At 68.1% G+C, this 57,103-nt stretch carries 49 protein-coding genes, 1 tRNA gene and 1 pseudogene; 16 read left to right on the plus strand and 35 right to left on the minus strand.

Annotated elements, in window-relative coordinates; translation table 11 throughout:
• Nucleotides 1–42: 42 nt before the first annotated feature.
• The gene (locus NON00_RS02070) at nucleotides 43–1,287 is read right to left on the minus strand and encodes a Zn-dependent hydrolase (RefSeq protein WP_256017180.1); all 1,245 of its coding nucleotides are present in this window, start codon (nucleotides 1,285–1,287) and stop codon (nucleotides 43–45) included.
• 96 nt (nucleotides 1,288–1,383) lie between these two features.
• On the opposite strand from NON00_RS02070, the gene NON00_RS02075 reads away from it, so the two are divergent.
• Nucleotides 1,384–2,175 carry an aldolase gene (locus tag NON00_RS02075; RefSeq protein WP_256017182.1) on the plus strand — a complete coding sequence of 264 codons (792 nt, stop codon included), beginning with the start codon at nucleotides 1,384–1,386 and terminating at the stop codon, nucleotides 2,173–2,175.
• Between the two features lie 93 nt (nucleotides 2,176–2,268).
• A complete protein-coding gene (locus NON00_RS02080) occupies nucleotides 2,269–3,498 on the plus strand; it encodes a class I SAM-dependent rRNA methyltransferase (protein ID WP_256017185.1) in 1,230 nt (409 codons plus the stop codon).
• A gap of 52 nt (nucleotides 3,499–3,550) precedes the next feature.
• On the opposite strand, the gene NON00_RS02085 is transcribed toward NON00_RS02080, so the two are convergent.
• The 3 genes from NON00_RS02085 to NON00_RS02095 all read right to left on the minus strand — a co-directional run bounded on the left by NON00_RS02085 (nucleotide 3,551) and on the right by NON00_RS02095 (nucleotide 6,840).
• Nucleotides 3,551–4,327 (minus strand): methyltransferase domain-containing protein, encoded by a 777-nt coding sequence (locus tag NON00_RS02085; RefSeq protein ID WP_256017187.1) that lies wholly within the window; start codon nucleotides 4,325–4,327, stop codon nucleotides 3,551–3,553.
• A gap of 120 nt (nucleotides 4,328–4,447) precedes the next feature.
• A complete protein-coding gene (locus tag NON00_RS02090) occupies nucleotides 4,448–5,242 on the minus strand; it encodes a 3-hydroxybutyrate dehydrogenase (RefSeq protein ID WP_256017190.1) in 795 nt (264 codons plus the stop codon).
• Nucleotides 5,243–5,412: 170 nt separating this feature from the next.
• Nucleotides 5,413–6,840, minus strand: coding sequence for an NAD(P)/FAD-dependent oxidoreductase (locus NON00_RS02095; RefSeq protein WP_256017192.1), 1,428 nt, complete (start codon nucleotides 6,838–6,840; stop codon nucleotides 5,413–5,415).
• 496 nt (nucleotides 6,841–7,336) lie between these two features.
• Here NON00_RS02095 and rpmH point away from each other — a divergent pair, with 496 nt between their 5' ends.
• The 9 genes and pseudogenes from rpmH (at nucleotide 7,337) to NON00_RS02140 (ending at nucleotide 15,574) form a co-directional block, all read left to right on the plus strand.
• A complete protein-coding gene (rpmH, locus tag NON00_RS02100; protein ID WP_007006287.1) occupies nucleotides 7,337–7,471 on the plus strand; it encodes a 50S ribosomal protein L34 in 135 nt (44 codons plus the stop codon).
• Nucleotides 7,472–7,500: 29 nt separating this feature from the next.
• Nucleotides 7,501–7,842, plus strand: coding sequence for a ribonuclease P protein component (gene rnpA, locus NON00_RS02105; RefSeq protein WP_256017197.1), 342 nt, complete (start codon nucleotides 7,501–7,503; stop codon nucleotides 7,840–7,842).
• Nucleotides 7,839–8,084 (plus strand): annotated as a pseudogene (gene yidD / locus NON00_RS24875) (membrane protein insertion efficiency factor YidD); the annotation flags it as partial. The gene rnpA and the pseudogene yidD, both read left to right, overlap by 4 nt.
• Nucleotides 8,085–8,250: 166 nt before the next feature.
• Complete coding sequence (gene yidC / locus NON00_RS02115; RefSeq protein ID WP_256017202.1) at nucleotides 8,251–10,014, plus strand: membrane protein insertase YidC; 1,764 nt, start codon at nucleotides 8,251–8,253, stop codon at nucleotides 10,012–10,014.
• Nucleotides 10,011–10,673, plus strand: coding sequence for a ribosome biogenesis GTP-binding protein YihA/YsxC (gene yihA, locus NON00_RS02120; RefSeq protein WP_256017205.1), 663 nt, complete (start codon nucleotides 10,011–10,013; stop codon nucleotides 10,671–10,673). Before yidC ends, yihA begins: the two co-directional genes overlap by 4 nt.
• A gap of 245 nt (nucleotides 10,674–10,918) precedes the next feature.
• On the plus strand, nucleotides 10,919–11,803 hold the full coding sequence (argB, locus tag NON00_RS02125) for an acetylglutamate kinase (protein ID WP_256017208.1): 885 nt from the start codon (nucleotides 10,919–10,921) through the stop codon (nucleotides 11,801–11,803).
• Between the two features lie 198 nt (nucleotides 11,804–12,001).
• Nucleotides 12,002–12,829 (plus strand): 2,3,4,5-tetrahydropyridine-2,6-dicarboxylate N-succinyltransferase, encoded by an 828-nt coding sequence (gene dapD / locus NON00_RS02130; RefSeq protein ID WP_256017211.1) that lies wholly within the window; start codon nucleotides 12,002–12,004, stop codon nucleotides 12,827–12,829.
• A gap of 13 nt (nucleotides 12,830–12,842) precedes the next feature.
• The gene (dapE, locus tag NON00_RS02135) at nucleotides 12,843–13,988 is read left to right on the plus strand and encodes a succinyl-diaminopimelate desuccinylase (protein ID WP_256017214.1); all 1,146 of its coding nucleotides are present in this window, start codon (nucleotides 12,843–12,845) and stop codon (nucleotides 13,986–13,988) included.
• 200 nt (nucleotides 13,989–14,188) lie between these two features.
• Nucleotides 14,189–15,574, plus strand: coding sequence for a PleD family two-component system response regulator (locus tag NON00_RS02140; RefSeq protein ID WP_256017215.1), 1,386 nt, complete (start codon nucleotides 14,189–14,191; stop codon nucleotides 15,572–15,574).
• 170 nt (nucleotides 15,575–15,744) lie between these two features.
• On the opposite strand, the gene rpmG is transcribed toward NON00_RS02140, so the two are convergent.
• The 10 genes from rpmG to ruvX all read right to left on the minus strand — a co-directional run bounded on the left by rpmG (nucleotide 15,745) and on the right by ruvX (nucleotide 28,766).
• The gene (gene rpmG, locus NON00_RS02145) at nucleotides 15,745–15,912 is read right to left on the minus strand and encodes a 50S ribosomal protein L33 (protein WP_256017216.1); all 168 of its coding nucleotides are present in this window, start codon (nucleotides 15,910–15,912) and stop codon (nucleotides 15,745–15,747) included.
• Nucleotides 15,913–16,046: 134 nt separating this feature from the next.
• Entirely contained in the window at nucleotides 16,047–17,606 is a 1,560-nt protein-coding gene (locus tag NON00_RS02150; RefSeq protein ID WP_256017217.1) for a S41 family peptidase, read from the minus strand.
• Nucleotides 17,607–17,800: 194 nt separating this feature from the next.
• The gene (gene rnr / locus NON00_RS02155) at nucleotides 17,801–20,035 is read right to left on the minus strand and encodes a ribonuclease R (RefSeq protein ID WP_256017218.1); all 2,235 of its coding nucleotides are present in this window, start codon (nucleotides 20,033–20,035) and stop codon (nucleotides 17,801–17,803) included.
• Between the two features lie 3 nt (nucleotides 20,036–20,038).
• The gene (topA, locus tag NON00_RS02160) at nucleotides 20,039–22,840 is read right to left on the minus strand and encodes a type I DNA topoisomerase (RefSeq protein WP_256017219.1); all 2,802 of its coding nucleotides are present in this window, start codon (nucleotides 22,838–22,840) and stop codon (nucleotides 20,039–20,041) included.
• 57 nt (nucleotides 22,841–22,897) lie between these two features.
• Nucleotides 22,898–24,034, minus strand: coding sequence for a DNA-processing protein DprA (gene dprA / locus NON00_RS02165; protein WP_256017220.1), 1,137 nt, complete (start codon nucleotides 24,032–24,034; stop codon nucleotides 22,898–22,900).
• Nucleotides 24,031–24,624 carry a glycerol-3-phosphate 1-O-acyltransferase PlsY gene (gene plsY, locus NON00_RS02170; protein ID WP_256017393.1) on the minus strand — a complete coding sequence of 198 codons (594 nt, stop codon included), beginning with the start codon at nucleotides 24,622–24,624 and terminating at the stop codon, nucleotides 24,031–24,033. Before plsY ends, dprA begins: the two co-directional genes overlap by 4 nt.
• On the minus strand, nucleotides 24,624–25,901 hold the full coding sequence (locus NON00_RS02175) for a dihydroorotase family protein (protein ID WP_256017221.1): 1,278 nt from the start codon (nucleotides 25,899–25,901) through the stop codon (nucleotides 24,624–24,626). Before NON00_RS02175 ends, plsY begins: the two co-directional genes overlap by 1 nt.
• Nucleotides 25,902–25,909: 8 nt before the next feature.
• Entirely contained in the window at nucleotides 25,910–26,854 is a 945-nt protein-coding gene (locus tag NON00_RS02180; RefSeq protein ID WP_256017222.1) for an aspartate carbamoyltransferase catalytic subunit, read from the minus strand.
• A gap of 226 nt (nucleotides 26,855–27,080) precedes the next feature.
• Nucleotides 27,081–28,244, minus strand: a complete 1,164-nt coding sequence (locus NON00_RS02185; protein WP_256017223.1) for a hypothetical protein — start codon at nucleotides 28,242–28,244, stop codon at nucleotides 27,081–27,083.
• Nucleotides 28,245–28,295: 51 nt separating this feature from the next.
• On the minus strand, nucleotides 28,296–28,766 hold the full coding sequence (ruvX, locus tag NON00_RS02190) for a Holliday junction resolvase RuvX (protein ID WP_256017224.1): 471 nt from the start codon (nucleotides 28,764–28,766) through the stop codon (nucleotides 28,296–28,298).
• Nucleotides 28,767–28,835: 69 nt separating this feature from the next.
• On the opposite strand from ruvX, the gene gatC reads away from it, so the two are divergent.
• From gatC to NON00_RS02215, 5 genes are all read left to right on the plus strand, one after another.
• Nucleotides 28,836–29,123 carry an Asp-tRNA(Asn)/Glu-tRNA(Gln) amidotransferase subunit GatC gene (gene gatC, locus NON00_RS02195; RefSeq protein ID WP_256017225.1) on the plus strand — a complete coding sequence of 96 codons (288 nt, stop codon included), beginning with the start codon at nucleotides 28,836–28,838 and terminating at the stop codon, nucleotides 29,121–29,123.
• A gap of 3 nt (nucleotides 29,124–29,126) precedes the next feature.
• Nucleotides 29,127–30,611, plus strand: coding sequence for an Asp-tRNA(Asn)/Glu-tRNA(Gln) amidotransferase subunit GatA (gene gatA, locus NON00_RS02200; RefSeq protein WP_256017226.1), 1,485 nt, complete (start codon nucleotides 29,127–29,129; stop codon nucleotides 30,609–30,611).
• Nucleotides 30,608–32,059 carry an Asp-tRNA(Asn)/Glu-tRNA(Gln) amidotransferase subunit GatB gene (gatB, locus tag NON00_RS02205; protein WP_256017227.1) on the plus strand — a complete coding sequence of 484 codons (1,452 nt, stop codon included), beginning with the start codon at nucleotides 30,608–30,610 and terminating at the stop codon, nucleotides 32,057–32,059. The genes gatA and gatB overlap by 4 nt, the downstream gene beginning before the upstream one ends.
• An 86-nt stretch (nucleotides 32,060–32,145) precedes the next feature.
• Nucleotides 32,146–32,775 (plus strand): glutathione S-transferase family protein, encoded by a 630-nt coding sequence (locus tag NON00_RS02210; protein ID WP_256017228.1) that lies wholly within the window; start codon nucleotides 32,146–32,148, stop codon nucleotides 32,773–32,775.
• Between the two features lie 135 nt (nucleotides 32,776–32,910).
• Nucleotides 32,911–33,005, plus strand: a tRNA-Ser gene (locus tag NON00_RS02215).
• 61 nt (nucleotides 33,006–33,066) lie between these two features.
• Here NON00_RS02215 and NON00_RS02220 read toward each other — a convergent pair.
• From NON00_RS02220 to NON00_RS02320, 21 genes are all read right to left on the minus strand, one after another.
• On the minus strand, nucleotides 33,067–34,176 hold the full coding sequence (locus NON00_RS02220) for a site-specific integrase (RefSeq protein ID WP_256017229.1): 1,110 nt from the start codon (nucleotides 34,174–34,176) through the stop codon (nucleotides 33,067–33,069).
• Nucleotides 34,177–35,122: 946 nt separating this feature from the next.
• A complete protein-coding gene (locus NON00_RS02225) occupies nucleotides 35,123–35,323 on the minus strand; it encodes a hypothetical protein (RefSeq protein ID WP_256017230.1) in 201 nt (66 codons plus the stop codon).
• Between the two features lie 88 nt (nucleotides 35,324–35,411).
• A complete protein-coding gene (locus NON00_RS02230; RefSeq protein WP_256017232.1) occupies nucleotides 35,412–35,861 on the minus strand; it encodes a hypothetical protein in 450 nt (149 codons plus the stop codon).
• 94 nt (nucleotides 35,862–35,955) lie between these two features.
• Nucleotides 35,956–36,351, minus strand: coding sequence for a hypothetical protein (locus tag NON00_RS02235; protein ID WP_256017234.1), 396 nt, complete (start codon nucleotides 36,349–36,351; stop codon nucleotides 35,956–35,958).
• Between the two features lie 137 nt (nucleotides 36,352–36,488).
• Nucleotides 36,489–36,812 carry a hypothetical protein gene (locus NON00_RS02240; RefSeq protein WP_256017236.1) on the minus strand — a complete coding sequence of 108 codons (324 nt, stop codon included), beginning with the start codon at nucleotides 36,810–36,812 and terminating at the stop codon, nucleotides 36,489–36,491.
• Nucleotides 36,813–36,856: 44 nt separating this feature from the next.
• On the minus strand, nucleotides 36,857–37,087 hold the full coding sequence (locus tag NON00_RS02245) for a hypothetical protein (protein ID WP_256017237.1): 231 nt from the start codon (nucleotides 37,085–37,087) through the stop codon (nucleotides 36,857–36,859).
• A 35-nt stretch (nucleotides 37,088–37,122) separates the two neighbouring features.
• Entirely contained in the window at nucleotides 37,123–37,329 is a 207-nt protein-coding gene (locus NON00_RS02250) for a hypothetical protein (protein WP_256017238.1), read from the minus strand.
• Nucleotides 37,330–38,192: 863 nt separating this feature from the next.
• The gene (gene terL, locus NON00_RS02255) at nucleotides 38,193–39,857 is read right to left on the minus strand and encodes a phage terminase large subunit (protein ID WP_256017239.1); all 1,665 of its coding nucleotides are present in this window, start codon (nucleotides 39,855–39,857) and stop codon (nucleotides 38,193–38,195) included.
• A 134-nt stretch (nucleotides 39,858–39,991) separates the two neighbouring features.
• Entirely contained in the window at nucleotides 39,992–40,612 is a 621-nt protein-coding gene (locus NON00_RS02260) for a hypothetical protein (protein WP_256017240.1), read from the minus strand.
• Entirely contained in the window at nucleotides 40,612–40,833 is a 222-nt protein-coding gene (locus NON00_RS02265) for a hypothetical protein (protein ID WP_256017241.1), read from the minus strand. The genes NON00_RS02260 and NON00_RS02265 overlap by 1 nt, the downstream gene beginning before the upstream one ends.
• Nucleotides 40,830–41,228 (minus strand): cell wall hydrolase, encoded by a 399-nt coding sequence (locus NON00_RS02270; RefSeq protein WP_256017244.1) that lies wholly within the window; start codon nucleotides 41,226–41,228, stop codon nucleotides 40,830–40,832. The genes NON00_RS02265 and NON00_RS02270 overlap by 4 nt, the downstream gene beginning before the upstream one ends.
• A gap of 3 nt (nucleotides 41,229–41,231) precedes the next feature.
• Nucleotides 41,232–41,411: a hypothetical protein gene (locus NON00_RS02275; protein WP_256017246.1), complete on the minus strand. Its 180-nt coding sequence runs from the start codon at nucleotides 41,409–41,411 to the stop codon at nucleotides 41,232–41,234.
• Between the two features lie 2 nt (nucleotides 41,412–41,413).
• Nucleotides 41,414–41,617 (minus strand): hypothetical protein, encoded by a 204-nt coding sequence (locus NON00_RS02280; protein ID WP_256017249.1) that lies wholly within the window; start codon nucleotides 41,615–41,617, stop codon nucleotides 41,414–41,416.
• Between the two features lie 205 nt (nucleotides 41,618–41,822).
• Nucleotides 41,823–44,114 carry a phage tail fiber protein gene (locus tag NON00_RS02285; RefSeq protein ID WP_256017251.1) on the minus strand — a complete coding sequence of 764 codons (2,292 nt, stop codon included), beginning with the start codon at nucleotides 44,112–44,114 and terminating at the stop codon, nucleotides 41,823–41,825.
• Between the two features lie 46 nt (nucleotides 44,115–44,160).
• The gene (locus NON00_RS02290; protein ID WP_256017254.1) at nucleotides 44,161–48,432 is read right to left on the minus strand and encodes a hypothetical protein; all 4,272 of its coding nucleotides are present in this window, start codon (nucleotides 48,430–48,432) and stop codon (nucleotides 44,161–44,163) included.
• 9 nt (nucleotides 48,433–48,441) lie between these two features.
• Nucleotides 48,442–50,226 (minus strand): hypothetical protein, encoded by a 1,785-nt coding sequence (locus tag NON00_RS02295; RefSeq protein ID WP_256017257.1) that lies wholly within the window; start codon nucleotides 50,224–50,226, stop codon nucleotides 48,442–48,444.
• Nucleotides 50,227–50,379: 153 nt separating this feature from the next.
• Nucleotides 50,380–50,940: a hypothetical protein gene (locus NON00_RS02300; RefSeq protein WP_256017260.1), complete on the minus strand. Its 561-nt coding sequence runs from the start codon at nucleotides 50,938–50,940 to the stop codon at nucleotides 50,380–50,382.
• Between the two features lie 663 nt (nucleotides 50,941–51,603).
• Nucleotides 51,604–54,003, minus strand: coding sequence for a hypothetical protein (locus NON00_RS02305; protein WP_256017262.1), 2,400 nt, complete (start codon nucleotides 54,001–54,003; stop codon nucleotides 51,604–51,606).
• Nucleotides 54,004–54,594, minus strand: a complete 591-nt coding sequence (locus tag NON00_RS02310) for a hypothetical protein (protein ID WP_256017265.1) — start codon at nucleotides 54,592–54,594, stop codon at nucleotides 54,004–54,006.
• Complete coding sequence (locus NON00_RS02315) at nucleotides 54,594–55,199, minus strand: hypothetical protein (RefSeq protein WP_256017268.1); 606 nt, start codon at nucleotides 55,197–55,199, stop codon at nucleotides 54,594–54,596. Before NON00_RS02315 ends, NON00_RS02310 begins: the two co-directional genes overlap by 1 nt.
• Nucleotides 55,200–55,508: 309 nt before the next feature.
• Nucleotides 55,509–56,456, minus strand: coding sequence for a phage capsid protein (locus tag NON00_RS02320; RefSeq protein ID WP_256017270.1), 948 nt, complete (start codon nucleotides 56,454–56,456; stop codon nucleotides 55,509–55,511).
• Nucleotides 56,457–57,103: the final 647 nt, after the last annotated feature.

Raw genomic sequence — 57,103 nt, forward strand, 5'->3', positions numbered from 1 at the left:
CCCCCCCCCCCCCCCCCCCCCCCCCCACAACCCGGGATGGGGTCACAGGCTGCGATTCGCCCGCGCCAGCACCGCCTCGAACAGCACCTGGCAACCCGCGGCCGCCTCTTCCGGCAGGATGCTTTCCGCCTCGTTGTGGGAGAGGCCATCCTTGCAGGGGGTGAAGATCATCGCCGTCGGCACGTGGCGGGCCACATAGACGGCGTCATGCCCGGCGCCGGAGACGATCTCGCGCGTCGAATAGCCGAGCTTCGCCGCGCCCTGGCGCACCAGATCGACACAGCCCGCATCGAAGGGCTGCATGGCGATGCGGAAGAGTTCCGTCAGCGCCAGCGTGCAGCCGGTGCCCTCGACCAGCGCCTTCACCTCGGCCGGGAAGGTGCTGGCGAGATGCGCGATCACCGCATCCTCGGGGTGGCGGAACTCGATGGAGAAGCGCACCTCGCCCGGCACCACGTTGCGGCTGTTGGGCAGGACATGGAGCTGCCCGACCGTGCCGCGGCCATCCTCGCCACGGGCGCGCATCAGCGCGTCCACCCGCTCGATCACCCGGGCCGCGGCCACCAGCGCGTCGCGCCGGGCGGAGGGCGGGGTGGTGCCGGCATGGGCGTCCTGGCCGGTGATCACCGCGTCATACCAGACCTGGGCCTGGGCGCCGGTGACGATGCCGATCTCCTTTCCCTCGCGCTCCAGGATGGGGCCCTGCTCGATATGCAGCTCGAAATAGGCATCGGCGGGGAAGGGGCGGGCCGGGTGCTCGCCCTTGTAGCCGATGCCCTCCAGCGCCGCGCTGACGCTCACCCCCTCGACATCCTTCAGGCCATAGACCTTCTCCAGCGTATAGACGCCGGCCCAGGCGCCACTGCCCATCAGCGAGTGGCCGAAGCGGCTGCCTTCCTCATCCGTCCAGTTGATCAGCTCGATCGGGGCCTCGGTCTGGATATTGAGGTCGTGCAGGGTGCGCATCACCTCCAGCCCGGCGATGACGCCCAGCGCGCCATCGAACTTGCCGCCGGAGGGCTGGCTGTCGAGGTGGCTTCCCATCAGCACCGGCGGGCGCGACGGGTCGCGCCCCTCGCGCCGGGCGAACATATTGCCGATGGCGTCCACCCGCACCGTCAGGCCCAGGGCCTCGCACCACTGGGTGAAACGCTCGCGCCCGGCCTTGTCCACCTCGGTCAGGGTCAGGCGCTTCACGCCGCCCTTCGGGGTCGCGCCGATCTCGGCCATGCCCATCAGGGCGTCCCACAGGCGCTTGGCGTCGATCCGCTGGTTGGTGCCGGACATCCGGAAATCCTCTTCTGGGAAGCGAGGCGGCCATCTTGCCCCCGCGCCCCGGCTCTGCAAGCCTGCCACCCCGGTTCTTCCGGGTAAGAGACACGCATGGCCCACGCTTTCAGCGCCCCCGCCGCGCCCACCCTGCTGCGCAACACGGATCTGGATGCCAGCGCCGTCCGGCAGGCGCGCATCGACCTCGCCGCCTGCTTCCGCATGGCGGCGCGGCTGGGGTTGCAGGAGGGCATCTGCAACCACTTCTCCGCCATGGTGCCGGGGCGGGACGACCTCTTCCTGGTCAACCCCTATGGCTGGGCCTTCTCGGAGATCACCGCCTCGCGCCTGCTGGTCTGCGACTTCCACGGCCATGTGGTGGCGGGCGAGGGGCGGCCGGAGGCGACGGCCTTCTACATCCATGCCCGGCTGCACATGCGCCACCCGCGCGCCCGCGCCGCCTTCCACACCCATATGCCCCACGCCACGGCGCTCTCCATGCTGGAGGGGCCGCCGCTGGTCTGGGCCGGGCAGACCGCGCTGAAATTCTACGGCCGCACCGTGGTCGATGAAGAGTATAATGGCCTTGCCCTCGACGAGGCCGAGGGCGACCGTATCGCCGCCGCCATGGGCGACAAGGCCGATATCGTCTTCATGAAGAACCACGGCGTGATGGTGTTCGGCCCCACCATCGCCGAGGCCTGGGACGATCTCTACTATCTGGAGCGCGCCTGCGAGGTGCAGCGCCTGGCCCTGGCGACGGGCCGCCCCCCGAAGCCCGTGCCGGCCGACCTCGCCCGGCGCACCTATGAGCAGATGCGCGAGGGCGATGCCGAGAGCGCCCGCCTCCACCTGGAGAGCATCAAGCGCCAGCTGATTCGTCTGGAGCCTGATTACCTGGACTGACTGAAGGCGGGGTCCCCAAGGGAAGATTCGGGGTGGCCCTGCCACCCCGTGATCCTGGCATCCCGCGCCGGAAGGCCCTAGACGCCTTCCCCCATGACCGACGCCGCCCCCGCCAGCCTTCCCCCCCTCGACGACCCCGCGCACCGCCCCATCCTGCGCCTGCTCCCCGGCCGGGATCGCCGGGTGAAGGCCGGGCACCCCTGGGCCTTCTCCAACGAGATCGCCATGACGCCGGAGGTGCGCGCCCTGCCGCCCGGTACCCCGGTGCGCCTGGAAGGGGATGACGGCGTCCGCCACGGCACCTGGCTGTTCAACCCGCACAGCCTGATCGCCGCGCGCTTCCTCTCCCCGCACCCCGGCGTGAACCTCGACAAGCGCTTCTTCCGCCTGCGCCTGGCCGAGTGCCTCAGCCTGCGCGACCGCGTGGTGGGCGAGCCCTATTACCGCCTCGTCCATGCCGAGGCGGACCGCCTGCCGGGGCTGGTGATCGACCGCTATGGCGACACCCTGGCCCTCCAGGCCAATACGGCGGGCATGGAGATGGCCACGCCGCTGCTGGTCGGCGCGCTCCAGGACCTGATCGCGCCGCGCGCCATCGTCGCCCGCAACGACGCGGGCGTGCGGAAGCTGGAAGGGCTGCCGGAGGAAAGCCGCCTGCTGCTGGGCGAGGATGCCTCGGCACGGGTGAAGCAGGGCGGGCTGGATTTCTCCATCGACCTGCTCTCCGGCCAGAAGACCGGCTGGTTCTTCGACCAGCGCGACAACCGCGCCCGCGTCGCCGCCCTCTGCCCGGGGGCGACCATGCTGGATGCCTTCTGCCACACCGGCGGCTTCGGCCTGCTGGCGGCGGCGGCGGGGGCGAAGAGCGTCACCCTGCTGGACCGCAGCGAGCACGCCCTGGCCCTGGCGATGGACACCGCCCGGCGCCACGGCTTTGGCGACCGCGTCTCCGCCATCCGGGGCGAGGCCATGGAGACGCTGGAAAAAATGCAGGCCGAGGGGCAGCGCTTCGAGGTGGTGGTGGCCGACCCGCCGGCCTTCGCCAAGACGCGCAAGGATAACCCCGCCGCCATGCGCGCCTATGCCAAGCTGGCGCGCATCTCGGCCGGGCTGGTGGCGCCAGGGGGCTTCCTGTTCATCGCCTCCTGCTCGCACCACGTCTCGCCGGGCGAGTTCACCGATGCGGTGGCCCATGGCATCAGCCGCACCCGGCGGCCGGCGCGGCTGCTGGCCACGGTCGGCGCGGGGGCGGATCATCCGGTGCATCCGCTGCTACCGGAAAGCTCTTATCTCAAGGGGTTGCTGCTGCATCTGGCGGAGTGATCTCAAAAAAGTCCGGGGGAAGGAATTCCCCCGGGCCCCCTTCTTTTTTCTTTCAGTTGGGGCGGGTTGCCAGCACAAAAAGCCGCCGGAAGGGGAGCAGCACGCTGCCATCCGTCTGGGGGCGGTAATGAGGGGCCAGGGCCTCGGCATAGGCGGCCAGGAAGGCGGGGCGCTCCGTCTCGGGCAGGGCGTCCAGATAGGGGCGCAGGCTGGTGCCCATCGCCCACTGCACCACCGGGTTCTCGCCGTGCAGGACGTGGACATACTCGGTCAGCCAGAGGTCCAGCGCCGCCACATGCGGGCGCAGCAGGTCGTAATAGGCGCCCGGCTCCAGGATTGGCGGGGCGGAGCGGATGCCGGCCAGCCGGGCCGCCCAGGGGGCGGTGGCGGCCACCCGGTCCTGCAGGGCGCGCAGCGGGGCGGCATGCATCGCCGGCATCTGCACCGCCAGCACGCCGCCCGGCGCCAGCAGGCCGAGCAGGTGCGGGAACAGCGCCTCATGCCCGGGCAGCCAGTGCAGCGCGGCATTGGAGAAGAGCACATCCACCGGGGCCTCGGGGCGCCAGGTGGCGATATCGGCCTGCTGCGTCGGGAAGCCTGCGGCCCCGGCCTTGGCCAGCATCGCCGCCGAGCCATCCACCCCCATCACCCGCGCCCCCGGAAAGCGCGCCGCCAGCAGGGGCAGCGCATTGCCCGCCCCGCAGCCCAGATCCACCACCACCCGTGGCCCCGGATGCGCCAGCCGCCCGATCAGGTCGATCGCCGGGCGCAGCCGCTCATCGGCGAAGCGCAGATATTGCTCGGGGTTCCAACTGGGGTTGCTGCTCATCCGGTGGGCCTTTTGGAAAGCGAAGGGAGTGGTTGAAAGAAGCCACCCAAGAATATGTTTCTGAAACAAAGAGCGGCGGGCCGGATGGTCCGCCGCATGGCCGTTCCGGAGGGGTTGCCCTCAGGCGGCGACCCAGCCGCCATCGATGGAGAGCGCCGCGCCATTCACCGCGCCGCTGCCTGGGCCGCAGAGGTAGAGGGCCATATGCGCCACCTCATCCACCTCCACCCAGCGCTTGCTCGGCTGCTTGGCCAGCAGGTAGTCGCGCAGCGCCACCTCTTCGGACACGCCATGCTTCTGGGCGAGCGGGCCGACCTGCGCCTCCGCCAGCGGGGTGCGGACGAAGCCGGGGCAGATGGCGTTGCAGGTGATGCCGCTCTGCGCCACTTCCAGCGCCATCACCTTGGTCATGCCGACGACGCCGTGCTTGGCGGCCACATAGGCCACCTTCTCCGGCGAGCCGACCAGGCCATGCGCCGAGGCGACATTGATGATCCGCCCCCAGTTGCGCGCCTTCATCCCCGGCAGCACCGCCTTGGCGGCGTGGAAGTTGGAGGAGAGGTTGATGGCGATGATGGCGTCCCACTTCGCCTCGGGGAACTGGTCCACCGGGCTGGTGAACTGGATGCCGGCATTGTTCACCAGGATGTCCACGCTGCCGAGCGCGGCCTCCGCCTCGGCGCACATGGCGCGCACCTGGGCGGGGTCGGAGAGGTCAGCGGCCGAATAGGCCGGCACCACCCCGCCCGAGAGGGCGGCGACCTCCTGCCGGGCGGCCTCGATATCCTCTGGCTTGCCGAAGCCGTTCAGCATCACCTTGGCCCCGGCCGCGGCCAGCAGCCTGGCGATGCCGAGGCCGATGCCGCTGGTCGAACCGGTGATCAGGGCGCTGCGCCCGGCGAGACTCTGCTCCATGCGAGGCACTCCTTCCTGGGGTGAGAAACTGTCGAACACGCTAGGCGCGCGTGGGGTTCAGGGAGCTTTGCCCCCTCATGGGTTTCCAAAGGCCTCAGGCCTTTGGCGGGGAGAGTTTGAGAGGGGCGGAGCCCCTCTCAAGAGCGCGCGCTGTCTGCTCAAACGCGCCATCAGGGCAGGCGGGCCAGGAGGCTGGCGGCCTGCCGTGCCAGGGCGGAGAGCGGCCCTGGCAGGTGGTAAGGGGGCGCGGCGCGGCGGATGGCCTCGCTCCGCGTCGGGCTGGGCAGGGCGAGGCGGGAGAGCGTGTCGAGCGGCAGGCCCTGGCTGATCATCAGCCCGAGCATCCCGGCCATTTCGCCCGCGCCCTGGCCGAGCACCCCGGCGCCGAGCAGCCGGCCCTGGGCGTCCAGCACCAGCTTCACCATCCCCTCGGTCTCGCCCTCGGCCACGGCGCGGCCATTCTCGGCGAAGGGCTGGCGCAGGATGCGCGGGGCATGGCCGGCGGCGCGCGCCTCGGCCTCGGTGAGGCCGATCTGCAGCAATTCCGGCGCGGTGCCCAGGAAGCGGGGCAGGGCGGCATAATCCAGCCGGGCCGTGCGGCGGAACAGCAGGCCGGGGGCGACCACCGCCGCGTGTTGGCCGGCCAGCGGGGCATTGTAACGCGGGCCGAGGCCCTCGGGGTCGGCGATGCTGCCGGCGGCCCAGACGCGGCGGTTGCTTGGGCTGCGCAGGTCGGCCCCGGTGGTGATGCCCTGCGCCGTGGCCTCCACCTGCGCCGCCACGAGGTCCAGCGGCGCCAGGCGTGGCGCCCGGCCAAGCGCGAAGAGCAGGTGCGAGGCGGCGATCCGTGCCCCACTCTCCAGCACAGCGGCCAACCCCTCCGCGGCGGGGGCCAGGGCGATGACGCGGCTGTTCTCCAGGATTTCCACCCCGTCCTGGCGGAGCTGCTCGCGCAGCGGCAGGCGCAGTTCCGGCTCCTCCCGGGCGAGGAGGGTGGGGCCGGCCTCGAGCAGCGTCACCCGGCAGCCGAGGCGGGCATGGGCCTGGGCCATCTCCACCCCCTCGGCGCTGCCGCCGATCACCAGGAGGTGGGCGGGCGGCGCCTCCAATTCGAAGAGGGTGTCCAGCGTCAGCCAGGGCAGGCCGACCATGCCGGGCAGGTCCGGCACCACCGGCGCGCTGCCGGCGGCCACCACGGCGCGGCGGAAGCCATGCACGCGCCCGGCGGCCTCGATGCGGTCCGGCGCGACGAAATGGGCGCTGGCATGGACCACCGTGACGCCGAGGGCGCGCAGGTGCGCCTCCGAATCCTGCGGTGCGATTCGCGCGATGCTGCCCTGCACATGGCGGCGCACCGCCGCCCAGTCCACCGTGACCCCCTCCGCCCGCACGCCGAGGGGCCCCTCCCGGCGCAGGGCCGCCGCGCGGTGGGCCGCCGCCAGCAAAGCCTGGGAGGGAATGGCGCCACTGTTCTGGCGCCGGCCGCCCATGCGCTCCCGCTCGAACAGCGCCACCTTGAGGCCGAGCGAGGCCGCGGTGGCGGCCACCGCCAGCCCGGCGGAGCCGGCGCCGATGATCGCCACGTCATGGTCAGGCATGGAAAAGTCCTTCTCGGTCAGAGGCGTGCCGCCGCCCTGGAAGAGCCTGGAGGGGGCGGCGACGCGGCGCCGGGAGGGGGGCGCTCCCCCGGCCATGCGGCAGCAGGATGCGCGGCGCCGCCAGGAGATCAAGGGAAGCCTGTGCCGGTCCTCCCCCCGCGCGCCCTCCAGGGGCCCCGCGCCGCGCCACTGCGCCGCGCCGCCGTGCCGCGCCCGGTTCGGCGTATGGCCGGGCCTGCGCGGCGGAGCCTGGAGGCGATTCGGCGCCTCGCAGCGATTCGGGGCCTGGAAAGGGTGAGGGACGCATCCTGCACGCCAGATGGGCCTTTCCCGCGGGCGCGGAAAGCCCTGCGCGTGCCGTCTGCGGTTGACGGCGCCGGATGCTCCTCCCTATACGTCGCCACCTTCGCCGGGCACCCTGTGGTGGTCCGGCTTGTGCCGTGGCGGTCCTGTGGGGCGGCGCGGTCCCGACCTTGATCTTACGGAGTAGCGCGTCGTGAAGCGTACCTATCAGCCGTCCAAGCTCGTCCGGAAGCGCCGGCATGGTTTCCGCACCCGCATGGCCACCGTCGGGGGCCGCAATGTGCTGGCCAACCGCCGCGCCAAGGGCCGCAAGAAGCTCTCCGCCTGAGCTGAACCGGGCGGACGCGAAAGCCTGACATGGCATCGCCGCCTCGCCTGAAGCGGCGGCGCGAATTTCTTCGCGTCGCCGGCAAGGGAAGCCGGGCCGCCAGGCCCGGGCTGGTGTTGCAGGCCCTGCCGGAAACGGCGGGGCCGCTGCGCGTTGGCTTCACCGCCACCAAGAAGCTCGGCAATGCCGTGGTGCGCAACCGCGCCAAGCGCCGGCTGCGCGAGGCCGCCCGGCTGCTGCTGGGCCAGGAGGCACCGCCCGGCTGGGATCTGGTGCTGATCGGCCGCGAGGGCACCGGGGCGCGCCGCTTCGAGCAGCTCCTGGGCGATCTCCGGGGCGCGCTGCGCCAGGCGGGCGTGCTGAAGCCATGAACCGCCTGCGCGACAGCTGGCGCCGCGACCCGGCCGCCACGCTGTTGAAGGGCGCGGTGCGGGGCTACCAGTTGACCCTGCGGGGCGTGATCGGCAGCCATTGCCGCTTCCACCCGCATTGCAGCGCCTATGCGATCGAGGCGCTGGACACCCACGGCGCCGCGCGCGGCTCCTGGCTGGCGGCGCGGCGCATCCTGCGCTGCCACCCCTGGCACCCCGGCGGCTACGACCCGGTGCCACCGCCGGCCCCGCAGCCGGTTCAGCAGCCGGTTCAACCCCGGGCGCCGCAGCCCATGAGCCGGGCCGCCACGCCCGGGACCGATTCCTCCGAGGGCCCCCGAGGGGTCTCCTCCCCATGCCCGCCGCCCCGCGCGGTGGCCCAGAACAAGGCCTGACGGCACCGATCCGATGGACCAGAAGCGCCTCCTCGCCGCAATCGCGATTTCAGTCGGCATCCTGCTCGCCTTCGACCTGTGGAAGCGCGAGACCACGCCGCCGGCGCCGCCCGCGCCGGCCGCCGTGGCCGGGCAGGCCCCCACGCCTGCCGCTCCCGTCAGCCCGGCCAGCCCGGGCAGCACGGAGGCCAGCGCCGCCGCCGCCGCCAACCGCCCGCCGCCGCAGCGCCTGAAGATCGAGAGCCCGCGCCTCTCCGGCAGCCTGCTGCTGCGCGGCGCCCGGCTCGACGACCTGGTCCTGAAGGATTACCGCGAGGCCACCACGCCAGCCTCGCCGCTGGTCCGCCTCTTCGCCCCGCGCGAGGAGTTCCAGCCCTATTTCGCCCAGTGGGGCTGGTCGGGTGCTGATGGCCGCACCCGCGTGCCGGATGCGGAGACGGACTGGAGCGTCAGCGGCGGGCCGCTCGGCCCCGATGCGCCGGTGACTCTCTCCTGGGAGAATGGCCAGGGCCAGACCTTTCAGATCATCCTGCGCCTCGACCGCAACTTCATGTTCCAGGTTGAGCAGCGCGTGATCAACGCGGCCGCCGACCCGGTGCTGGTGCTGCCCTGGAGCCGCATCCGCCGCGAGGGCACGCCGCATGTCGCCGGCTTCTACATCCTGCATGAGGGCTTCGTCGGCGTCCTCAACGACCGGCTGAGCGAGCAGACCTATAAGTCCGCCAAGGAGACGGGCGAGAAGGCGCGCGGCGTGGCGCTGGAGCAGGAGACCAGCGGTGGCTGGGCCGGCTTCACCGACAAGTACTGGCTGACGGCGCTGATGCCGGTGGATGCGGCCCAGCCGCTGCGCACCAGCTGGCGCCATGTGGCCGAAGGCGGGCAGGATCGCTGGCAGGTGGATTTCGCCACCCCCGCGCCGATGACCGTACCGGCCGGCGGGCAGGCCGCGCTCTCCACCCGCCTCTTCGCCGGGGCCAAGGAAGTGCACCTGCTGGATGCCTACCGTGACAATCTGGGCGTCTCGAACTTCGACAAGGCGATTGATTTCGGCTGGTTCTACTTCCTGACCAAGCCGTTCTTCTACGCGCTGGACTTCCTGTTCAAGCTGTTCGGCAATTTCGGCATCGCCATCCTGGTCTTCACCATCGCGCTGAAGGCGGCCTTCTTCCCGCTGGCCAACAAGGCCTACAAGTCGATGGCGCGGATGAAGGCCCTGACGCCGAAGATGCAGGAGATCCGCGAGCGCTATAAGGACGACCCGGCCAAGGCCCAGGCCGAGATGATGGCGCTGTACCGGACGGAGAAGGTCAACCCGGCCTCCGGCTGCCTGCCGATGGTCATCCAGATCCCGGTCTTCTTCGCGCTCTACAAGGTGCTCTTCGTCACCATCGAGATGCGCCACGCGCCGTTCTTCGGCTGGATCCAGGATCTCTCCGCGCCCGACCCGACCAACCTCTTCACCCTGTTCGGGCTGATCCCGTGGGACCCGCCGGCCATGCTGCACATGCCGGTCTGGGCGATCATCATGGGCGTCACGATGTTCGTGCAGCAGAAGCTGAACCCGGCTCCGGCCGACCCGGTGCAGGCGAAGATCTTCACCTGGATGCCGGTGATCTTCACCTTCATGCTGGCGAGCTTCCCGGCCGGCCTCGTCATCTACTGGTCGTGGAACAACCTCCTCTCGGTCGCGCAGCAGGGCTACATCATGCGGCATGAGCGCGCGGCGCGGCGCGAGGAAAAGGCGCTCGGCAAGGCCGCGGCGAAGGCCAAGGGGTGAGCGGCCTTCTCGAAGCGCGCGACGAAGAGGAGCGCGCGGCGCTGATCGAAGAGGGGCGGCTGCTGTTCTGCCGCCCCTGCGAGTTCTATTTCGCGGCGCAGCGGCTGGACCAGCTCCCGCCGCCGCGCCTGCCGGAGGTGGCCTTCTGCGGCCGCTCCAATGTCGGCAAGTCCTCGCTGGTGAACGCGCTGACCGGGCAGAACAGCCTGGCGCGCGTCTCCTCCACGCCGGGGCGGACGAAGCAGCTGAACTTCTTCGACCTCGGCGGGCGCCTCGCCCTCGTGGACATGCCCGGCTATGGCTATGCCCAGGCCTCGAAGAGCGTGAAGGAGGACTGGCAGGGGTTGATGTTCGACTTCCTGCGCGGCCGCCCCAACCTGCGCCGGGTGATCCTGCTGCTCGATGCCCGCATCGAGACCAAGGCGTCCGACCGCGCAGCGATGGAACTGCTTTCCGAGGCGGCGGTGACCTTCCAGATCGTGCTGACCAAGGCCGACAGCGCCAAGCCCTACTGGCTGAAGCAGCGGCAGGAGGAGGCGGCGGCGCTGGTGAAGAAGCACACCGCCGCGCATCCGCTGGTCATCACCACCAGCAGCGAGACCGGGCTCGGCATCCCGGAACTGCGCGCCGAACTGACGGCGCTGGCCGAGCCGGCCTGAGGGGGCTTTCCTGAGGGGGCTTTGCCCCCTCAACCCCCAGCAGGGGACAGGGTCCCCTGCACCCGCCATCAGGGGGGACTCACGAAAGGGTTTCCAAAGGCCTCAGGCCTTTGGTGGGGAGAGTTTGAGAGGGGCGAAGCCCCTCTCAAGGCTGCGCGCCATGCCAGGGCTTGGCAGCCGCCCTTGACCCTCTCGCCCGGCTTCCCTATGGCGAAGCGCCAAACGGGACCGGACGAGACAGGGCCATGACCGACGACGCGCGCAACCAGATGGAAATCCTCGCCGGTGCGCTGCCCTTCCTGAAGCGCTATGACGAGCAGATCGTCGTCGTGAAGTATGGTGGCCACGCCATGGGCGAGGAGGCCGCCGCCGCTCGCTTCGGCCGTGACATCGCGCTGTTGGAGCAGATGGGGGTCAACCCCGTGGTGGTCCATGGCGGCGGGCCGCAGATCAACGCCATGCTGAAGCGGCTGAATGTGCAGTCCAGCTTCGTCAACGGCCTGCGCGTCACCGATGCGGCGGTGGTCGATGTGGTGGAGATGGTGCTCTCCGGCACCGTCAACAAGCAGGTGGCCGACTGCATCACCCGCGCCGGCGCCATCTCGGTTGGCATTTCCGGCAAGGATGGCGGGCTGATCCGTGCCAGGAAGCTGACCCGCACCTACCGCGACCCGGACAGCAACATCGAGAAGGTGCTGGACCTCGGCTTCGTCGGTGAGCCGGAGCATGTGGACCCGCAGGTGCTGGAGCTGCTGATCGCCGCCGATATCGTGCCGGTGGTGGCGCCGGTGGGTGTCGGGGCCGATGGCCAGACCTACAACATCAACGCGGATACGGCGGCGGGCGCCATCGCGGGGGCGCTGAGCGCCTCCCGCCTGCTGATGCTGACCGACGTGCCCGGCGTGTTGGACGCTGACAAGAAGCTGATCCCGGAGATGACGGTGGCCCAGGCCAAGGCCGGCATCGCCGAGGGCTGGATCTCGGGTGGCATGATCCCGAAGATCGAAACCTGCATCTACGCGATCGAGCAGGGCGTGAAGGGTGCGGTGATCGTCGATGGCAGGGTGCCGCATGCGGTGCTGATCGAGCTGTTCACCGATGGCGGCGCCGGCACCCTGATCGTCCCCTGAGACCGGCGGGGCCGGGGCGGCGCATCCTCCGCCCCGGCCCCCTTGCTCCCCTGGGCCGGAGCCCCCCGGCCCGAGTACAGCACCCCCCGTCCCGGCTCTGACCGGCAGCTTGAAAAAAAGCTGGCGTTGACAGGAGGGGGAGGCACCCCGATACCCGCGCGCACCTATTTGATGCGCAGCCTGACGGGGTGATCAGCCATGGACCTTGCCGCCACCATTGAAGCGCTGTGGGAACGCCGCGCCGAGCTTTCGCCCGCGACCCGCGGTGCCGAGCGCGAGGCGATCGAGGGCGCCCTGGAACTGCTCGATTCCGGCCAGGCCCGCGTGGCGGAGCCGGACGGGCAGGGTGGCTGGAAGGTCAATCAGTGGCTGAAGCAGGCGGTGCTGCTCTCCTTCCGCCTGGAGGACAGCGTGCCGATGGGCGTGGGCGTCACCGCCTATGACAAGGTGCCGCTGAAGTTCCAGGGCTGGGGTGATAACCAGTTCCGCGCCGCCGGCTTCCGCGCCGTGCCGGGCGCCGTGGTGCGGCGCTCTGCCTTCATCGGCAAGGGCGTGGTGCTGATGCCCTCCTTCGTCAATCTCGGCGCCTATGTGGACGAGAACACGATGGTGGACACCTGGGCCACCATCGGCTCCTGCGCCCAGATCGGCAAGAACTGCCACATCTCCGGCGGTGCCGGCATTGGCGGCGTGCTGGAGCCGCTGCAGGCCAACCCGGTGGTGATCGGCGATAACTGCTTCATCGGCGCCCGCTCCGAGGTGGCCGAGGGTGTGATCGTGGGCGAGGGCAGCGTGCTCTCGATGGGGGTCTATCTCGGCGCCTCGACCAAGATCATCGACCGCGCGACGGGCGAGATCTTCATCGGCAAGGTGCCGCCCTATTCGGTGCTGGTGCCGGGCACCCTGCCGGGCAAGCCGCTGCCGGATGGCACGCCGGGGCCGAACCTCTACTGCGCCGTCATCGTCAAGCGCGTGGATGCGCAGACCCGCAGCAAGACCTCCATCAACGAGCTGCTGCGCGACTGAGGACGAGGACGCCATGGACCCGCTTCCGCTCCTTCAGGACCTGATCCGCTGCCCGAGCGTGACGCCCGCGGAGGGCGGGGCGCTGGGGGTGCTGGAGGCGGTGCTGGCGCCGCTCGGCTTCACCTGCACCCGGCTCGTCTTCGGCCCGCCCGAGGGTGAGGCGGGGGAGGCGGTGGAGAACCTCTTCGCCCGGCGTGGCACGGGCGCGCCGCATCTCTGCTTCGCCGGGCATACCGATGTGGTGCCGCCCGGCGACCCGGCGCTGTGGAGCACCGACCCCTTCGGTGCCGAGCTGCGCGACGGGCTGGTGATGGGCCGTGGCGCGACGGACATGAAGGGCGGCATCGCCGCCTGGGTGGCCGCCATTGCCCGCCTGCCGCGCGACCTGCCCGGCAGCCTCTCCCTGCTGATCACCGGCGATGAGGAGGGGCCTGCCCATTACGGCACGGTCAAGGTGCTGGAATGGATGGCGCAGAACGGCCATACGCCGGATATGTGCATCGTCGGCGAGCCCACCAGCAAGGTGGCGCTGGGCGATACCATCAAGATCGGCCGGCGCGGCAGCATGAATGCCGCCATCACCCTGCACGGGGTGCAGGGGCATGCGGCCTATCCGCAGCGGGCGGATAACCCCATCCACCGCCTGGTCCGGGTGCTGCACCGGCTGACCGCCACGCCGCTCGACCAGGGTAGCGCGTGGTTCGAGGCCTCCACCCTCCAGGTGACGAGCTTCGATGTCGGCAACCCCGCCACCAATGTCATCCCCGGCGTGGCGCGGGCGAAGCTGAACATCCGCTTCAACGACCTGCACAGCAGTGCCTCGCTCACCGCCCTGCTGCACGCGGCGCTGGAGGCCGAGGGTGCGCGCTATGAGCTGCGGACGGAATGCTCCGGCGAGAGCTTCCTGACCCAGCCCGGCGCCTTTGTGGAGGCGCTCTCGGCCGCCACCCTGGCCGTCACCGGGCGGGCGCCGCAGCTGGATACGGGGGGCGGCACTTCGGATGCGCGCTTCATCGCCCGCTATTGCCCGGTGGCCGAGCTGGGCGCGGTGGGTGCCACCATGCACAAGGCGGATGAATCGACCCCCGTGGACGAGCTGCGCGCCCTGGCCGATCTCTATGCCGAGGTGGTGCGCCGCCTGCTCGCGGCCCCGGGCTGACGCGCCCCTTCCGCGCTGTTTCCTGGAATTTTTCACCCTGGGGTTGAGGCTTCCCGGAGCCTCGACTCTCGCCGTCTCCCGCTGATGTGCTATCATCTCGCGGAAGGGCAGCGGGCGGCTTCGCCGGCTGCCCTGGCGTGTTCCTGGCCGCTGCCTGGGCAGGCCGCCGAAGCCTTCTCCTGGAGAAAGATCGAGCCGGCATGAGCGCAAGGATTCTGGTCGTCGATGACATCGCCGCCAATCTTCGCCTGCTGGAGGCCCGTCTCAACGCCGAGTATTACGATGTTTCCCTGGCTGCCTCGGGGCCGGAGGCGCTGCTGCGCGCCGAGGAGTGGATGCCGGATGTCATCCTGCTCGACGTGATGATGCCGGGCATGGATGGCTATGAGGTCTGCCGCCGGCTGAAGGCCAATGCCGCCACGGCGCATATCCCCGTTGTCATGGTCACCGCGCTGGTGGACCCGGTGGAGCGGGTGCGCGGGCTGGAGGCCGGGGCGGATGACTTCCTCTCCAAGCCGGTGGACCACCAGACGCTGTTCGCCCGGCTGCGCGCCCTGCTGCGGATGAAGCAGGTGCTGGATGCCTTCCGCCTGCGGGCCGAGACGGCGCTGGGGCTGGGCTTCGAGCCGCCGCCGCCGCCGCCGGAGACGGTGGCCGGCGCCAGCGTGCTGCTGGCCACCGAGGATGTGAACGAGGCCGAGCTGCTGACCGGCGTGCTCAGCGCCGATGGCGTGACGCTGCGGCTGACCTCCAGCGCGGCGCAGGCCTGGCAGGCGCTGGCGGAGGGCAGCTTCGACCTCGCCCTGCTCAGCCTGTCGCTGGATGGGGGGGAGGGGCTGCGCTTCGCCTCGCGGCTGCGGGCGCAGGCGGCGACGCGCGACCTGCCGGTGCTGCTGATCGCCGATGCGGACCAGCGGGCGCAGGTGCTGCGCGGCTTCGATCTCGGCGCCAATGACCATGTGCTCCGCCCGGTGGACACCAACGAGCTGCGCGCGCGCGTGCGCAACCAGGTGCGCCGCCGCCGTTACCAGGAGCGGCTGCGGGCGGATCTGGACCGCTCCCTGGAACTGGCGGTGACGGACAGCCTGACCGGCCTGCGCAACCGCCGCTATGTGACGCGCCACATGGAGGGGCTGCTGCGCAATGGCTCCGCCACGCTGCTGATGCTCGATGTGGACCGCTTCAAGGCCGTGAACGACACCTATGGCCATGCGGCTGGCGACGTCGTCCTGAAGCAGGTCGCCCTGCGCATCCGTGCCCTTTTGCGGGCGGAGGATGTGGTGGCGCGGTTCGGTGGCGAGGAATTCGTGGTGGCGATGGCCGAGACCGGCGTGGAGGAGGCGTTGCAGATCGCCGACCGCCTGCGGCTGGCGATGGCGGATGAGCCTGTCCAGGTTGGCCCGGATCTGGCGCTGACCATCACCGCCAGCATCGGTGTGGCGATGAGCCAAGGCAGCGAGACGCTGGACCAGCTGATGGCGGCCGCCGATACGGCGCTCTACCGGGCCAAGGCGCGCGGCCGCAACCGCGTGGAGATGGCCACCCCTGAGGACTGGCAGCGCCAGCAGGGCCAGGGCGTCGCCTGATTCCCTGCCGCCCGCCCGCGCCCCGACGTGGCGGCATGCCCACAGGAAAAAGTTTTTTGGTTCTTTTTTCCAAAAAAGAACCCTTCTCTTTTCCCTGAAACGCGAAAAGGCCGCCCTTGCCGGACGGCCTTTCCCGGAAGCGTGCCGCGCGGGCGTGCCGCGCGCGGGGCTTACTTGATCTTGGATTCGCGGAACGCGACGTGCTTGCGCACGACCGGGTCATACTTCCGCATCTCCATCTTGCCGGTGGAGTTGCGGGTGTTCTTCTTGGTCACATAGAAGTAACCGGTGTCAGCGGTGCTGACGAGCTTGATCAGAATGGTGTTCGACTTGGCCATGACATTCTTCCGTGGGCGCCGACGGGCACCCCAAGCCCGGCGGCAAGAGGCCGCGCACCCGGGTGCGACGCGAGAGGCCGCAACCTAGCCATCTGAGCGTTCCAGTCAAGGAGAACCTGGGATTCGTACCCGCCTCAGCGCGGCAGGGCAGCCCTGTAGGCGGCGGGGTTGTCGAGGAGGAAGCGGGCGGCCTGGGGGTCGAGGTCGCGCCCCTCGGCGGGGGGGCAGGCGGCGCGCAGGGCGGCGACCTCGCTGCCCGGCACGGGGGCGCGGGCCTGGCGCAGGCGGGCCAGCACGGCGCCCATGGGCGCCGTGCCGCTGGCGAGCGCCTGGAGCCCGCTGCGCGCCGCGTCCTGCCCCAGGCTGGTGCAGAGGGCGGGCAGCACGCCCAGGCCCTGCACCGGCCAGCCGGCCGGCGCCAGCACGCGCGACCAGGAGATGAGCACCTCCGCCCCGTTGGGCAGGGGGATGACGATCTGGATCAGCCCCTTGCCCAGCGTGGCGCTGCCCACCACCACGGCGCGGCCGCGGTCCCCCAGGGCGGCGGCGACGATCTCCGCGGCGCTGGCGGTGCGGCCATCGACGAGGATGACCAGCGGCAGGCCACGCGCCAGATCGCTGCCCCCGGCCTCCCAGACGCGGCGGGCATCCGGGTGGCGGCCGAGGCTCTGGGCCACCAGCCCATCCGTCAGGAAGGTATCGGCCACGCTCATCGCTTGGGTCAGCACGCCGCCGCGATTGCCGCGCAGGTCCAGCACCAGCCCGCGCGGCGGGGTGGGGCTGGCGAAGGCGCTGGCCAGGGCCTCCGCCAGCTGCTCCGTGCTGTTGGTGGAAAAGACGCCGAGGCGCATCCACAGGATGCCATCCTGCAACTCGGCCTGGAGCGGTTGCAGCGCCTGGGTGGCGCGGCGCAGCACCACGCTGAGGCGCTGCCCGCCGCGCCGCAGTTCCAGTTCCACGGCGCTGCCCGGCGGGCCTTCCAGCAGCTCCGCCGCCAGCAGGATGCGGCTGGCGGAGACGGGCACGCCATCGATGCTGCGCAGCTCGTCACCCTCGCGCAGGCCGGCGCGGGCGGCCTCGCCCTCCGGTGTCAGGGTGGCGATCACCAGCGCCTCGCGCGGGCCGGCGGCGACGCGCAGGCCCAGGCCGGATTGCCCGACGCGGCGCTGCCGGGCCTGCCAGGCCTCTTCCGCCGTGATGTAGCGGCTGTAGGGGTCGAGATGGTTGAACACCTCGTCGAAGCCGGCCTGGAGCAGGCGTTCCACCCCGGCCCGGCGCAGCGTGGCGGAGGCTGCCCAGGCTTCGGCATAGAAAAGGGCGAGGCTGTCGGCCAGTGCTTCCACCGCGGCGCGCGGGGAGGTGCCGCGCCCGGCGGGGGTGGCGGCCGCGCCCGGCACTGGGGCTTCGCGCAGCAGGCTGGGGCCAAGGCGCAGGCGGAGCTGGCCGCCCTGGGCCTCAGCCCCCAGGCCGGGGTCGATGGCCGTGAGGCCGCGCAGCGACCAAAGGGCGAGATCTCCCGGTGCCGCGGCTTCCAGGTGGCGTTCGGCGATGGCGGCGAAGGCCTCGCGCAGCACGGCGCGGAGCTGGGCGCGAGAGAACTCGCCCTGGGCTTGCGCCTGGGCCTGGGCTTGGGCGGGCCTGGCGGCGTGCAGCGGGCCGAGCAGGCCCAGCATCAGCGCCGCCAGCAGCTTCAAAATGCGGCGCTTGCTCTTGAGAGGGGCTTCGCCCCTCTCAAACTCTCCCCACCAAAGGCCTGAGGCCTTTGGAAACCCTTTCTGAAGGGGGGGGCAGGAGGCCCTGTCTCCTGTCCCAGGAACAAAAGAGGGGCGGGTGTGGGGGGGCAAAGCCCCCTCAACTTCGCAGGCGCCAGGAATGTCCAAACAGTCTCTCAGCGCGCCCGCTGGCCGCGCCTGTCCTTCTCCCCGCTCGGGGTTGGGGCGATTCGCCGCACCCGGCTGCGCCGCGCGCCCGGCGCCGGCGGCATCCCCTGCAGCAGATGGAAGACGAGTCCCCCCGTCAGCGGCATGGCATCGGCCAGACGCAGTTCGACAGCCTGCCCCAAGCTGAAGGCAAGACGCGTATAGCGACCGGAAAGCCGGTGGGCGGCTTCCTCGAAAACCCATTGATCGTCCGGCAGGGATGACAAAGGCACGAGACCGCCCGCGCCATTTTCCTCAACCGTGACGAACAGACCGAAGCGTGTCACCCCCGAAATACGCGCGGCGAATATGCCGCCAATGCGGGACGCCATGTGCAGGGTGAGATAGCGCTCCACCGCCTCGCGCTCGGCGGCGGCGGCGCGGCGTTCGGTGCGGGTGATGTGCTCGGCCGTGTCGGGCAGGCGGGCGATCCCGTCTTCCCCCAGCCCGTCCGGCCCGAGCTTCAGGCCGCGGATCAGCGCGCGGTGCACCACGAGGTCGGCATAGCGGCGGATCGGGCTGGTGAAATGGGCATAGCGCGCCAGGGCAAGGCCGAAATGCCCGATATTCTCTGTGCTGTAGGCGGCCTGGGACTGGGCGCGCAGCACCGTCTCGTGCAGCAGCCGCGCCTCCGGCCGCTCCGCCATGTTTTCCAGCAGCCGGGCGAAGTGGAGCGGGCGCAGCTCCCCGGCGGCCGGCAGGTCGAGATCCAGCGAATCGAGGAATTGCCGCAGCGACTCCAGCCTGGCGTCGGAGGGCCGGTCATGCACGCGGTAGAGGCAGGGCTGGGCGAGGCGCTCCAGCTCCTCCGCCGCGCAGACATTGGCGGCGACCATGAATTCCTCGATCAGCCGGTGCGAGTCGAGGCGGGCGCGCGGCAGCACGTCGCGCACCTGGCCATCCGGGTCCATCAGGACGCGGCGCTCGGGCAGGTCGAGATCCAGCGTGCCGCGCCGCTGGCGGGCGGCGTGCAGGGCGGCGAAGGCGCCGTAGAGATGGCTGATTTCCTCGCCCGGCCATTCGGGGCTGGGCATGTCGGGCGGCGCGCCATGGTCGCGGGCGGCCTGCACCTGCTCATAGGTCAGCCGGGCGAGGGAGCGCATCAGCCCGCGCCCGAAGCGGTGGCCGAGTTTCTGCCCCCCCGCATCGAAGCGCATCTCGACGAAGAGGCAGCCGCGATCCTCGCCGGGGCGCAGGCTGCACAGCCCGTTGGAGAGGGCCTCGGGCAGCATCGGCACGACGCGGTCGGGGAAATAGACGCTGTTGCCACGGCCCCAGGCGGCGCTGTCCAGAGCGCCGCCGGGGCGGACGTAATGCGCCACATCGGCGATGGCGACGACGATGCGCCAGCCCGCGCCCTCGGGGGCGGCCCAGACGGCATCATCGAAGTCGCGGGCATCCTCGCCATCGATGGTGACGAGGCGCAGGGCGCGCAGATCCTCCCGCCCGGCGGGGGAGACGGGGGCGGCGGCCTCCGCCTCGGCCAGGGCCTCGGGCGGGAAGGCCTGCGGGATGCCGTGGGCGTGGATGCACAGCAGAGAAACGGCGCGCGGGGCGTCCATCGGCCCGAGGCGCTCCACCACCCGCGCCGGGTTCAGGCCGAAGGGGCGGGCGGGGAGGGGCTCGGCCAGGACCAGCTCGCCCGGTTCGGCGCCCTGGGCATCCTCCGGGGCGATGCTCCATTCCGCGCGCTGGCGGCGGTCGGTGGGTTGCAGCCGGCCTTCCTGATAGACGCCCAGGATGCGGGCCGGCGCGGCGCGGCCCAGCCGCTTGAAGGTGCGGCCCTCATAGCGGTTCGGAGAGGGGTTGGGGCCGATCGGTTTCAGCCGTGCCACCACCCGGTCCCCCGGTGCCAGGGCGGGCTGGCCGGGGCGCTCCGGGCGCATATGGATGAGGGGCGGGCGGCCCTCGCCCTGCCAGTCCAGCGGGCGGGCCAGGGGGTCGCCGCCCGGGTCGATGCCGAAGACCTCGACCGGCGCCATCTCCGGCAGTGGCGCGCCCGGGCGCGGTTTTTTGGCGGTTGCCGGCAGGGTGCCCTCGCGCTCCAGCTCCTTCAGCAGGGCGCGAAGCGCCGGGCGCTGCTCGGCGCTGAGGCCGAAATGGCGGGAGATCTCGGTCTTGCCGGCGCGGCCCTGCGCCTCCCGCAGGAAGCGCCGCAGCGCATCGCGCGAGGGGAGCGGGGCCGGGGGTTCCTCCCCGGCCACCGGTCAGGCCTTCGCCCTGGCGGGCTTTTTGGGCGTGGCCGCCTTGTCCGCCGCCGCGGCCTTGGGCTTCGCGGCGGTGGCTTTTTTCGGCGCAGCCTTCTTCGCCGGGGCCTTCTCCGCATCCGTCTTGGCGGGTGCCTTCTTCGCCGCCGGCTTCTTCACCGGCGCCCCATCGGCTTCCTCCGCGGCGGTGGCGGCCTTGGGGGCAGCCTTGGTCTTGGCGGGGGCCTTGCCCTTGGCCGGGGCCTTCTTCGCCCCCTTGGGCGGCAGCTTCTTGCCCTTCTCGGCCAGCAGCATCACCGCCTGATCCAGGGTGATCTCCTCCATGGTCAGGGCGCGCGGCAGGCTGGCGACGATGCTGCCATGCTGGGCATAGGGGCCGAAGCGGCCGCGCTTGATCTCCACCGCCTCGCCATCCTTGGGATGCGGGCCGAGGCCGCGCACCTTGGCCTTCGCATCGGCCAGCAGCGCCACGGCGCGGTTGATGCCGAGGGTCAGCACATCGTCATCGCGGTCGAGCGACTTGTAGATGCTGCCCATCTTCACATAGGGGCCGAAGCGGCCGATGGCGGCGGAGATTTCCTCCCCCGTCTCGGGATGCAGGCCAATGATGCGCGGCAGGGCGAGCAGGGCCAGGGCGCGCTCCAGGTCCAGCGCATCCGGGTCCATGCCGCGCGCCAGGCTGGCGCGCTTGGGCTTGGTGGGCTTGCCCTTGGCATCCGTGCCGCCCTCGCCCAGCTGGACATAGAGGCCATAGGGGCCGCGCCGCAGGGTGACGGGGGCGCCGCTCACCGGGTCCGGGCCCAGTTCCTTGATGCCGCCGGCCAGGGCGGCCTCGCCCTCCGCCTCCGCCCCGGTGACGGAGAGCGGGCGGGTGTGGCGGCATTCCGGGTAGTTCGAGCAGCCGATGAAGGCGCCATTGCGCCCAAGCCGCAGCCCGAGCCGCCCCCCATGCCCGGTGGGGCCGCAGGCGGGGCAGGCGCGCGGGTCGCCGCCCTCGGCCGGCTGCGGGAAGAAATGCGGGCCGAGTTCCTCATCCAGCGCGTCGATCACCGCGCTGATGGTCAGGTCCTTGGTGGCGGCGATGGCGGCGTTGAAGTCGCGCCAGAAGGCGCGCATCACCGCCCGCCACTCGGCCCGGCCGCCGGAGATGTCGTCGAGCTGTTCTTCCAGTGTCGCGGTGAAGCCGGTATCGACGTAGCGCTCGAAGAAATTCACCAGGAAGGCGGTGACGAGGCGGCCGCGGTCCTCGGGGATGAAGCGGCGCTTGTCGAGCTTCACATAGTCGCGGTCCTGCAGCGTCTGCAGGATGGAGGCATAGGTGGAGGGGCGGCCGATGCCGAGCTCCTCCATCTTCTTCACCAGGCTGGCCTCGGAATAGCGCGGCGGCGGCTGGGTGAAGTGCTGGTCCGCCTGGGCGGCGGTCAGCTTCGCCGGGTCCTTCTCCCGCATCGGCGGCAGGGTGCGGGTGTCATCCTCCTCGCCGCTGGCGGCGCCGGCGGGGGCGTCGTCCACATCCTCGCGGTAGAGCTTCAGGAAGCCGTCGAAGGCGATGACGCTGCCATTGGCGCGCAGCCGGGCGCGGCCGCCCGCATCGGCCAGATCGACCACCGTCTGGTCCAGCTCGGCCGATTGCATCTGGCTGGCGACGGCGCGCTTCCACACCAGCTCGTAGAGCCGGCGCTGCTCGGGGTTGAGGAAGCGGGCCACCTCCTCCGGCGTGCGGCGCACATCGGTCGGGCGGATGGCCTCGTGCGCCTCCTGGGCGTTCTTGGCCTTGGAGGAATATTCGCGCGGCGCGGGGGGGATGTAGTCCGGGCCGAAGCTGGCCTTCACATGGTCGCGGATGGCGGCCACCGCCTCGCGCGCCATCTGCACGCCATCGGTTCGCATATAGGTGATGAGGCCGACCGTCTCGCCCTGCATCTCCACGCCCTCATAGAGCTGCTGGGCGAGGCGCATGGTCTGCTGCGCGCCGAAGCCCAGCTTGCGCGAGGATTCCTGCTGCAGGGTGGAGGTGGTGAAGGGCGGCGGCGGGTTGCGCCGGCTGCGCTTCTTCTCGACGCTGGCGACGCTGAAGCGCCCGGCCTCCACCGCGGCGCGGGCGCGCAGGGCGCTGGCCTCGTCCGGCAGGTCGAACTGCTCCAGCTTCTTCCCGTCCAGATGCGTCAGCCGGGCGGAGAAGGGGGCGGCGGCGGCGGTGAGGAAGCGGCCCTCGACCGTCCAGTATTCGCGCGCCCGGAAGATCTCGATCTCCGCCTCGCGCTCGCAGATCAGGCGCAGGGCGACGGACTGCACCCGCCCGGCGGAGCGGCTGCCGGGCAGCTTGCGCCACAGCACGGGGGAGAGGGTGAAGCCCACCAGGTAGTCCAGCGCGCGGCGCGCCAGATAGGCCTCGATCAGCGGGGTGTCGAGATCGCGCGGGTGGGCCAGCGCGTGCTGCACCGCGCGCTTGGTGATCTCGTTGAAGGTGATGCGGTGGACCTGCACGCCCTTCAGCGCGCCCTTCTCCCGCAGCATCTCCTGGACGTGCCAGGAGATCGCCTCGCCCTCGCGGTCCGGGTCGGTGGCGAGGTAGAGGTTGCGGGCGCCGCGCAGCGCCTTGGCGATGGCGGAGACCTGCTTCTCGCCCCGGTCCTCGGCGGACCAGTCCATGGCGAAGTCCTCCTCCGGCCGGACGCTGCCATCCTTGGGCGGCAGGTCGCGCACATGGCCGAAGCTCGCCAGGACGGTGAAGTCCTGCCCGAGATACTTGTTGATGGTCTTCGCCTTGGCCGGCGATTCGACGACGACGACGTCGGTCATGGCGGGTGCGGTGCGCTCTCTCTTCTCGCCTGCCGGGGCTGCCGTCTGGCGGGGTCTCTACCGTAAGCCGCTGCGGATAACCCGGTTGCCGGGAAGGGTTTCTATCCGCCCCTCCAGCTCCAGATCGAGCAGGATCGCCTGCACCGCAGCGGCAGAGAGGTGGCAGCGTCGCACCAACTCGTCAACCACAACTGGCGAAGGGCCTATCAGATCAAGCAGTTGCCCTGCCTCTCCAGGCGGCGGCGCGAGGGGTAGCGCGGCCTCGACCGGCGCGGCGCGGCCGGTCACGGCCCCCATCGGGCGCGGCGCGGCGGGCAGATTCTCCAGCACATCCTCCGCCCGCTCGGTCAGGTGGGCGCCCTGGCGCAGCAGGTCGTTGGAGCCGGCGCAGCGCGGATCCAGCGGGCTGCCCGGCACGGCGAAGACCTCCCGCCCGGCCTCCAGCGCCAGCCGCGCCGTCATCAGCGTGCCGGAGCGCAGGGCCGCCTCCACCACCACCACGCCGAGCGACAGCCCGGCGATGATCCGGTTGCGGCGCGGGAAATGCCGGGCGATGGGCGCGGTGCCGAGCGGCGCCTCCGCCACCACCAGCCCGCGCTCGGCGATCAGGCCCTGAAGCTCCGCATGCTCGGGCGGATAGGCGCGGTCCAGCCCGCCGGGGATGACGGCGATGGTCGCCCCCGCCCGCAGCGCGCCGAGATGCGCCGCCCCATCCACCCCGCGCGCCAGGCCGGAGGTAACGACGAGCCCGGCGGCGGCCAGCCCCTCGGCCAGATCGGCGGCCATGCGGCGGCCGAGCGCCGAGGCATTGCGCGCCCCCACCAGCGCCACCTGCGGCAGGCCCAGCAGGCTGGTCTCGCCGATGCAGGCCAGGGCGGGCGGCGCGCTCTCCAGCAGGGCCAGCAGGGGGGGGTAGTCGGGGTCGTCGAGAAAGAGGAACCGGCCGCCCATCGCGGCCACCTCCTCCATCTCCCGCCGGATGGCGGCCGGCGGGGGCGGGCGGAAGGGGGCGCCGCGCCAGCCGCCCCCCGCGTGGTGGCCGCCCGCATGGCCACCGCCCGGGGCAAGCCCGGGCAGCGCCTCCAGCGCGGCCTCGGCGGTGCCGTGCCGCTCCATCAGGCGGCGGAAGGTGAGGGGGCCTACCCCTTCCGTCCGCGCCAGACGCAGCCGCGACAGCGCCGCCTCGTCGTTCATTTTTTCTTCTCGCCGATCCGCGGTTCGGTGCCCGCCAGCAGGCGCCGGATATTCTCATGATGCCGGGCGATGATCACCGCCGCCAGCACCAAGGCGAAGGCGGCCAGCGGCAGATCCCCCGCCAGCAGGGCGATGACCGGCGCGGCGGCGCAGGCCGTCAGCGCCGAGGCGGAGGAAATCCGGGTGATCCTGGCCATGGCCAGCCAGAGCAGGGCGCAGGCCAGGCCCAGCCACCAGGCGGCGGCCAGCAGCACGCCCGCCCCGGTCGCCACGCCCTTGCCGCCCTTGAAGCCGAGCCAGACGGGAAAGACATGGCCGAGCAGCGCGCCCAGCCCCGCCACCAGCCCGGCCTCCCGCCCCCAGAGGGCGGTGAGCACCAGCACCGGCACCACGCCCTTCAGCGCGTCCAGCAGCAGCGTCGCCGCCGCCACCTTTTTGTTGCCGGTGCGCAGCACATTGGTGGCGCCGATATTGCCGCTGCCGATCTGGCGGATATCGCCCAGCCCCGCCGCGCGGGTCAGCAGCAGCCCATAGGGCACCGAGCCGGAGAGATAGCCGATGCCGGCCCCGGCGAGGATCAGAGCGTCCATCATGCGCCGAACACCCGGCGGCCCGCCTTCCAGGTGCCGAGGACCTTGCCCTCCAGCGCCCGCCCGTCAAAGGGCGAGTTCTGCGCCTTGCCCGGCAGGCGCCCGGCCTCGACCTTCCAGGCGCGTTCCAGATGGAACAGCACAAGGTCGGCCGGGGCGCCGCGCTCCAGCCTGCCCACCGGCAGGCCGAGCAGCGCCGCCGGCCGGCTGGTCAGCAGCGCCAGCGCGGCACTGAGAGAAAGATCCCCGCCATGCACCCGCGCCAGGGTGATGCCGAGCAGCGTCGCCAGCCCCGTGCCGCCGGCCGAGGCCTGGGCGAAGGGCAGGCGCTTGTCATCCGGGTCCGCCGGCTGGTGGTCGGAGGCGATGGCGTCGATCGTGCCATCGGCCAGCGCCGCGACCACCGCCAGCCGGTCCGCCTCCCGCCGCAGCGGCGGGGAGAGCTTGGCATAGGTGCGGAAATCGCCGATCGCCGTCTCGTTCAGGTCGAAATAGGGCGGCGCCGTGTCGCAGGTGACGGCCAGCCCTTCCGCCTTGGCGGCGCGGATCAGCTCCAGCGCAGCGGCGGTGGAGACATGGGCGAAATGCACATGCCCTCCCGTCAGCCGGGCCAGGGCGATGTCGCGCGCCACCATGATGGCCTCCGCCGCCGGCGGGATGCCGGGCAGGCCGAGGCGGGTGGCCAGTTCCCCCTCCGTCGCCGCGCCGCCCCGGGCGAGGCTCGGCTCCTCCGGGTGCTGCACCACGAAGCTGCCAAAGGCGCGGGCATAGGAGAGGGCGAGGCGCATGGTGCGCGCGCTGGCGATGGCGTGCGTGCCATCGGTGAAGGCGATGGCGCCGGCCTCCTTCAGCAGGCCGAACTCGGCGATCTCCTGCCCGGCGCAGCCCTTGGTGGCGGCGCCATAGGGCAGGATGGTCAGGCTGCCGGTGGCCTCGCCCTTGCTGCGGACGAACTGCACCAGGGCCGGGTCGTCCAGCACGGGCTGCGTCTCGGGCAGGGCGCAGAGGGTGGTGATGCCGCCCGCCGCTGCCGCCAGCGCGGCCGAGTCGATGGTCTCGCGGTATTCGGCGCCGGGCTCGCCCAGGGCGGCGCGCAGATCGACCAGGCCGGGCGCCAGCACGGCCCCGCCGCAATCGACCACATCGGCCCCGTCCGGGATGCCGAGGGCGCCGCCATGGTCGGCGATCACCCCGCGGCTGACCAGCAGGCTGCCCGGCGCGTCCAGCCCGGAGGCCGGGTCGACGAGGCGGGCATTGACGAAGAGGGTATCAGGCATGGGGGTCATCACAGCCGCGCATTCCGCCGGGCGTTGCGGGAAAGGACATCGAGCACGGCCATGCGGACGGCCACGCCCATCTCCACCTGCTCGCCGATCACGCTGCGGGCGGGGTCGTCGGCCACGGCGCTGTCGATCTCGACGCCGCGGTTCATCGGGCCGGGATGCATGACGATGGCATCCGGCCTGGCATAGGCCAGCTTCGCCGCGTCCAGGCCGTAGAAGCGGAAATACTCGCGCGCGGAGGGGATCAGCCCGCCCGCCATGCGCTCCTTCTGCAGGCGCAGCATCATCACCACATCGGCGTCCTTCAGCCCGGCCTTCATGTCGTGGAAGACCTCGACGCCGAGGCGCGTGGCCTCGGCCGGGATCAGCGTCGGCGGGCCGATCAGGCGGACGCGGCAATTCATCGCCAGCAGCAGGTGGATGTTGCTGCGCGCCACGCGGCTATGCGCCACATCGCCGCAGATGGCGACCACAAGGTTCTCCAGCCGGCCCTTGCGGCGGCGGATGGTCAGGGCGTCGAGCAGGGCCTGGGTCGGGTGCTCATGCGTGCCGTCCCCCGCATTGATGACGGCGGCATCCACCTTGCGGCTGAGCAGGGCCGGGGCGCCGGACTGGGCATGGCGCACCACCAGCAGGTCGCAATGCATGGCGTTGAGGGTGGAGGCCGTGTCGAGCAGCGTCTCCCCCTTGTTCACGCTGCTGCTGGAGACCGTCATGTTGACGATGTCCGCCCCCAGCCGCTTGCCCGCCAGTTCGAAACTGGTGCGGGTGCGGGTGCTGTCCTCGAAGAACAGGTTGATGAGGGTGCGGCCCTTCAGCAGGTCCCGCTGGGTTTTGCCGCTGCGGTTCAGCAGGGCATAGGATTCCGCCAGATCCAGCAGATCGGCGATATAGGGCGGCTCCAGGCCCTCGAGGGCCAGGAGGTGCCGGTGAGGATAGGGCAGCATGGAGGGACCAGTCCGGCTAGAGGCGCCGGACCATAGCCATCCTTGCCCTCCGCCGGAAGGGCCGGGTTGCGGTGGTGGCGGGAGAGGAAAAAGTTTAAGTAATAAACTTCTTTTTCTGAAGAAAAAGAAGCAAAAAGACTTTTTCAGTTATTTTATTTAATTCGCATAAATTACATCTGAAAAAGTTTTTTGGTTCTTTTTTCCAAAAAAGAACACAATTTTCTGCTCAAAACCCTTCTGCGTCATCTCCGCAATCGATCCGCGGCAGGGCCAGCAGCAGGCGGAGCAATTCGCCCTGCCGGTTGGTGCCGGTCTTGGCCAGGAGGGACTGGACCTGGCTGCGAATGGTGGTCAGTCGCACGCCGCGGGTCATGGCCACGTCTTCCACGCTCAGCCCTGTGGCCAGGTTGGCGGCCACCTCCGCTTCCGCGCGGGTGAAGCCGAACATGGCCATCACCTGGTCGACCAGGCTGATGGCCGGCGCGGCATTGGGGTCGGAGACCAGCAGCATGGCCAGGGGGCCGGGTACGGGCGGCAGGTCCGGCATGGGCAGCTGGAAGGGCACCATCATCATCGCCAGGGCCAGGCCGCCATCGGCGGTGGCGCAGCGCATGGAGCCGGCGCGGTGGGTCTGGCCCGGCGTGGTGGCCTGGGCCAGCAGCGTGGCGAAGAGGGCATCGGCCGAGGGTTGCAGCAGCCGCAGCCGCCCGCCGCTGGACTGCACCATGGGCCCGCCCCGGCGCAGCAGCATGCGGCGCGCCGCCCGGTTCATGAAGATGCAGCGCCGGTCCGCCCGCAGGATGGCGACGCCACCGGCCAGCTCATCCAGCGCCGCATAGCCGATCTGCCCGAGGGTGCGGCTGCTGAGCAGCTGCTCCTCCACCTTCATGGCGCGCATCAGGTGGGGCCAGAGGCATTGCAGGCTGGCCATCTGGTCCGGGGTATAGGGCCCCATCTCGCGCGGGCGGTGCAGGCCGAGGACCAGGGTCTGCTCACCGATCGGCGCCTGCCCGCCCGCCAGGTAGAAGGCATTGCCCATGCTGGGGCGCAGCAGGTCGTTGTAGAATTCGGAGCCTTCGACTTCTGTGTCCGTCAGGTAGGTCTGCGAGAAAAACGTGTTGCCGCGCTGGCCGCTTCTCAGCCGCAACAGGAAGATGTCGCGGTTGAAATAGTATTCGCGATAAGCGCGCGCGGTTTCCGGCGGGATGTTCAGCGTCGCCAGGATGGAGGGGCGGGCGGGCGGCGGCCCCTGCCGGTGCAGGGCGGCATTCTGCGCGCCCACCATGGCGGCGAGGCTCTCCAGGATCGCCTGCCAGCCACGCTCCGGCCCCCCTCCAATGGCCAGATCGTACAGGTCCCCGATCAACGCATGGAGGTGGTCATCGGGCATGCCGGAGCCTGTTGTTCCGCACGCTTTCATTATTCCGGAATGTGACCGGTTTCACCAGCTTCGTCCAGCGGTATCCAGTGCCGCTTGTAGCATATAGGCGGCGGCGGCGGCATCCACGGCCTTGGCCCTTTTGGCGCGGGTCAGGTCCGCTTCCTCGATCAGCATGCGGTTGACGGCGGCGGAGGAGAGGCGCTCATCCCAGAGGGCGGCGGGCAGGGCGGTGGCCTCGGAGAGGGCCTTGGCCCAGTCCTTGGCGGCCTGGGCGGCGGGTCCGAAGCTGCCATCCAGCCCGAGCGGCAGGCCGACCACCAGCCCGCCGGCGCCTTCCCGGCGGGCGATGGCCAGGATCTCGGCGGCATTGGCGGCCAGCTTGCCGCGCGGCAGGCCGCGATAGGGGCTGGCCAGCATCAGCGTGACATCGGACAGGGCAACGCCGATGATCTTCTTCCCCGGATCGAGGCCGATCAGCCTCTGGCCGGGGGAAAGGGTGGCGCGCAACTCGCTCAGGTTGAAGATGGGCATGCCGGTGTTTATGGTCCGCCCCCGTTTGCGCGCAAACCCACAGACACACACTTCCGGAAGAAGAACAGAATGTCGCTCGACACCGCCACAGTCCGGCGCGTCGCCTCGCTCGCCCGCCTCAGGGTGGAGGAGCAGGATCTGCCGCGCCTCGAGACCGAACTGAACGGAATTCTTGGCTGGATCGAGCAGCTCCAGGCCGTCGATACCACCGGCGTCGAGCCGATGGCCGGCGGCGGGGCCGAGAGCCTGCGCATGCGCGAGGACCAGGTGACCGATGGCGGGCAGCAGCAGGCCGTGCTGGCCAATGCGCCCGACCGTGCCGATGCCTTCTTCGCCGTCCCCAAGGTGGTGGAGTAAGCCATGACCGCCCCGACCGATTTCACCATTGCCGGCGCCCGCGCCGCGCTCGATGCCCGGCGGATCAGCGCCGTCGAGCTGACCCGCGCCCATCTGGACGCGGTGGAGCAGCTCAACCCGCGCCTCAACGCCTATATCACCATCACGCCTGAGGTGGCGCTGGCCCAGGCGGCGGCGGCTGATGCGGCGATCGCCCGCGGCGAGGCCGGGCCGCTCTCCGGCATTCCGCTGGCGATCAAGGATCTGTTCTGCACCGCGGGTATCCGTACCACGGCGGCGAGCCGCATTCTTGGTGATTTCGTGCCTCCCTATGAGAGCACGGTGACCACGAAGCTGCTCCAGGATGGCGCCGTCTTCCTGGGCAAGGCGAATCTGGACGAATTCGCCATGGGCTCCTCCAACCTCAGCTCCGCCTTTGGCGGGGTGGAGAACCCCTGGAAGCGGGCGGGCGCGCCGGAGACGGTGCTGGTGCCCGGCGGTTCCTCCGGCGGCTCGGCCGCGGCGGTGGCGGCGCGGCTGGCGCTCGGCGCCACGGCGACCGACACGGGCGGCTCGATCCGCCAGCCCGCCGCCTTCTGCGGCGTGACCGGCATCAAGCCGACCTATGGCCGCTGCTCGCGCTACGGCATCATCGCCTATGCCTCCAGCCTTGACCAGGCCGGCCCGGTGGCCCGCACGGTCGAGGACTGCGCCATCCTGCTGCGCTCCATGTCCGGCTTCGACCCGAAGGACTCCACCAGCGCCAACCGCGCGGTGCCGGATTTCGCCGCCGCCGTGGCGCGGGGCGTGAAGGGCCTGCGCATCGGCATCCCGCGCGAATACCGGGTGGAGGGCCTCTCCCCCGAGATCGACGCGCTGTGGCAGCAGGGCATGGACTGGCTGAAGGCCGAGGGCGCGGAGCTGGTCGAGATCAGCCTGCCGCACACGCGGCACGCGCTGGCCACCTACTATATCGTGGCGCCGGCCGAGGCCTCCTCGAACCTCGCCCGCTATGATGGCGTGCGCTTCGGCCTGCGCGAGGATGGCAAGGACCTCAAGGACCTCTATGAGCGCAGCCGTGCCGCCGGCTTTGGCGCCGAGGTGAAGCGCCGCATCCTGGTGGGCACCTATGTGCTCTCCGCCGGCTATTACGACGCCTATTATGTGAAGGCGCAGCAGGTGCGGGCGCTGATCAAGCGCGATTTCGACCAGGCCTGGGAGAAGGTGGACGCCATCCTGACCCCGGCGACGCCGACGGCCGCCTTCGGCCGCGACGAGACGCAGGACGATCCTGTGGCGATGTATCTGAACGACGTCTTCACCATCACCGCCAATCTGGCGGGCATCCCGGGCATGGCGCTGCCGGCCGGGCTGGACGCGCAGGGGCTGCCGCTCGGCCTGCAGATCCTCGGCCGGCCCTTCGATGAGGAGACCCTGTTCGCGATTGGCGGCGCCATCGAGCGCGCCGCGGATTTCAAGGCCACCCCGGCGGTGAGGGCTGCGGCATGAGCTACACGATCGAAGGCGGGACCGGCGCCTGGGAAGTGGTGATCGGGCTGGAGGTGCATGCCCAGGTCACCTCGCTGGCCAAGCTGTTCAGCGGTGCCGCGACCGAGTTCGGCGCCGAGCCGAACGCGCAGGTCAGCTTCATCGATGCGGGCTTCCCCGGCATGCTGCCGGTGATCAACCGCGAATGCGTGGCGCAGGCCGTGCGCACCGGGCTCGGCCTCAACGCGCAGGTCAATCTGTGGTCGCGCTTCGACCGCAAGAATTATTTCTATGCGGACCTGCCGCAGGGCTACCAGATCAGCCAGTACCAGTTCCCGATCATCGGCAAGGGCGAGATCGAGATCGAACTGGCCGATGGCACGCGCAAGGCGATCGGCATCACCCGCCTGCATCTGGAGCAGGATGCGGGCAAGTCGCTGCACGACCAGCACCCGACCAAGAGCTATATCGACCTCAACCGCTCCGGCGTCGCGCTGATGGAGATCGTCTCCGAGCCTGACCTCCGCTCGCCGGAGGAGGCCGGCGCCTATCTGACGAAGCTGCGGCAGATTCTGCGCTATCTCGGCACCTGCGACGGCAATATGGAGCAGGGCTCGCTGCGGGCGGACGTCAATGTCTCCGTCCGCAAGCCGGGCGAGGGCTTCCGCACGCGCTGCGAGGTGAAGAACGTCAACTCCATCCGCTTCGTCATGCAGGCGGTGGAGGCCGAGGCGCGGCGCCAGGTCGAGCTGTGGGAAGCCGGCGAGGTGGTGGAGCAGGAGACGCGCCTCTTCGACACCACGCGCGGCGTCACGCGCTCCATGCGCTCCAAGGAGGATGCGCATGACTACCGCTACTTCCCCGACCCGGACCTGCCGCCGCTGGTGCTGGACGCCGCCTGGGTGGAAGAGCTGAAGGCCGCCCTGCCGGAACTGCCCGATGCCCGCCGCGCGCGCTACGTTCAGGATTTCGGCCTGACGCCCTATGACGCGCATGTGCTGACGCTGGAGAAGGAGACGGCGGCTTTCTACGAGGCCGTGGCCAGGGGCCGCGACCCGAAGATGGCGGCCAACTGGATCACCGGCGACTTCTTCGCCGGCCTCAACCGCACCGGCGCCAGCATCGGCAATTCGCCGATCAGCGCCGCCGATCTCGGCGCGCTGCTCGATCTCATCAGCGACAGCACCCTCTCCGGTAAGCTCGCCAAGGAGGTGCTGGAGGTGATGTTCGAGACGGGCAAGGCGCCGGGCGTCATCGTCGAGGAGCGCGGGCTGAAGCAGGTGACCGACACCGGCGCGATCGAGGCGGTGATCGACGAGGTCATGGCGAAGAACGCGGACAAGGTGGCCGAGTATCGCAGCGGCAAGGAGAAGCTCTTCGGCTTCTTCGTCGGCCAGACGATGAAGGCCATGCAGGGCAAGGGCAACCCCGCCCTGGTCAATGACCTGCTGAAGAAGAAGCTGGGCTGACATCTCCGCGCGCCGGGCTGACGTGGGGCCCGGCGCGTGCTTCCCTCCCGGACCTGACATCCCCCAGGGCCGGGAGAACCGCCACGATGATCACGCTCTACACCTGGAACACGCCCAACGGACGCAAGATCAGCGTCGCGCTGGAGGAGATGGGGCTGCCCTACACCGTCAAGGTGGTGGACATCACCAAGGGCGAGCAGTTCAACCCCGATTTCCTGAAGATCGCGCCCAACAACCGCATCCCCGCCATCGTCGATGATGAGGGGCCGGAGGGGCAGCCCGTCAGCGTCTTCGAATCCGGCGCCATCCTGCTTTATCTGGCGGAGAAGACCGGGCGCTTCCTGCCGGCCGATGCGCGCGGGCGCGTGGCGGTGTGGGAATGGCTGATGTGGCAGATGGGTGGCTTCGGCCCCATGCCGGGGCAGGTCCACCATTTCCTGATGCGTCCGGAGGGCCCCGCGCGCGATTATGGGCTGGAGCGCTATGGCACGGAGACGCGCCGCCTCTATGGCGTGCTGGAGCGCCGCCTGACGGGCCGTGACTTCGTGGCGACGGAGGGCGAGCCGAGCATCGCCGATTTCGCGATTCTGGGCTGGGCCTGGCGGCATGAGCGGCATCTCGGCACGCTGGAGGAATTTCCCGCCGTGGCTGCCTGGTATGCCCGCATGATGGCGCGGCCCGCCGTGCAGAAGGGTTTTTCCGTTCACCTCGGCTGAAGAAAGGCGCGGGGGAGGGTGGTTTTCACCATCTATCCCCAGCTTTTTCGCCAGGAATGCCGCGGGGCGTTTGACGTGGCCCCGCGAGGGCGCTAGAAGCGGCCTCGCATACGCCGTGTAACTTCAAAACCCTGCGGAGGGGTGGCCGAGTGGCCGAAGGCGGCGGTTTGCTAAACCGTTAGGGGAGTCTAAACCTTCCCTCGTGGGTTCGAATCCCATCCCCTCCGCCACCTTCCTTTTCAATGACTTAGGGGAAGGTGGGTTCACACTAGGGAGCGACTAAGGCTCCCGTCACGCCGCCTTCCCGTCACCCCCCGTCACCTCTGTGACGGTCACTTTCTCCCCCTCAGGGGAGGGACCAGGGCCAGCGAAAACCTCCCCGATCCGCGCCGCGACGCCCGCCATGGCGGTATCCGTGTATTTGGCGTAACGCTTGGTGGTGCGCACGTCATGATGCCCCAGCCACACCCCAACGGCGCCTAAATCAACCCCGGCGCTCACCAGAGCGGTAGCGCAGGTGTGCCTCAGGAGGTGCAGGCTGGTCCCCCGGGGCACGCCCAGGGCATCACGCCAGGGGCGGAACCGCTTATTGTACGCCGCGTACTCATAGGGGAACACCCTGTGGTGCGGCAGGGCGTCCTTAGGGCGCCGCCGGGTGAGCATAGAGGCAACCGCGGGGGTCTGCGGTGCGAATCGGTCATCCCCATTTTTGGTGTCATAGAAGCGCAGGCGCCGCCCCTCCACATGCTGCCATTCCAGGCCCAGGGCCTCCGAAGCGCGGCAACCCTGCTCCACCAGTAGCAACACGAGGTCAGCAAGCTCGGGATCACGCGCGCGCATCCGCTCCAGCAGCGCAGCCACCGCCTCAGGCGCCACGTACCATTCGCGGGCCTTCGGTGCGCTCATGCGCTGCACCTTGGGGCGCTTGGTCAGCATCCCGGCATCTTCCCCCGCGCGCAGCATCCGGGACAGGGCGTTGAGGTAGTTATTGATGGTCTGATTGCTCTTCCCCTCCGCAATCATGTCCAGGCGCCACCGGGTCACCGCGGCGGCACCTATGGTTTCCGCTGGGGTGTGAGCGCCGAACCGCTTGCACGCAGCTTCGGACAGGCGGGTGGCATCTTTCTCGTTCTTGCGCCCCTTCCAGATTTCCGGGTCGCCCAGGCAGATGGCCCGCAGGTCGCCCAGGGTGACCCCCTGGGGCGCATAGGTGCGAGGTGCTGCCTCCTGCCGCCCTACTACGGAAGGCCCGGGGGGCGGGGCGCGACCGGCTAGGACATTAGCCCGGGTGACCGCCTCCCACGCCTCCGCCTCGGCCTTGGTGGGGAAACCCTGCTCCCGGTACCGCTTGCCTTGGATGGTGCAATCGGCCTGCCAGGTGCCGTTACGAAGCCGCGCCATGATCCGCCTCACCATAGAGAATGCTGCGAACCCGTTCCGCCAGGCGGTGACCCGCCGGGGTCAACGTGAGGATGCGGTAACGGGTGTCGTTAGGGTCGATCTCCTGTTGGACCAGGCCATCCCCCTCTCGCCCCTTAACCACCCGCGAGGATAACCCCGCGATGGTCCGGGAGACCGCGGCGGAGGATAGGTCTAGTTGATCCTCCAGTTCGCGCATGGTGACCCCTGGGCGGCTAGCCACCGCCAAGAATGCCATCATGGTCTGTACCTCCATCTCGCGCCTCACGCCCCGGAACTGAGAGAGGGCGGCAAATAAGCGCGCGCTCCCCTGCACCGGGGCTAATGGGTTCTTTGGCATGGTGGCGAGGCCCTTTCTTTGTTCGGCTGATTTCGAAGTCAATAAGGCTATGATGAATGCGGAGCGTTACGGCAAGGTTTCCCCTGGCGTAGGTGCTCCGCAGGCGGAAAGCCGCCTTCGAGGTAAGAGAATATCCCACGTAAAAATCAAAAGCACCCATGAAAGTGGCTCCAGCGGATGCCACCAAGCGAAGCTTTTCCATTTTTGACCACCGGCCTTTGTACCGTGACATGAAACCAAAATTGGGCCTGAAGCGCAACGGCTAAGTAGGTATGATTTCCCCCCTCCCCCCGCGCAGGGAGGCCACCCAAAAAGGCAGGAATTTGTCTATAGAATTGTATTTAAATGGATTTGACCCCAGAGAGTGCGCTTATCGCGATCTTGTGATTAACTGGGGGTTGCTTTGGGGGTACGCTCGCACCCGGCTTTATAGGATTTATTCCCTGGCATTGGTGCGGCGCCGGAACCTAAGGGTGACCTGAAGGTAACCCTGGGTACACGGATGTACCTGGCGTATGGGCTGGAGGCGCCCAGGGGCTTTATAGGGTGCCCCCGGGTGGTCCTTCAGCCGATGCGTCAGGTGGGGCTTCAGCGGTAGAAGGTCACGGTCGGGTGCCGCGCCAGGATGTGCGCCTTGGCTGCCTCCCGGCTGGCGGCGCGGAAGTACACCCCGCCCTCACCCTCGCTATCTTCAGCGTACCACAGGGGTGCGCCCAGGCCCCAGTAGGCGCCACCACGGTCATAGCCGCCGGAGGTGATAGGGATGCGGCGCAGATAACAGCGCCCCATCATCTCCCCTTGGGAGCGATCCCGGCGGCCCATGGGAGCGCCATAGGTGCTGAAGACAGGCGGGGAGGGGTTGCGCATGGTCATGGCGTCAGCCCTCCACCTTGCTGGCAGCCGCCGCCCAGGCGGAGGCCCATTGCAGCGCCCGCTCTTTGCTGTGGAATACCGCCACACGCGCCGCCGCGCTCCACACCTCAAATTCACCGCTCGCGGGGTGGCGGGTGATCTCATAATCACCGATCTCTGCGACCATTTCGCGCGGCACAGTCATGGCTTCAGCCCTCCCCCCCGCGTCGTCTTCATGTGGTACCACGCGAACAGCCACACGATATTGCCGACACACCTCCCCCGGTTCCGCCGTTGATTTCTCGAATGCGTTCAGATCCTCAATGACGGATCGGGCATGGGACACACTATCAAACCGCGCGACGTTATCGGCCAGTTGCCAGATATAGACTGCGGGCTTGATCTCTATACGCACCTCCGCAGTCCAATAGATGGTGCCGGGTGGCAACTCTGCATCAGCGAGGTAAGCGGCCATAGGGTGATCCTCCTTCTAGCGGTGCCAATCGCACCACCCGGCACCCTCACGGCTGCCTATTGAGCAACCGCAGGGTGTGGGGCGGAGCGACCGGTTAGACCGCCAGAATGACCTTGAAGCCCGCATCCTGAAGGCGCCGGTCCCACCCATAGCCATCATCCTGGCGAAGCGCCTGGCGGAACCGGAGGAATGCCGCGCGCTCCTCTGGGGTGGAGTGGGGCGTGCCATCGGCATACTCGCCGCCGCTCAGTTCGAGGGGCAGCCTGTCCGCCGCAGAGGCGCACGCCGCGCTGCGCTTGTCGTATCCGTAACCCGCCGCACACCCCCGCACCATCGGCTCGCCCACCCAATGGACGTAGGCATAGAGACGCCCCTCACCCGCCTTGGGGAACTTCAGGGCAACCGTGGCAACCCGCTCGCCACCCAGCAGGACCACATAGGCGGACACATTGGCGAAGGCGGCGCGGTGCTGGTCATAAATGTTAGCCATGACAAGGGTTCCTCTGAAGGAGAGACCAAGGCGCAGCTAGGGCGCGCCCAGGGCGGACCATCCGCGACCATCAGGCACCATGTGGGGTGCCTTAGGTTTCGCCCCTGTGGTCCTCTAGGGGCTCTTCAGGCGGCGGGTTAGCGACGGGAGGGCAGACCAAGCAGGCGCGAAACCCGCGCATAACTGGCGGCGGTGATATTGCGCGGCGGGTGGATGCAGCGCGTTTCAACCGCGCCAGTCTCGTAATCTGTGCGCCCGTCCGCCTCGGCCCACCAATTGCCGCAATCCTCTTGCGGGTATGCAAGCCGCATGGCATCGCGCAACGACATCCGCACATCGCCAATCTCATTGGCGGACTGGCGCCACTCCCCGGGGAGCACAAACCCCCGTTCCGCGGCGTCTCCTTCCTCGGCGCTTTCTGGCGTCACAATCTCATAGGTGACAGAGAACAGTTCAGGCATGACAAGGGTTCCTTTGAGGTAGGGGTTAGGTCACAGAGAGGGCGTTAGGCGGTCTGCACGTCAAGCAGCGTGGCTACGCCGTAGTGGGTACCAATGGACGCCCTCACGCGCTTGCCCTGGTAATTCGTCACCGAATACCCCAGCGAGCTATCGACCGGGGTACGGCACTCCCACCCATCCACCCGCAGGAGCCAGCGCGGGTTGCCGTTGGTGCTGCTGGGGAGGCGCCGGATGATTTCGAGGGTGCCGGTGTGGGTGGTGACATTGCGAGACATGACAGGAGTTCCTTTGAGGTAGGGGTAAGAGCAAATCAACCCGGCAGGCGAGGCATGAAGGCCCGCGCCGTCTTCGCCGTGGCGAGCGGGAGGGAGTGCAGGGAGAGCGCGATACGCACCCCGTAGCGCGGCTTCTTCTGCGCCCATTGCGCGGCCAATGCCGTCCGATACGCCGCAGCATCGGCCAGGCATTGCGCATGGAGCGCGCGGCGGGGGCGGATGGTGGTGGCGGTGCGGGTCATGATGAGGGTTCCTTCGAGGTGGTGTTTGTCTATGAGGCAATCTCTACCCTGAGGGAGAGGGCACGTCAAGCGGTTTGCGTGACGAAATGCGGGGCGTGATGCAGATTTTTTTGGCGCCCCTGGGAATGTGCAGACGCCTCCAAGCCCCCTCAGGCTACCCCTGTAGCGCCCCCTGGGCTGCACGGCGCCTGGCACTCAACGGCGGCGGCGGAAACCAAGGGTGGCGGGTGGGTGTGCCGGTGGGCGGCGCATGGGCACCGGCTGGTGATCCTCTGGATGTGCTCGGGGTGCGCTCTGGGTGATCCGTGGGGCGCGTGGGTGCCTCCACAGAAGAGGGAAAAACAACAGATGCCGCCACACGCGGGCGGCAGCATCCGGCCAGCCCAGGCGCCACCCTCGCACCCCCAAGCTGCGCCCTGGGCACACCTCAGGCACCCAAAGGCCCCCGCCAGGCTGCCCCCGTCACCCGAAACGGTCTCACAAACCGTCGGATGATGAGGCAAATCAATGGGTTGCACAGACCGCAGCGCCCGGAAGGTGCCCGATAAGCGCCCCGCAGGGTATTGCTCGGGCGCGCGTGGGTGCGCATGGGCGCCTGCGGGCACGCCTGGGCGCGCGCGAGGGGGTACGGGGGGATACGCGCTTGGCCCTAACCGCGTTCCCGGTCAGGCATATGCGCATCAAATATCGAGGGTCTAACCCCTTGATAGCACGAGTGGAGGGGGAATTGGGGGATTAGCCCTCTTTTACGCAGTCCCCATGCCGCCTGAAAGCTACTATAAGGATACCCTATAGGAGACCCTTAGGTGATCCTCAGGTTCCCCTCAGGTTCCCCTTAGGATACCCTCATGCTCACCCTGGGATTACCCAGGAAGAGAGAGCCAGGAGGTACCCTCCCTCTGCTTATCTCCCAGAGCCTCTTCCATGAACCTCCTCAGTTCCTCTTCCATGAGCCTCTGCTTGTGGTCATCCACAGCCTTCTCATCGTCCTTAGCCATGTTCTCCACCCAGTAGTGAACTGCGATGGAGAGAGCATCCAGGCGGTCATCGTGCTTGATGGCCCCCCGGTCCCGCGTGATGCGGGTCATCTGGTAGAACAAGGAGTAACTGCTGGCTTTCTCCTGGGGGTGCTGATTGTAGTTCTCAGCGTCCCTTCGGATCAGGGCTTCATCGACCACCAGGCGGTGCTGGTTCAGGACCGGCTCCAGGGTCTCGATGATGCGCCTCTCCTTCTGGGTCGAGTGGTGAACCTCCGTGGTCGTGCAGGGGTACACCCGGTCAAGGTGAGGGCGAAGCAGGGCGATGAACATGCCATCACCCATGTTCTTCTCAACGATGATCTCCTTCACCTTGAACCTCTTGGCGGTCTCCGCGAGCTTCTTCAGGTTATCATCGTGATACCCTCCGGTGAGCCCTTGGCAGTCCAAGAGGTACAGCCTGCCATTCAGCATGGCGACCACGGCATAACCCAGTTCGTCAGCGCCTCGGCCTGAAGGGTCGATAGCCATGACGATGCCTTGGTAGGTCTGCCACTCCTGGGAGACGAAGATGGGCCGGTGGTAGCGGTCACCGGAGAAGCCAAGTAGGGGGAGACCCTGCACCACCACATCCCCAGAGGATGCCCAGGCGAGCTTCACGGGGGCCTGCTGGGGGTCGCAGCCCATCACGATCAGGTCTCGCAGCTTCAGCGGGAACTTCTCAGCATCGCTTAGGCTGGTGTCGAGCATGAACTGCAAGGCGAACCCAGAGCGACCATAGGATAGCTCTCGCTCAATCAGGTCGCTCTCGGGGAACCGCGAAGGCTCCACCGGGGAACCCTCAGGGGCACCTCGGGATATCTGCTCGATGACCCAGGGGGCCAGCCAGGGGCCGTACTTGTCCCTTTGGGTCTGGGTCGGGTAGCGCACCGGCCAGATGCGCACCTCATATCCGCGGGTGGCAAGCTGCCGGGTGTAGATGCTCTCCTCGGTCTGCGCCGTGCCAAGGTAGATGATCTGCCCGTTCGGCTTCAGTACCGCGTCGAACTCCTTCACGAGTTCAGCCAGCTTCTCGCGCTTGCCCACGGTGTCGGAGTTGTTCGTGATCTCCACGTCATCCGCCACGATGGTATCCGCACGGGAGCCCGTAAGCTGCCCGGTGATGCCCACGGATTTGACCGAGGGGGATGCGTCGGTCTTGGCTGGGCCAACCTCCCAGCGTTCCAGGGAGGTCAACTGGCCCTCCTTGGCGCGGAGGTGCTGGAGGAAGGGCACCTCTTCGATGAGGCGCTTGGCGAACAGCGAGAAGGCGTTGGCGCGGTCGCTGCTGGCGGAGACCACCATCACCTTGTGGTCGGGGTTCCGATAGAGAAGCCAAATGACGAAGATCGCGGTGATCCAGCTTTTCCCGATGCCCCGGAAGGCCATGATGATGCGGCGCCGGGGGCCATGCTGGAGGTAGCGCGCAATGTCGTATTGTACTGGGGTCGGGGTCGGAAGCCCGAGATGCTGGAACACAGCAAAGAGGAAGTTGCGGAAGTCTGCTGCCAAGGGGTCGCTTGGCGGGGTGGCCTTGGGTGCAGCCAGGATAGCCTCAGGATTTTGTCTGGTTTAGTCTGTGCGGCGGCTGAAGAGCCGTCCGGTGGGGTAGTAGCGGGGAGAGGCCGAAGCCCCTCCCAGCACTCCTACGGTCCTCCGTGGCGGAGACCGATCAGCGGGGAACCAGCGTTCAACTGCTGCGCCCAGATGCTCCTCGCGGGTCGCGTGGGGAGCCCACTGGCGAAGGGCTGGCTGTTCGCCCAGAGGCCGGTGGCGGTGGTGGCGGCGGAGATCGGCAGGGAAGCCATGTCCGCTACGCCCAACTGGGTGGCCCAAGCGGGGTTTGTGGCGACTGAGGCGACCGAGGGGAGCGTGCCGCCGGTACCCGCCGTGGCGAACAGGGAGGCCAGCCAGTAGAGCCCATTGGTCATCTGGAGGGGCCTGTTGCCACTCGCCGGGGTGGCGATATCCTGCACCTTGGCCCCCACCGTGTTCAGCCCAGCGATGACGTTGGAAGTGTAGAGAAGGCGCCCAGGCAGCCCGTGCTCATCCTCATAGATGCCCAGGATCACCTGCGGGAGACCGCCGGTACCCACGGTCATCGCCGTGGTCACCCGGATGCCGATCTGGTCAGGCACCAGGGTATCCTCCGACACATCGAAGGGGGTCACATAGAGCCGATCAAAGGTGATCGCTGCCGGAGCATAGACTGCCACCGACATGGGAAAGTACACCCTGCCGGGCATGTAGGAACGAAAGCGAAGCATTAGGCATCCTCGTCGGTGAACGGGAGATTGGCGACGGCGGAGGTGAGGGTGCGCCCCTCGCGGGACTTCAGGAGGTCCGCGGTCACCTTGTTGTCCGCCAGGAACTTCCGGGCCACTTCGAGGTCCGCAGGCTTCACCTCTTCGCCTGACTGAATGCGGCGCAGAAGGTCACGCAGAAGAGCCGCGTGGAGGTCTGCGAGGAGATCGTCGGTGTAGCTCATCCGATGGCGTAGAAAACATGCGAGCCGAGGGTCGCGGTGGGGGTCATCCCGCGCGCCCAGGGCGGCGAGACGGAGACCGTATGGTAGTGGTCAGCGCCCCCTGTGGTGTCCGCCAGGCGCCCCATGAGGGCTTCCCAGGCGACCTGAAGGCAGACCGCAGCGGCAGGGGAGGACAGGTCCAGGGCCACCAGCTTGGGGCGGTTGGGGTCGCTCTGGTTCCAACAGGAGAACTGGAAGGGCTTCAGGCAGACCGCCGAGATCGAAGCCCCGAACCGCCTGGGATTTGGATGGGCAGCCCGGTTGAGGATCACCGAAGCGACCGCCCGGATGCCCAACAGGCCCTCCCCGCGTGCCTCACCATAGAGGGTGCGAGCGAGGGCCTGGAGGTCGTTCATGGGTTACTGCTTGGCCCGGCGGGAGACCAGACCGGCGACCATCTCCAGAGCGCGGTACGCGCGCCCCACCCAGAGGTCATCCTTGGGGGTCGGCGTCAGGTTGACGATGACGAGGGCCAGGGTGTGCGCTGCGGCGATCACCGCCCAAAGGCTGTCGAAGTTGTCGAGGATAGTCTGGATCATGTTCAGGTTCCGAAGGGGAGTTTGAAGTGCTGGGCGAGATACGATGCAATCGCCCCGAGGACGCCAGCGGCGCCCATGAGCTTGGCCCGGTCACCTTCCATGGTGCGCAGGCGCGCCTCGTGGTCCTGTCCGGTGGCGAGGATCATGTCGATCTTCGCTTCGATCCGGGCCAGGCGTTCGGCCAGAGGGGGGGCGTTATCCGCCATCGTCGGTCACCGGGGGCTCCACGGGGGGAGCCGGAAGCTCCGGCCCCGTGATCTGCCCAGAGGTCACCCGCATGACCCCCAAAGCCTGCCCCATGGAGACCTGAAGGGCGACTGCGGGGGTCACGGGGTGATCCGTGGGGAGAGGGGTGACGCAGACGATGACGCCGCTGGGGTCAACGACGAGATAGTGCTGCATGGTCTGAGACTACAACTTAGGCTTCACAGCCCTGATGAAGAGAGTACCGGCATTCACATCCACCGCCGCGCCTGTGTTGTTCGTCAGGAGCGTTCGGATCGTGTTGGTGCCTGTGGGAACCCAGGTAAGCGGGAGGGTGGTGGCAGTGGTGAACCCCGCCGTCACGCTGTCCCCGGGACGGAAGCCTGTGCATGTCCAGTTCTGCGTATCGACGGCAGCCGATGCGAGGCTCGGAGGATCATACGCGAAGGACCAAGTGTATTCCCTGACGCCCCACTTCCGGCTTCCCCCGAAGAGAACGGCAGGGGAGAACAGGGCCGGGGTGTAGATGCGCAGGGCGCGCAGGATCGCTGTGGCGCTGCCCCCACGCACGCCGATGAAGCAAATCTTGGCGTTGTCGTGGATGGTCACCCGCTGGAGCCGGTTCAGCGCCAGACCACCAGAGAGGCTGTCAAGGTCAGCGTTGCCCTCCCAGAAGTAGGAGGGGCTACCTCCCCACACAGTGTTCATGTTCGAGAACAGGACCGGGCTGGTGCTGTCCAAGACATTCTCACTGGCGTCAAACTGCATCACCACAGGGCGCAGTTCGCTGCCCTCCGCCGCCAGGAAGAACTCCTTGCAGAGTGAGCAATCGAGGACGAAGCCCACAGCGCGACTGGTCGGGATACCCACCGTGTCGGCATTAAGGGTGAACAGCGTCAGCCCGGCGAAGGCGAAGCCCGTCAGGTTGGTCGGAGGCCCCGAGGGATTGGCGGAGAGGACCGCCATCTGCTCGAACCCCACACCATCCGTCACGTCAATGGTCTGGCGGAAGGCGCGCTGGCGTACATTCTCCGCCGCCGCCACCAGCCGAGGCGCGCCGTGGGCAGCCATGGCCTGATGCTTGGGGAGGACCGTGAGGCCCGCACGGGTGGCGGTGCTGGTGTAGAGCACAGCGTTGCCAGTGAAGGCATAGGTGCCCGTGTAGCTCACCGCAAAGCTGCAATCGTTGGGACCGCCCGTGACTTTGGCGACGTAGGGGCTGCACGCCTCCATGCGCACATCGTGGGCGTGGACGCCGCGCTCATCTCCCGCATCAAATAGGAACGGGATCGCCTCCCGCACCGGATAGGTCACCCCATCGCCACGCTGAAGTTCGAACGCAGGCCCGAAGAACGAATGGGCGTTGTGCCGATTGTACGCCCCAGAGGCGCAGGAGTAGCGCACCCCGTACCGCGCGGTGGTCGTGTTCGTGGCCGAGGAGTTAGCGAAGTGGCCCCCGTAGAACCGCAGGCTGTTGACCCACGAGGCAGCCTGAAGCGTCCTCAGGTCCAACCCATAGCGGCAATCGACGATGCGTCCCAGTTGGATATCGCTGTCCTCGCAGCCCACGCCATCGGAGAGAAGCTGCACGCCGATGGTGAACTTCTCAACACGAACGATCTCCACCTTGCAGGCATCAATGTTGTTGAGGCGCACCCCAACGAAATCATCGTTGGTCCATGCTGACTGGGTTGCCGCGGTCACACGGATGCCCCGGTAGGTCTGCGCCTGCGCCCGAGTGGAACCACTCTCCCCCAGGACCAGCGCAGGGCAATCCTGCGGGCCATCATAGAGGATTTCACCATCCATCGTGACGCTCACCGTGGAGGCCACGGAGACCGTGGTGGTGATCCGCCAGGTGCCATAGGGGATGTACAGGGGGATGCCTCGGGCAGCCGCCACGGTGGCAGCCGCTTGCAGCGCCGCCGTGTCGTCAGCGGTGCCACTCCCGATGCCCCCGTGGTTCCTGGGGTCAGCCCGGTTGCCCAGGATGGACGCCAGGAGGCGGCTGGTGGAGCCACCCTCAGGGGTCACCCCGTCGCTGCTCCGGTCGAGCCCCGAGATCATCGAGATTTCCCCGGAGCCACCGAAGGCGAGCACCTTGTTGGCGCGCAGGCTTGCTTCGGGGAGAAGCATGTTCAGCCCGTACTCGCGCGAAGGGCGCCTCAGGGTGCGCTGCTGGAGTTCCGCGTAGAGGTCAGCGGTCTCCTGGGCGTAGTAGATCAACTGGTCCCGGAGCAGGTTCATATCCCGCTCGCGGATGTTGCTTACATCATCCCACCGGACCAGTTCACCGGAGGGAGTGGTCCGCTGCACGCGGACGGTGGCTCCCGCTGTGGGGATGCTGGTGAGCGTGATGGCCCCGTCATGGAGCCAGGAGAAGGTTGCCGCCACATCGTTCACGAGGACCGAGACGTGCGCGCGGCTAATGAACGGGAACGTGACCGCAAAGGTCGCCGTCACGCCGTTCGCCGTATAGTCAGTGTATGAGAGGGCCATGTCCGTGAAAGGTGGTGGGGAGGGCGGTTAACCCTCCCCGTTGGCTTCAATCTTCCTGGGGTTCTGCGCCGCCCAGGATCGCAGGGATAAGCTGCTGCCGCTTCTTGATCCGCGCATCGCGGACCATCGCAGCGAACTCCGGCTGTTCCTGCATCATCAGGGCTTCGCCAGCCATTTTGTACTGCCTCACGACACGCTGGAGCATCATCCGCTTGGAGCCGGTGGTGCCGTCACGCGCATCGTCAGTGAGCCGCTGGTATTCCGAGGACTGCACCAGGGCATCCAGCGCCTCCTGCATGGTACGCCCGCCCAGCGTGGCATCCTGGCTGGTGAGGACGATCAGCCGATCCCGAAGCTCCGGGGTCAGCTTCACGCCATCCGAGGTGCGCCAGGGGACAAGCGGCTGCATGTCATAGCCCAGCCGCCGAAGCTCTTGGAGGAACGGAGAGCGGGCCTCGTTGCGATACTGGAGGGGCGAGATGGCGCCCAGGAGGCCACCAGTGGTCTCGCTTCCCCAACCCACAGGGACCGTCACGGGGTTCCCCATGAGGTCGCGGATCGGGGGCAGCGTCGAGGAGAACCCTGGGGTGCTCGCCATGATCCTGTTGAGGGTCTGGCGGAGAACCGGGAACTGCTCATCGGTGCCGTTGACGCGAACCTCCCGGCTTGTCGGGTCAACCACACGGGCAGCCTGGCGGAGCGCGGCAGAGTACGGAACCATGGATGCCGCTGTGTTGGAGAGGAACCGGGTCATCGCCTCGCCAGCGTTCGTGTCGCCCTCCAGCGGATTGTTGATGGTACCAAAGAGGTCCATCACACCCTTGAAGGCCGTCTTATTCGCCAGGAAGTCCACCATCGCCATGATGTAGCTGGTGGTGAGGTTCTGCATCGTAGGCGCATCCTTGTAGGTCCAAAGCTGCGCAATGTCCGCCAGGATGCCCAGATGCATGGACACAGGGTCGAAGCGACCGAAGGGGACATAGGAGGAGTTACCGTCCTTGTCCGTCACGCGGATCGAGTAGGGCATTGCCCCCGTGGCCCTCTCTGCGGCCCCTTGGTTACCCTGGGGGATCGCTCCGGTGATCTGGCCGGTGGAGACCATGTACACCCCAGCGCCCCACAGGGAGGCACCCACGGAGATGCGGCCCAACGCCGTGCGCTGCGCCAGTTCCCCGTTGCGGCCCATGGCGTCCCGCCAGAATTGCCCGGAGAGCGCATTACCAGCGATGGAGTGATCCACGAACCACTTCAGGATGTTCGTCGGGGTGGTGACGAAGGGCATGACCAGGCGGAGCAAGGGGACCGACTGGGTGATCCCTTGGAGCCGTGAGCCGATCCGGTCGAGGATGCGCCCGTTATAGTCGAGCTTCTGGGTGAAGGTCGCCTCTTCGGCGTACTTCCGCGCCAGAGCATCCATCTCCTGCGAGGGGCCGTTCATGGCCCGGATGATGAACTCGCCCAGGGCCTTGTCATCCGCAAGCTCCCCGCGGCGGAGCATGTCCAGCCCCTCCTCGGTCGCCTGACGGCGCAGGTCCATCCGGTAGTTCAGCCCCTTCATGATCTCATCAGAACTCATCAGGAGCCGCGTGGGCAGTCGCACCGCCTTCCCGCCCCAATCGAGCATCCAAGCCCCCACGGGGTTGGTGACGTTGAAGGTGGAGGCGCTGATGGCCTGCGGCGGCAGCGCACCGTTCCCCACCTGAGTGGCGGAGGAGAAGGTGGGGCTGTCCTGCCAGAAGGACTTCATCCCATGTAGGAGTTCAGGCTTCATCCCCTTGCGCGCATAAAGCTCGCCCAGGGCGTCCGACTGCACACCCTCACGGGCTGCCATCTGGAGAAGCCTGATGTGGTCGATGAAGCTCTCCCCGAGAGCGTGGTACATCGCCACACCACCCCGCACAGCACCCCAGTTTGCCGTCACCGCGCCGCCCATGATGTGCCGCATCGGGTTGATGAGGGCCGAGAGGGTGTTCGAGGTGATGTTGATGGCGTGGGTGACGGGGCCACTCAGGATGTTGTTGATGAACAACTCCGAAGTGGCAGCCATGAAGCGTTCCCACCCGGTCCCCTTGAACACCCTGGCAAGCTGCTCGGGGGTCTGGAGGAGGGAGGCTCGCTTGGCGAACTTCAGGACCGCATCAGCGCCCCCAGCCTCCGCCGTCATCGCTGCCACTTCATCCGGGGTGAGCCGGAGCATCTGGTCAGCGTCGATCTGGAGAGACCGCAGGGCACGCCCGAAGCTGCTGGCGGTGCCCTCGAAGTACTCCCTGGCTTCCCTGGCTTTACCCACTGCGAGGACCAGTTCACCCATTGCCGCCGTGTCCCCACCCGCCACTCGCCGGGAGAGGTCGAGGACGGACTGGCTGGCGGACTGCATGTACCGCTTGGCGAGGACCGCCATGGCATCGAGGTTGCGGGTCTGGTCGAAGGTGCGCGCCAGGGCCGCACGGGCAGCCTCCGGGGTAGCCGCGATGCTATCCGCCAGGGCCAGCGTGACCGCTTCGGACTTCACCCGCTGGTTCGCCACGGTGAACGCTGGGGCGTACACATCGTGAAGCGCATTGAGGACCGAGGTGATCCCTTCGCGCCCCTGAACGTGCATCGGGTTGATCCCGATGAGGTTCATGGCGTCGTCAGGCTTGCCCTCGGACAGGAGGCGCTGAACCTCCTTCGTCCCGGCCTCGTCGATCTGGATGGCACGGGCCACATCATCAGGGAGTTTCATCCCCATGCGCTGCGCCGCGGTGCCGGTGGGGGCGGCAGTTGGCAGGGCCTCACCAGAAGCCTTCACAGCCGCCCCAGGATTTGTCTGGGAGGGAACAGCCTGTTGCCCCGCAGGGGTAGCACCGGGGGCGCCCTGGGTGGCCTGTGCGGGCTTTGGCGGGGTGGCAGCGGCGATGGCCCGATCCAGGGCTTCGCGCTCCTCCTGCGTCAGCATCCCCTTCGCCATCAGGGTCTCATAAGCTTCCCTGGCGCCACGAAGCTCGGCTTGCGCCTCTGCGATCATGCGGGAAAGCTCGGCCTGCCCTGGGTCACCCTGGATTGCCCTGGGGGACGGTGCGTCAGGCGTGGGGGTCGCACGGGCAGCATCCCACCCTTCGCCACGGCCCTCGGCGGCCTGACGCCACTCCTGCATGGGAGCAAGCTCACCAGGCTCCACCACGTCCTGCACCCGCCGGGTTTCCCGGGCGGCCACCGCCGCTTCCTCCTCGGCGCCCTTACGGAGGCGCCCGAAGGTCTCATCAGCGAACGTCAGGTTGTCGAGGATGTTCTGCCGCAGGGCGACTTCTCGCGCCGCAGCCTCCACCTCCCGCACCCCCTCATTCGAGATGGCACGCTGCATGTCCCCGTAGGACCGCTGGCCCTGGAGCTTGTCGATCGCATCGTTGATGCTACCGCGCTCCCGCTCCGCCACCATCTGCCACGGCTCGGGGAAGCTTTCCTCACCCGGCAGGGTGCCCCGGCGGTACCGCTCGAAGGGAACCTCTGCTCCCTCCTGCACCGCCTGCGGGGGAACCACAGGGGCCGCCTGGGCTGCCTCGGAGGCGATCCGCTGGTCCACCGGACGGAGCGCCCGGTAGATGCCCACGGCGGCCTTGGTGAGCGGCGTCAGGACCGTCTCAGCGATGGCGCCCAGACCGGCACCTTCAGCCACAGACTTCAGGCGGCGCTCAATGCCGCTGTCATCCGCATCCGTCGCGAGGATTGAGGGGATCGGAACCCCAGCCTCCCGCAACGCGGCGGAGAGGTTGTCGTCGGAGGTGGCCGTCAGGGTGAAGTCCAGAGGGGCACCCACGGCAGCACCACGCCCGATCCGGCCAAGCAGGGTTGGCGCCCTGGTTGCCCAGGAGAGAGCCCCGGTGGCCTTCTGGAGGAGACCAGCACCACCGAAGAAGGTACCGAGTTCCTGGGTGATCGTGCCGGTCACCGTGTCGGGCTGGTAGATTTCCCGCCGCGCGAGGTTCCCGATGGAGGGCGCCACATCCATATCCTGGGTGACGCGCTGGGCAGTCTCAGGGGACATGATGCCCACCGCCTGGGCGCCGGAGAGCATCGCATCGCGGATGCCCCGGTCAACGTCCGAGAGGGCCACCACGGCGCGCCTGGGGATTTCCAGGGGCAGCGTGGCAAGGGCGCCAGCGGCATCCTTCACATGATCGAAGAAGCCCCTGCGGTTGCCCTGCTGGGCCACCAGAGCCTTGTCCTGCTCCTGCTGGGCCAGGGCCAGTTCCATCTCGAAATCAAGATCGTCACCGGCAACCTGGGGCTGCTCACTGAGCACCGCCGAGGTGACCGAGGTATCAAGGCTTCCGCTCAACGGCTTTCCTTATGGGGTGGGGTTGCGGAGTTCGCGGAGACGCTTGGCGATCTCCTGGCGGATAGCCGCAGGGTTGCTTGGATCGAGGCCATTCTGCTGCGCCCACTGGCGCACCGAAGGGCTGTTGGGATCGGAGTTGAGGGCAGCACCCACAGCCACGAGTTCTCCCCGCTGGGTAGCCACCTGGCGAAGGCGCTGCACCGGATCGGCAGGGGTCTCCTGGCGTGTCTGGGGCTGCTGTGGGCGGGCCTGAGGGGAGCTTGGGGGTGACGCTGCGGCGCCGCTTCGGGAGCCCACAGAGGGCGCCTGGGGCGACACGGATTCCACCAGTCGCCTCGCGGCATCGTTGGAAAAGGTGAAGATATCCTGCCCCGTGGGGCGCTTACCCTCTCGCCACTGGTCATAGTACCAGCGCATCGTCTGTTCAGCGAGTTGCTGCTGCGCCTGGGCGATCCTCTCGGGGGTCTGGTTGGGACCAAGACCCCGCATCAGCGGATCATCAAAGCGAGACTGGAGAGACTGCTGGAGGAAGGACCGGGCAGCGGAGTATTCCGTGGAGCCCAAGGGAGACTGCGGGCGGACACTGGGATCGCTCTCGGAGCGCCGAATGTCATCCAGAAGGCGCCCTGCGTCAGGCCCTCGCATCGAGCCCATCGCCACCTCCCGCACCACATCGGCACGGAGTTCCGTGAGATCGTCTGCGGAGCGCGCTGCCAGGAGGCGCCCGATGAACCCATTGAACACCTGCTCGGACTGCTGGCTGCGCGCGCGGTCCTCGCTGTGCTCCCGCTGCCGGGTGATCGTCTCATTCATCGCGTGGAAGCGTGCGAGGAACCCAGGGTCACGCGAAGCCTGCGCCCGGATATCCTCGGGGGATACGTTGGCGCCCTGGAAGAAGATGCTATCCAGAAGCCTATCCCCGTCACGCCGCGCCTGCCGATCCGCGCGCGCGGCTGCGCGCTCCGCCCGGCTCTCCCGCCGCTCCATCTCGTTCATCGCACGATCCCGGAGAACACGAAGTTGCTCCAGGGCGCGAGGAGAAGAGCCGAAGCCGGGGAGGGTGCGCCCGGGGTTCTGGTCATCGGGCCGCGGCGCGAAAGCCACCGCCTCGATGAGCCTCACGCTGTCCGCTGGGTTGGCCCTGTTCGTCACATCGGTCAGGGCGGAGAGAGACTGCATGAGGATGGCATTCACCTCCTCCCCCGAGTAGCCGAACCGGCGAAGCTCAAAGCCCGCCCGATGGAACACCTCGGTGACCTTGGGGGCCGCATCGGTGAGCGAGGTGCGGCCATCGGAGAGGATACCCCCGGCCTCGTTGCGGATACGCTCCACCACTTGCTCGCGGCCTCGATTGGCTACGTTCTCGCGGACGGTGCGGGTGTGCTCCTCGCCTAGCTGCTGGCGGACGCTCTGGGCGACCTGCTGGAACCCCTGGAGGTATGTCTGGTCATTGGCATCCCCGAGGAACGCCTGCATCCGCTGGTCAATCCAGCCCTGCACGGCGTTGGCATCTTCGCCCTGACGTCCCTCCCATGTCTGGTAGTCAGCCCGAAGGCGCTCCCCGAACCGCTGGGCGTCCACAATGCCCTTGCCCTGGCGATACCCCAGTTGCCACCAAGGGTTATCAATGGGGGCCATGCGGCCCTCGCGGACTTCCCTCTCATAGTCGCGCATGGACTGCGCATAGCTCTTACCGGCGGCGGTCTGCCGCTCCTGCTCCTGCTGGTTCTGAACCTCAGCGAAGCGGCGGAAGGAGGGAAGGAACTCGGATAGCCCCTGAGCCACCGCGCGCATCCCGCTCTCGCCTGCGCCTGGCGCGACGATTTCACGGGGCAGCGAGAGAGGCCGGGGAGCCTCAATGTTGGTGGGGATGGGGGAGGCGGAGGGGCGCAGCCCGAGGCGTTCAGGCAGACCGCCGGTTAGGGGCGTGGGCTGGCGTGCCATGCGTTACCAGTCTCGATCCGTGACGGCGCGATCTGAGGCGCCCTGGGTTGACGATGAGGAAGAGGGAAGAGAACCGAGGGAGACACTGGGGGACTGCTTGGCGCGCGCCGTGAAGTAGTCCGTTGCCGCGCTGCCGAAGCCGAACAGGAGTTCCAGGGCGGAACCGCCAGCGCGCAGAATGGGCGAGGTGGGCGCGATAGGATCACGCAGGGCGTTGAGCCGGGACTGGTAGTTGGCATCCGCAGCGTCGATGTTCCGGCGCACCTGGGCCACCGCAGCGTCCGTGTTGGCGCTGTCATCGGTGCTCTGGCGGCTGAAGCCTTGGAACTGCTCCAACATCAGGGCGGAGATGGTATTCCCCGCCACACCCATAGAGGCAGCCCCGGCGGTAATCCGGCCCTGGGCCTGCCGCCTCTCCACGCTGCGCTGGTCCTGCCGCTCCGCCTGGGCATCCCGCTCCTGAAGGATGCGGCTGTTCAGGCTGTTGATCGTGAGGCCCCGAGAGGTACCCTCGTTCACCCGCTGGGCAGCGTTATAGTCTATGACCTGCTGCCGCTCGGCCACCTGCCGATTGTACTCAGCGGTGGCGCGGGCATTGGAGAAGGCTGCTTCTTCGTTCTTCGCTAGGAAGCTGGAGATGGAGCGCCCTGCGGTGCCCACAGCGGTGATCTCAGGGGACCACTCGGCCACCCTGGAGGCGAAGGACTGGGAGGGCTGCGAGGAAGCCTGAGGGGAAGCCTGCTGGTCCCCTGAGGAGGAACCCCCGAGGCCCACAAAGCTCCCTATGGTTCCCAGCACCTTGGAAACGTCAGACGTGCACATGCTCGCTTTGGCGATGGAAGGGGATGAATAGGTGGCCCTGAAGGGGGACCGGGGGGTGTAACTGGTAGCCCAGGCGGCGGAGGAACCGCAGGTGGGCTTCGTTGCGCGCATCGGCTGCGTTGGCGAGGACCGGGAAGGTCTCATGCCAGCGAGCGATTAGGTGCCGCGCCAGTTTGACCATGGAGATCGGATGGCGCGCGAAGAGGGGAGTGCAGAGGAGCCACGGGGCGCCCATACCAGGGGCAGGCCCAGGGGCCACGCCGAACACAGCAAGGGGGCCGCGTGGCTCCTCCGCCACCCAAGCCTCTACCGAGTGTGCGATAGAGGTGGAGATGGCGGAGCGCGGGGTGTGGCCCGCAGCCACGCATTCAGCCTTGTCGGCGTCCGTCAGGAGATCGGCAATGCTTACGTCCTCCGGGATCGCAGGACGAACACGCCCTCCCAGTCTGCGGAGAGGATCGAGCAAGGGAATGGGTTTGTGCTTTCGAGAGAAAGGGTCGCTTGGTTGGAAGCGAAGATCGGCACCCGCCAAGTCCCGGTGAACAGCCGGATATTCGATGGACGCTCATAGCTGGCAACCGGAGGCTGCCGCGCGCGGAGTTCATCAGAGACTAGCTGGTAGAGGCTGCTACCTCGATCCACCGTGAAGCGAAGCTGCTGGGTGTTCGAGACATTGAAGGTGATGTAGCGCAGGCTCAGGTTGCCGTCAGTGATAGCCCGGCGGCTTCTGCCGTCTTGCTGCGCCACGTTGATCTGCGAGAGGACCACCCGCGCAGAGAACTTGTACCCGAACCAAATCTCGCAGCCGGTGAGGTCTCCTGGCAGGGAGAAGGTCGTGGTGCTCTCGTACTGGGCGCCGTTCGTGGTGTCCCAGGAGGTGCCAATGGTGTCCCGCCATTGGTCCGTCACGGTCTCCCCCAGGATCGCCACGATGGGAGAACTGGAGGTGATCGGGTAGGGCAGCGTGAAGGTTGTCCTGTCGGTGGTGGACGAGTAGGTGCCGGAGGTCAGCGATACCTTCCTGTCGATCAACAGCCGGTCGCTGAAGCCTGCACCCTCAAAGCTTCCAAAGGGACCGAGAGGGATGCGTTCGAGGTACACCCCGTGGCCCTCTCGTTCGAGGATGACCAGAAGGTTGTTGTCGTAGGTGGCTACGGCGAGGAGCCGGTCGCTGGTGCCCGAGGCGTCGTTGAACTGCCACTCGGACCACGCTGACTGAAGCTTCTCGCTCCCCTCCCAGTACCATTTATACACGAACAGACGGCGGGTACTGTCCGAGGCATCGGAGATGATGAATGCAGTATCGTCATTCCGGGCAACCGCCAGGGAGAGAGCCAGCCCCGAGACGAACGTGGGGACGTGCGAGGAGAGGTCCAGAGCGTCCCTCGTGCCCGTGGAGGTGTCCACTAGGTACTCCCGGAGAGCCGTGTCCTCACCGCGGCGCTGACAGAACAGCACGCCGCGCCCATGAGGTTGCGCCCGAACACCCGCCAGGGCCGCGAAGGAGCCCACGGGGGAGATCGAGGCGGTCTTGGGGGAGAGGATGCCGGTGTCGGAGAGGAGGAACTGCGCGTCATCCGAGAAGAGCATCAGGCTTCCATCGAAGGGAGCCACGAAGCGCAGGAGAGAGATGCGCGTGCTGGAGGTCGCCAGGTCAATCGGTGCGTCATCCGTCACCGTCTGGATGGTGTCGGGGTAGAAGCGGAAGTAGTCTCCCGCCGCAGAGAGCACCACGTTCTCCCCCGCGAGGAACCCAAGGCGCCCCTTGTGGAAGAACACGTCATTGATCGTCTGCCCCACGAAGGACGGGTGCGGCGAAGCATCCGCATCACCGGCATCACGCGCCACCCAGGGTACCTGGGAGAACGTGAAGGTGCCGTCTGTGTTACGCACAAGGCGGTGCGGCATGGTCGCCGGGGAAGGCCCAACGCGATCCTGCACACGGGCACATTCCTTCCACGTCCCCGTGCTCTCCTCGAACTCCACATAGTAGAACTGTCCGCTGTCCACACCAGTGATGCGGACCACCTGACCATTCCAGGCGGAGGAGGGAAGAAGGCTGAACCGCTGGATGCGGTCGATGAAGCCCACCGTGTTCCCGTCGCCTGCGCTGTCCCGGACGGAGAGGGTGAATGCGTTCCCGTCATTGCGCCGGAACCGCACGACGCTCCCCTTCCTTTCTACCGTCCAGGCGACGCCGTAGGCTGCCGGGAGGTTAGTCGCCAGGGCAGCCCGAAGCTGCTCCGCGATGTTCTCGGTGCGGATCGTGGAGGCGTCTGTGGCGGAGGTCGTGTAGGTGGCGCGGAGAACCCCGTCAGTCCACACCTCATAGGTCTGGCTGTAGGCCCCCAGGCGAACGAAAGCGTGACCCCAGGTGGTCTGTGCGGCGGGCGCTGTGGTCAGCGCCGGGGTCACCGTCCGGTTGACGATGAAAGTGTAGTCCGCCACGGAGGTAGCCACGAAGGCGCTCTCTGTGCTGGCGGTCAGGTAGGAAGTCCCGTCAGGCGTGAGCACCGTGCGCTCCACGCCGTCGAGATCGAAAACCCGGATCGTCCCTTCCGCGACAATGACCACGAAGCGATTACTCGCATCGCGATCCATGAGGTGCAGGAAGGGACGCAGGGTGCCATACCGTGTGGTCCTGATGCGCGCCATGTGGCGGCTCCCCGGGCGCTTCGTCAGGCCCGCCACGAGGGAGGACATGAAGTTCACCTGGGAGGTCACTTGGTTAGCCAAGCGAGCCCAAGGGGGCTGCTGGGAGACCCCGTTGGTGAAGTTGGGGAGCGTCCCGGAGATCAGCGTCATTCAGTGGTACCAGGGTGTCCGGTCAAGAGCCCGGTAGGCTGACCAGTGGTTGAAGATCGAGTGGTTCCCTTCTTCCGCCTCGGCATTCTGGAGGTTCACCAGAGCGCGCATCTCGTCCACCTGGGTGAACCCATCGAGGTTCGGGGAGGACAGGTAGCGGGCCTGGAAGCGCCTGGCAGCGACGATGGCGATGTACTGGCGCGCCACCTCGGGGAGATCATCCCACGGAAGCTCCAACACGAGGTCAACCTTCAGGTCGGTCTCGGTGAAGATGAATGAGTGGGTGTCGAGGTTGTAAAGCTTCGTGCCGCGCTGGGTGACGCGAACGCTCTGCCCCTCAGACACGTCAATCCGGCTGGTGTTGGCGGGTAAAGTGTACTCGCCATCTGTGGTCCGCTGAAGCGGGTAGTCGCGCTCACGGTTGAACCACCAGCCGCGGACCTGCATCTCCTTCCGCACTTCCTCGATGAGGTTCAGCGCAGCGGCGATGTTGGGCGGAAGCTGCTCATCGGTGGGCAGGATAGAGACCACAGGGGCCTCCCCGGTGGCCCGGATGACCGTGTTGACGGCATCGAGAAGGGAGGTCGGCATCAGATATCCGGGGAGGAGGCGGAGGAGCCTCGCTCGAACTGAGGGGCCGCCACTCGGATCGAGAAATCCACCGCTGTGCCGCTGGTGCCGAAGGCGAACCTCAGGCGGGGCACAGCGAACGCTACACCAACCCCAGTGGTTACCGTCTGGGTGAACCTCTGGAGAGTGGCGGTCAGCGAGCCCAGGATGCTTGTGGCGGAGGTACTGTCCACCTGCGTGGTAGCATCGGCCTGATAGGACAAAAAGTTCAACTGAAGGGCGGTGACCCCTGTGACTGAACCGGCCACCAGCGCCACAGAGACAGACGAGGTGTAGGTCACCCCTGCCAGCACGGGAATACCCGTGGTGGTGTCATAGAGGATCGGCGCGTTGCCACTGGAACTCGAAAGGGTGCCTGAATACCGAATGTCGATATAAGGCAGCCCACTCGCCTCACCTGTCCCGACAATGCTGCGGGCAAGCCCGGCGGGGGCGGACGGGATCGTCCAGTTTGTCGGAGCGGTCCCAGGGGTACCCGCCACAGAACCCAGAGCGCGCGGGTTGCGGATCAGGTTGACCTTAGCGATCCCCCCGAGGCGCACCAGGCGTATCCCGAGACCCAGCATCAGAAGAGGGCCACGAGGCCCGTGGCTGTGGTCCCGGTGGAGAGCACACGCTGAACGGACACAGGCAGGATGGTCCCAGCACGCACCGCCGTGAAGGTCACCGCGACGCCCCCAGGGGCCGACTGGATAACCACCACGTTCCCGTCACCGCCGACAAAGAGGGCGCGCGCGGGCTGCGGGAGGTTCACGCTGTCACTCGGCGTCACAGCCGCGAACTCGCCACTGGGGTTGGCCGAGATATGGTCAGAGAAAGCCAAGAGGGAGCCTCAACAAAAAATAGGGGAGCACCCGAAGGTGCCCCCCAGGGGATTAGGCAGTCTTGCCCTCGATGGAGAGGACCGGTCGCAGCACGCCATGGCCGATAGCCATCTTGGAGTTCAGGAGCGTGCCCAGACGGCGGGGGTCATAATCCGCCCGGCTGGAGATGCCGATGAGTTCCACGGTGCCCACGGCGGCCTTGTGCATGAACAGGGCTCGGGTGTTGGTGAAGTTACCCTGATACTTGGACGGGCCGGTGGTGATGTTCGTGATCGGCAGGGAGTTCGTCTTGACGATCTCCAGGCCAGCCACACGCAGCACCGTACCATCCGCGTAGGCGCCGGAGCCGCCCCAGTCCTTGTTCAGGACGGAGGTGGTCTGGGCCAGGAGGTAGTACTGGGCCGGGCGGACGTACATCGTCCGGTCGTCCTGCGGCACGTCCTTCTCGTCGAACTTCTGCTGGGCCGAGAAGGCAGCCGCCGCCAGGGCGCTCCCGGAGGTGCCCATGTTGGCATCGGTCACGCTGTCACCGGCTTCACCGCCACCGGCACCCTGCACCGCATCGGTGAGGAGGGCCGCCGTGCGGGCAGCGAGAACGCCGGTCTGCGCCAGGTTGGCGTCAAAGGTGCGGGCCAGGGCGCGGCCCCCCTCCGTGCTGTAGTAGCTGCGGAGATCATAGTGGTTCATCGCCTCGTCGATCTCCGCGATGAACTGTGGGGAGATCAGCATGTCATCCACGGTCAGCACCACTTCGTTCTGCGGAACGGCGGTGCCCAGGATTTCATTGCCGGGCGTGTGGTAGGACGCGGTGGCGCGGCCCACGATGGGGAACTGCGCACTCTTGCCGCTGGCGATGGTGCGGACCATCGTGCGAGTGCGGAAAACCGTCGCGCGCTCAAAGGCGCTCATCACCTCCCCGGAGAAAACCTTCAGGAAGAGGGCGAGAGCGTCGCCGGTACCGTTGATCTGACCGAGGCGGGACGGGGTGGCGTTGGACATAGTGTTTAGAACCGAAGCAGAGGATTGGGGAAAACCCCCGTCACCATCTGCACTTTCACGCGGCGAGGTGTCGGCGCCTTTGACCCCCTCAGGGGTTACTCAGAACCGGCTCGTGGCTGCCGTGCGGGATAGTCTGGGGTCGCGCCCGTCTGAAGAGACGCGGTGCGTTAGTCTTGCTTCGGGAAAGGCCGGGGATATCGCTCCCCGGGGTCGCCGCCGCTTTTCAGCGACGAGAAGGCCCGTCCCCAGCGCAGAGCTAGGGGTGGTGCGGGCCTCACTCCACCCCGGCGATCAACCCGGGGGCCTGTCATTGCAGGAAAGCGACTTCACCGCGAGGCGGGAGAGGTGACGGAGCGGAACTTGTTTAATAGTAACGGGGAACCCAACCGAGAGACTGCATACAGAGTTCGTACATTGTCTGCCGCTGGGTATAGTCGGAGGTATGTGCCATCGAATTAAACTGGCAACCGGCTGCCTCCTGTCGGAATATCTCCGGGTTCATCCCGGGCTTTGTCCACTCGACGCGCCTCTCAGTACATCCAGCGACCACCAGAAGGGTCATAGCTGTCATCAGCCGCCGCATCCATTCCTCCCCTGGCAAGAATATCTTCATGCCACCAGGGGGTGCCGAATGTCTAGCCTCGTGC

The sequence above is a fragment of the Roseomonas sp. GC11 genome, assembly GCF_024437745.1.
Classification (GTDB): Bacteria; Pseudomonadota; Alphaproteobacteria; order Acetobacterales; family Acetobacteraceae; genus Pseudoroseomonas.

Coding starts and splice junctions, on each gene's coding strand:
- NON00_RS02285 (WP_256017251.1), bottom strand. CDS start 44,114: ATGGCCCTCTCATACACTGACTATACGGCGAACGGCGTGACGGCGACC.
- NON00_RS02220 (WP_256017229.1), bottom strand. CDS start 34,176: ATGGCGCGGCTTCGTAACGGCACCTGGCAGGCCGATTGCACCATCCAA.
- NON00_RS02095 (WP_256017192.1), bottom strand. CDS start 6,840: ATGCCTGACCATGACGTGGCGATCATCGGCGCCGGCTCCGCCGGGCTG.
- NON00_RS02310 (WP_256017265.1), bottom strand. CDS start 54,594: ATGCCGACCTCCCTTCTCGATGCCGTCAACACGGTCATCCGGGCCACC.
- gatB (WP_256017227.1), top strand. CDS start 30,608: ATGAGCTACACGATCGAAGGCGGGACCGGCGCCTGGGAAGTGGTGATC.
- NON00_RS02225 (WP_256017230.1), bottom strand. CDS start 35,323: ATGGGGCGCTGTTATCTGCGCCGCATCCCTATCACCTCCGGCGGCTAT.
- NON00_RS02265 (WP_256017241.1), bottom strand. CDS start 40,833: ATGAGCTACACCGACGATCTCCTCGCAGACCTCCACGCGGCTCTTCTG.
- NON00_RS02210 (WP_256017228.1), top strand. CDS start 32,146: ATGATCACGCTCTACACCTGGAACACGCCCAACGGACGCAAGATCAGC.
- ruvX (WP_256017224.1), bottom strand. CDS start 28,766: ATGCCCATCTTCAACCTGAGCGAGTTGCGCGCCACCCTTTCCCCCGGC.
- NON00_RS02185 (WP_256017223.1), bottom strand. CDS start 28,244: ATGCCCGATGACCACCTCCATGCGTTGATCGGGGACCTGTACGATCTG.
- dprA (WP_256017220.1), bottom strand. CDS start 24,034: ATGAACGACGAGGCGGCGCTGTCGCGGCTGCGTCTGGCGCGGACGGAA.
- NON00_RS02320 (WP_256017270.1), bottom strand. CDS start 56,456: ATGTCCAACGCCACCCCGTCCCGCCTCGGTCAGATCAACGGTACCGGC.
- NON00_RS02240 (WP_256017236.1), bottom strand. CDS start 36,812: ATGCCTGAACTGTTCTCTGTCACCTATGAGATTGTGACGCCAGAAAGC.
- NON00_RS02140 (WP_256017215.1), top strand. CDS start 14,189: ATGAGCGCAAGGATTCTGGTCGTCGATGACATCGCCGCCAATCTTCGC.
- NON00_RS02270 (WP_256017244.1), bottom strand. CDS start 41,228: ATGAACGACCTCCAGGCCCTCGCTCGCACCCTCTATGGTGAGGCACGC.
- NON00_RS02275 (WP_256017246.1), bottom strand. CDS start 41,411: ATGATCCAGACTATCCTCGACAACTTCGACAGCCTTTGGGCGGTGATC.
- NON00_RS02295 (WP_256017257.1), bottom strand. CDS start 50,226: ATGCGCGCGGTGGCTCAGGGGCTATCCGAGTTCCTTCCCTCCTTCCGC.
- NON00_RS02280 (WP_256017249.1), bottom strand. CDS start 41,617: ATGGCGGATAACGCCCCCCCTCTGGCCGAACGCCTGGCCCGGATCGAA.
- NON00_RS02070 (WP_256017180.1), bottom strand. CDS start 1,287: ATGTCCGGCACCAACCAGCGGATCGACGCCAAGCGCCTGTGGGACGCC.
- yidC (WP_256017202.1), top strand. CDS start 8,251: ATGGACCAGAAGCGCCTCCTCGCCGCAATCGCGATTTCAGTCGGCATC.
- NON00_RS02090 (WP_256017190.1), bottom strand. CDS start 5,242: ATGGAGCAGAGTCTCGCCGGGCGCAGCGCCCTGATCACCGGTTCGACC.
- NON00_RS02315 (WP_256017268.1), bottom strand. CDS start 55,199: ATGCTGGGTCTCGGGATACGCCTGGTGCGCCTCGGGGGGATCGCTAAG.
- rnpA (WP_256017197.1), top strand. CDS start 7,501: ATGGCATCGCCGCCTCGCCTGAAGCGGCGGCGCGAATTTCTTCGCGTC.
- topA (WP_256017219.1), bottom strand. CDS start 22,840: ATGACCGACGTCGTCGTCGTCGAATCGCCGGCCAAGGCGAAGACCATC.
- NON00_RS02080 (WP_256017185.1), top strand. CDS start 2,269: ATGACCGACGCCGCCCCCGCCAGCCTTCCCCCCCTCGACGACCCCGCG.
- NON00_RS02175 (WP_256017221.1), bottom strand. CDS start 25,901: ATGCCTGATACCCTCTTCGTCAATGCCCGCCTCGTCGACCCGGCCTCC.
- NON00_RS02260 (WP_256017240.1), bottom strand. CDS start 40,612: ATGCTTCGCTTTCGTTCCTACATGCCCGGCAGGGTGTACTTTCCCATG.
- gatA (WP_256017226.1), top strand. CDS start 29,127: ATGACCGCCCCGACCGATTTCACCATTGCCGGCGCCCGCGCCGCGCTC.
- dapE (WP_256017214.1), top strand. CDS start 12,843: ATGGACCCGCTTCCGCTCCTTCAGGACCTGATCCGCTGCCCGAGCGTG.
- NON00_RS02075 (WP_256017182.1), top strand. CDS start 1,384: ATGGCCCACGCTTTCAGCGCCCCCGCCGCGCCCACCCTGCTGCGCAAC.
- plsY (WP_256017393.1), bottom strand. CDS start 24,624: ATGGACGCTCTGATCCTCGCCGGGGCCGGCATCGGCTATCTCTCCGGC.
- NON00_RS02085 (WP_256017187.1), bottom strand. CDS start 4,327: ATGAGCAGCAACCCCAGTTGGAACCCCGAGCAATATCTGCGCTTCGCC.
- NON00_RS02305 (WP_256017262.1), bottom strand. CDS start 54,003: ATGACGCTGATCTCCGGGACGCTCCCCAACTTCACCAACGGGGTCTCC.
- dapD (WP_256017211.1), top strand. CDS start 12,002: ATGGACCTTGCCGCCACCATTGAAGCGCTGTGGGAACGCCGCGCCGAG.
- NON00_RS02230 (WP_256017232.1), bottom strand. CDS start 35,861: ATGGCCGCTTACCTCGCTGATGCAGAGTTGCCACCCGGCACCATCTAT.
- NON00_RS02180 (WP_256017222.1), bottom strand. CDS start 26,854: ATGCTGCCCTATCCTCACCGGCACCTCCTGGCCCTCGAGGGCCTGGAG.
- gatC (WP_256017225.1), top strand. CDS start 28,836: ATGTCGCTCGACACCGCCACAGTCCGGCGCGTCGCCTCGCTCGCCCGC.
- NON00_RS02250 (WP_256017238.1), bottom strand. CDS start 37,329: ATGACCCGCACCGCCACCACCATCCGCCCCCGCCGCGCGCTCCATGCG.
- rpmG (WP_256017216.1), bottom strand. CDS start 15,912: ATGGCCAAGTCGAACACCATTCTGATCAAGCTCGTCAGCACCGCTGAC.
- NON00_RS02245 (WP_256017237.1), bottom strand. CDS start 37,087: ATGTCTCGCAATGTCACCACCCACACCGGCACCCTCGAAATCATCCGG.
- NON00_RS02235 (WP_256017234.1), bottom strand. CDS start 36,351: ATGGCTAACATTTATGACCAGCACCGCGCCGCCTTCGCCAATGTGTCC.
- argB (WP_256017208.1), top strand. CDS start 10,919: ATGACCGACGACGCGCGCAACCAGATGGAAATCCTCGCCGGTGCGCTG.